Genomic DNA, 56,194 nt, shown 5'->3' on the forward strand with positions numbered 1-56,194 from the left:
GCCCGGCACGATGCGGGTCGGGCGGCTGCCCACGGTCTTGAGGATGCGGCTGATGATGGGGTCCAGCATGCCGGCGTCGGTGACGATGCCGAAGAACAGGATGGCGAAGACGAACATGCCTGCCACCGGTGCGATGGCGGTCACGCCCGAGACGATGAACTTCGAGGTCTGCAAGCCGAAACCGCCTACCAGTGCGGCGGCGATGGGGATGGCGATCAGCGCCACCAGGGGCGACATCTTCTTGGTGAGGATGGCCGTAAACAACAGGACAATCGTGACAAAGCCTAGCAGGGCTAACATGCGGGTCTCCGGTTTGGTGTGATGTTCTTGTGTGCTTCTCCATCACGCCGTTTTGTTGTTCTGTTTCCGATGCGGGCGGGAAGGGAGCAGGGCGAGTGTAGGTGGCGGTCGATTTTGTTGTAAAGTCGCTTTTTTCGATTGATTGACCTGGTTTTCAGGATAATCAGGGAGGACGCTGCACCATGCAAACCAATATCTCCACCCGCCTGCTGCAGGCCTTCCTGGCCCTGGCCGACTGCCGCCATTTCGGCCATGCGGCCGAACGCTGCCACGTCTCGCAATCGGCCTTCAGCGCCATGATCCAGAAGCTCGAAGCCGCCGCCGGCACGCGCCTGTTCGAGCGCGACACGCGCAATGTCACGCTCACGCCCGAAGGCGAATTGTTCGTGCAGGTAGCGCGCCAGCTGGTCCACGATATCGAGGCCGCCTTTGCCGACATGAGTGATTACGTGGCGCGCCGCAAGGGACGCGTTGCCATCGCCGCCTTGCCCTCGCTGGCGGCCGGCTGGCTGCCGCCGGTGCTGGCGCAGTACCGGCAGCGCCATCCCGGTGTGACGGTGGAATTGTTCGATGCCATCTCCGACCAGTGCCTGGATCTGTTGCGCCAGGGCCGGGCCGATATCGCGCTGACCGCACCGGGGCCGAACCTGACCGAATTCCAGACCCGTCCGCTGTGTTCCGATCCGTTCTACCTGGTCTGTCGCCGGGATCACAAGCTGGCGACCAGGCGCCGTATCAAGGTGGCACAACTGGCCGGCTGCGAGATGATCCACCTGGGCCGCTCCACCAGCGTGCGCCAGCACCTCGATGCGGTATTGCGCCCCGGGGGCGTGATCCATACCGGACTGGAGGTGGAGCACCTGGCCACGGTGGCTGCCTTGATCGAGAGCGGCCTGGGCGTGAGCGTAGTGCCTGAGCTGACCCTGTTCCAGTTCCGCCTGCCCAATCTGGTGGCGATCCCGCTGGATGCGCCCGAGCTGGTGCGGCCGCTGCTGATTGTCACGCCCAAGGAGCGTAGCCTCTCCATCGCCGCCCAGGGCTTGCTGGAACTGGTGCAGGGCAAGGCTGCCGCCGAAGCGGGCTCGCCCAGACGCAAAGCCCCGCGTACAGGCGCGGGGCAATAAAAAAGACCGGACGGATTTCCGGTTCCGTCCGGTCAGTCTTGAAGGAATCTGGCTCCTTCCCGCCTCGTCATCCCGGCCGCAACGGACCGGGAGGCTTGCTCAAGACGGGCGCCCAGCTCAATCGTGGATGTTGTTGTGCACGGTTTCCTTGACGAACAGCAGGCCGATGACCACGGTGGCCAGGGCGATCACGATCGGATACCACAGGCCGTAGTAGATGTCGCCCTTGAAGGCCACCAGCGCGAAGGAGGTGGTCGGCAGCAGGCCGCCAAACCAGCCGTTACCGATGTGGTAGGGCATGGACATGGAGGTGTAGCGGATGCGGGTCGGGAACATTTCCACCAGGCAGGCGGCGATCGGGCCGTAGACCATGGTCACGTAGATCACCAGGATGAACAGCAGCAGCAGGACCATGGGCTTGTTCATCTGGTCCGGATCCGCCTTGCTCGGATAGCCGGCAGCCTTGATGTCGTCAGCCAGTTCCTTGGACAGGGCCTTGTCCTTTTCGGCGGCTTCTTCCTTGGACAGGGCAGCCGAGTCATAGGAGGTGATGACCTTGTCGCCGATCTTGACGGTGGCCACCGAGCCCGGAGCACCCGCCACGTTCTCGTAGTTCACCGAGGCAGCCGACAGCTTGCCCTTGACGATGTCGCAAGACGAAGTGAACTTCTTGGTACCGGTCGGGTTGAACTGGAACTGGCAGCTTGCCGGGTCGGCGGTGACGATCACCGGCGCCTTTTGCAGGGCCGCTTCCAGGGCCGGGTTGGCGAAGTGGGTCAGGCCGCTGAAGATCGGGAAGTAGGTCACGGCGGCGATCAGGCAGCCACCCAGGATGATGGGCTTGCGGCCGATCTTGTCCGACAGCGAACCGAAGAACAGGAAGAAGGGCGTTGCCAGCAGCAGTGCCAGGGCCACCAGGATGTTGGCGGTGGCGCCATCGACCTTGAGGGTCTGGGTCAGGAAGAACAGGGCATAGAACTGGCCGGTGTACCACACCACGGCCTGGCCGGCGGTTAGGCCCACCAGCGCCAGGATGACCAGCTTGAGGTTCTTCCATTGACCGAAGGCTTCGGTCAGCGGTGCCTTGGAGGTCTTGCCCTCGGACTTCATCTTCAGGAAGGCCGGCGACTCGTTCATGGACATGCGGATCCACACCGAGATGGCCAGCAGCAGGATGGAGACCAGGAAGGGAATGCGCCAGCCCCATTCGGCGAAGGCGGCTTCGCCCACCGAGGTGCGCACGCCCAGGATCACCAGCAGCGACAGGAACAGGCCCATCGTGGCGGTGGTCTGGATCCACGCGGTGAAGGAGCCACGGCGGCCTTCCGGTGCGTGCTCGGCCACGTAGGTGGCAGCGCCGCCGTATTCACCACCCAGTGCCAGGCCCTGCAGGATGCGCAGGACGATCAGGATGATCGGGGCGGTGATGCCGATGGAGTTGTAGTTGGGCAGCACGCCGACGATGAAGGTCGAGGCACCCATGATCAGGATGGTCACCAGGAAGGTGTACTTGCGACCGACCAGGTCACCCAGGCGGCCGAACACCAGCGCGCCGAACGGACGCACGATGAAGCCGGCAGCAAAGGCCAGCAGCGCGAAGATGAAGCCGGTGTTGGGATCGGTGCCGGCAAAGAACTGCTTGGCGATGATGGCGGCGAGCGAACCGTACAGGTAGAAGTCGTACCATTCGAAAACGGTGCCTAGGGAAGAGGCAAAGATGACTTTGCGTTCCTCCGGGGTGATGCCGCGCGCAGTCGTGCTGACTGATGCTGTGGTCATGCTGGTCTCCTTGGTTTTAATTGATATTGCTACTGCAATCGATGCAATCGGCTAACGGAATGCGACTGATGCAACAGATGGTCGAATGGGGCGTTATGCAAGAACGCACCGGAGAGCACATGACACATGACGATGGGCATCGTCTCCCGGTCAAACACAAACTGCGGTATTGGTTCGCATTGCTTGCGTAAGGACCCACTTGTCCATGCGGCGAGTGTGCGACGCCAAGCTTACGCAAGACTTTCTCGAAACTTACACAAGCTTACAGGGGAAAACTGCTGATTCTGGTTGCGACGCAGCACGGAAAAGCCCGGCTGGCAAGGGTGTGGCGCGAGAGGAGGATATTGCGATGCAGCGACCGGGTGGCCGCTGCATCTGAGGCATCAGGCGGGTAAGGATTTTCCTGACACCTGCCCGCAAGGGAAGGCTCAGGCCAGGGCCGTGGCTGGTGCCGGGGTGGCTGTCGGCGCGGGCAGGGCCTCGCCGGCCAGCAGCGAGCGGATCACGCGTTCGCCCAGGCCCAGGCCGACGCTCATGCCGATGCCGGTATGCATCAGCACCACCGAGGTACGTTCGTCGATGGCCAGCGCCGAGAACGGACCAGGTCCCTTGCTGCCATAGACGCCTTGCCAGCGCTCGATCACCTTCACGCGCGTGGCCAGGGTGTGTTCCACCAGGCCCAGCATGAGCTCGTCGATTTCCTCGCTGTTGAAGGGCGGGGCGTCGCTGCCGTAGTGGTGCGAATCGCCGACGATGAGTTCCTGGTAGGGCGTGGGGCTGACCAGCAGGTGGATGCCGTGCTTGTTGAGCAAGGGCGCATTGGCCTCGATCTCGGCATGCACCGCGCGTGCGGTGGGCAGGTCGGAGAAGGCGCCATAGTGGGTGCAGGACAGGCCGGTCAGCACCGCATGGGTCAGCGGCAGGGCTTCTTCGGTCTTCAGGCGCAGCATCTGCAGGCGGCATTGCTTCAGGTTCATCGGTTGCAGGCGGTCGGCAAACAGCGTCACGTAGTCGTGGCCCGAGCAAACCACCACACGTTCGGCGCGGAACTCGCCGGCCGAGGTCGACAGGCGGCCATCGGCGGTGCCATGCACCTGGGTATTGAAGCGGAAATGCACCCCCTGCGAATGCAGATAGGCCACCAGGGCCGGCATGGCTTCGCGGGAATACAGTTGCAGGTCTTCGGTGCCATGCAGGGCGGCACGGTGATGGCGGAAACGGCCGTTGTAGAGGGCGTCGAGCTTCTCGCCTTCGAGCAGGCTGGCGCGGTAGTCGTACTGGCGCGCGCGCACCATCATGAATTCCTGCAGGACCTCATGTTCGGCCTGGCTGCGGGCAAACAGCAGGGTGCCCGCTTCACGGGCGCTGAAGTGGGCGCGGGCAGCCAGGTGCAGCCAGATGGCGCGGCTCTCGCGCGCCAGGTCCAGCATGATGCCGGGGGGCTGGCCGGTGACCAGGCCCATGCCGAAGTTGCGCACGGAAGCGCCCAGGGGCGTACCGGTACGTTCGAAAACGGCCACGCGCAGGCCGCGCTTGACGGCGGCATAGGCGTGCGCCAGGCCCAGGATGCCCGAGCCGACCACGGCCAGGTCGACGTGCTGGGGATCGTGGGCGCTGCTCTGGGAGGGGGTGTTGCTTGTCATGGGAAATACTCCATCGGATACGTTGCGAGATGTCGTGCTGCCTGTTCTGGGCGGGCGCTCTGGTGGCGTCCTGCGGGTGCTGCGCATCCTCTCTGCCTGCCGCCGCAGCGGCTGCGGCGGCAGGGGTCGTGCATGGGGTCGTCAGGCAGGCCTGGCTTATTGCTTCTTCTCGGACTTGCTTTCGTAGCGCTTGCTCCACTCGGTCAGGATGCGATCACGCTGGGTGCTGGCCCAGGTGAAGTCGTTCTTGACCAGGCGCTTCTCGTAGTCGGCCGGCAGCAGTTCATCCGGCTTGGCGATGCCGGGGATGGCGACCACGGCGAAGTTCTTTTCATACAGGGCCATGGCTTCCTTGCTGGCGGAAAAATCGGCCAGCTTCTTGGCGGCTTCCAGGTGCTTGCTGCCCTTGACGATGGCGGTGGCTTCGATGTCCCAGCCCAGGCCTTCGGCCGGCAGGATCACGTCGATGGGCGCGCCTTCCTTCTTGGTCTTCACGGCGCGGTACTCAAAGGCGATACCGATGGGGAATTCGCCGGTGGCGGCCTGCTTGCAGGGCTTGGAGCCGGAGTGGGTGTACTGGCCGATGTTCTTGTGCAGGGCGTCCATGTAGGCCCAGCCCTTGTCTTCGCCCATCATCTGCAGCCAGGCCGAGACGTCCAGGTAGCCGGTGCCGGAGGAGGCCGGATTGGGCATGACGATCTTGCCGGCGTAGACCGGCTTGGTCAGGTCAGCCCAGGAAGTCGGCTTGGGCAGGCCTTGCTTTTGCGCTTCCACGGTGTTGAAGCAGATGGCCGAGGCCCACACGTCCATGCCGACCCAGGCCGGCGGATTGGCGGCGCTGCGGTACTTGCTGTCGATGGCCGACAGGCCTTGCGGGGCGTAGGGCATGAGCATGCCTTCCTTGTCCAGCAGGGCCAGGCTGGTGGCCGCCAGGCCCCAGACCACGTCGGCTTGCGGATTGGCCTTTTCAGCCAGCAGCTTGGCGGTGACGATGCCGGTGGAGTCGCGCACCCACTTGATCTCGATATCCGGGTTGGCCTTCTGGAAGGCGGCCTGGTAGGCCTTGATCTGGTCCGCTTCGAGGGCGGTGTAGACCGTCAGCGTGGTGGCGGCATGGGCGGCGGTTGCACAGAACAGCGTACCGGCGCCGATCAACGATGCGAGCAGGTTGAACAACTTGGTTTTTTTCATGATGGCCTTCGTGGGTTCAATGGCAGGGTTGAAAAAGCGTGCAAAAGGGCTAGGGTCGTGCAAGTTGGAGCAAGTGGTGGGCGGCGTCGGCTCAGTGTCCGCGAGGACGGCGCCAGGCCTGGGCCCGTGCCAGCCAGCGGCTGCCGGCGGCGTGCATGAGCAGCGAGGCCGCGGCCGAGGTCAGCAGGATCAGCGTGGACATGGCCGCGGCCGGGCCGACGTCGCCGGCGTCATCCATGTTCAGTACCGCCACCGAGGCCAGCACCGTATCGGGCCGGTACAGGAAGATCACCGCCGACACCGTGGTCATCGAGGAGACGAACAGGTAGCGGAAGATCTCCAGCAATTGCGGCAGGCACAGCGGCACGGTCACGCGCAGGAAGGTTTTCAGCAGCGGTACCTTCAGCGACAGCGAGGCGGCTTCGAATTCGGGGTCGAGCTGCTTGAGGGCGGTCACGGCGGTGAGTTGCGCGGTGGTGTAGAAGTGCACCACCGAACAGATCACCAGCAGGCTCATCGTTCCGTAGAGGAAATTGAAGGGATTGGCCGGATGGTTGAAGAACAGCAGGCTGCCCAGGCCCAGCACCAGGCCGGGTACGGCCATCGGCAGGAAGCCGAGCATGCGCAGCAGAGCGCTCAGCCAGGCCTGGCCGCGTGTCTTTTCCATCAGCCAGGCGCCGCTGAAGATGACGATGGTGCCGGTCACGCTGGTGCCGCAGGCCAGTTTCAGGCTGTTCCAGTAGGCCAGCCAGCCGCCGCCGTCCATGTTGTCGAAGTCATAGTGCTGCAGGGTCAGTTGCAGGTTGTAGGGCCACAGCTTGACCAGCGAGGCGCCCATGGCCACCACGATCATCATCAGGATGGCGGAGGCCACCAGCAGCACCGCCAGCAGGTTCACACCATCGCGACGCCAGTCCGGGCGCGGTACGTAGGCTTCGGAGCGGCTGCTCATGTTGGCGCGCTGGCGCCGTTGCAGCCAGTTGTCCAGCGCGAAGGTAAGCAGTGCCGGCACCAGCAGGAGCAGGCCGATCAGCGCCCCACGGCCGAACTGCTGCTGGCCGACCACGGCCTTGTAGGCTTCCACGGCCAGCACGCTGTAGGCGCCGCCGGTGATCTTGGGGACGCCGAAATCGGTGATGGTCAGCGTGAAGACCAGGCACAGCGCACCGAAGACGCCGTAGCGCGTGGCCGGCAGGGTCACCGTCATGAAGGTGCGCCAGCGCGAGGCGCCCATGGCGCTGGCGGCATCGTAGAGACGGCCATCGGCTTGCGACAGGGCCGAGAGCAGGATCATCAGTGCATGCGGGAAGGTGTAGAACACTTCACCCAGCAGGATGCCCCAGAAGCCGTAGATGCTGCCATCCATCCATTCCTTGAACAGGCCCTGGTTGCCGAACAGGTAGATCAGCGCGATGCCGGGCAAGAGCGAGGGCGCCAGCAGTGGCAACAGGCCGATGCCACGCCACAGGCCCTTGAAGGGGATGCAGGTGCGTTGCAGCGCATAGGCGAACAGGTAGGCCAGCGGCACCGTGACCAGCGCCGTGATGGCCGAGACCCAGAGGCTGCGGCCCAGCATGGGCAGGAAATTGATATTGGAAAACAGCGTCACGAAGGGCTGTGTGCCGGCCCAGTTGCCGTCCGGCGTCAGCACTGCCTGGCCCAGGATGAACAGCAGCGGACCCGCCAGACCCAGCAGCAGCAGGGCCAGCAGCAGCCATTTGAGGGCGCCCAGCAGCCATTGGCTGCGATCGGCCTGGCGGGCCGTCGCGACCGGACTGGTGCGATGGGCGTCGTCGATGGTCATGGCCGGTGCTGACGCCGGTGCCGGGGAAGGGAGAGAGGATTGCATCGACATGTCAGCCCGGGCTCACGCGAACACTTGCAGGGCCTGGCGCGGCAGCGCCACCCACAGTCCATCGTTGGCCGGCAGGGCGGCGATGCGTGCATGGGCCTCGTCGCTGACATCGGCCAGCAGGGTCTGGCCGGGCAGGGCGTCGGCGGCCAGTGCCAGGCGATAGCGGTTGCCCAGGTAGATGCGATCGACCACGCGCGCCTGGAAGCGGTTGGAGCTCAGCTCGGTCGGGAACAGATCGACCGCTTCCGGCCGGCAGAACAGGCGACCGCTGGGCAGCTCGGCTTCTTCCGGCTGGATTTCCAGGTGCAGTGCGCCGACGGCCACCTGCGAGCCGGACACGCGGGTGAACGGCAGCCAGTTCGAATGACCGATGAAATCGGCCACGAAGGGCGTGGACGGACGGCGATAGATCTCGGCCGGCGTGCCGAACTGTTCGATGCGGCCATGCTGCATGACGGCGATGCGGTCAGCCATCACCATGGCTTCTTCCTGGTCGTGGGTGACCATCAGGGTGGTGATGCGGAACTGCTTTTGCAGACGGCGGATTTCCAGTTGCAGGTGTTCGCGCACCTGGGCGTCCAGCGCCGAGAGCGGTTCGTCCAGCAGCAGCAGCGAGGGCGACGGCGCCAGCGCGCGGGCCAGCGCCACGCGTTGCTGCTGGCCACCGGACAACTGGCCGGGATACTTGGCCTCGCTACCCGACAGGCCCACCATGGCCAGCATCTCGGCGACGCGCTGGCGACGCTCCTGGCGACCCAGGCGGGTCAGGCCATAGGCCACGTTGTCGGCCACGCACAGATTGGGGAAGAGAGCGTAGGACTGGAACAGGATGCCGTAGTCGCGCGCCTGCGGCGGCAGCCGCGAGATGTCGCGGCCACCGGCATGCAGGCGGCCGGCATCCTGATGCTCCAGGCCGGCGATGGTGCGCAGCAGCGTGGTCTTGCCGCAGCCCGACGGACCCAGCAGGCAGACCATCTCGCCCCGGCGCACATCCAGCGACACGCGGTCCAGGGCGGTGAAGGCGCCAAAGCGCTTTTCGACGTCGCGGACCGACAGGAAGCTGGCCTCGGCGTCATCCGGCAAACAGGCCGGCGCGCTGGCGGCGGAAAGGGTGGTGTGCATCATCGTGGAAATGTCTTCGCTCAGGGTCGCGGGTTGGCTCCGGATGCAGCGCCCGGGCGCATGGGCGGGGCGTGGCAGGGAGTTAAGGCAAGCGGATGGTACGGTGCAAATATGACTGCTGGATGACACCCCCTGCTGTGATAGCGGGCCGATATCCGTGCTATAGATTGAAGTTATGGATGAAGGGTTTTGCGCTGGCGCGCGGGGAATCCCGGGTCGTCAATCTGGTCCAATGGTGCATTGACGCGATGTCGGGGCTGAAGCAAACTCCATCAGCCTGGAGGAGAACAGCATGAACAACAATGAGCGACCCGGACGCCGGCTCGGCGCCCGGCTGGCCGCCTCCGGTCTGGGGGTGGCGACACTGCTGGCGGCCTGCTCGGCGCCGGAAAGCACCCAGCAGGAAAGGGATGCGCTGGCACGCTCCCTGATCGAGCAGAAAAAGACCACCAGCGACGGCACCTCCACGGCCACCTCTGCGGACGGCTACAAGGTCGACCTGGCCAAGCGCATTTCCCAGGTCAATTTCACCCAGGTCTATGTCGAGCGGCCGCAGGCCTTGTTGCGCTCGGTCATCGTGATCAAGTACATCGTCGACGGCGAGGGAAGGCTGGTGGCCAGCGAAATCCTGCGCAGCAATCGCGACAAGGCGGCCGAGGCCAGTGCCATGGGCAGCTTGAAGAGCGCCTCGCCTTTCCCCAAGCCACCTCCGGCCCTGCTCAGGAACGGTCGTATCGAATTATCCGAAAGTTGGTTGTTCAATAACGATGGCCGCTTCCAGTTGCGCAGCGTGGCCCTGGCCCAGATGGGCGAGTAAGGGGCAGTACGCGGTAGTAAGGGCAGGCTGCCGGAGTGCCGCAGGGCATTGGCATGTGTATAATGTCGCGCGTGCACGACGGTGTGCGTTGTGCGTCCCAGGCCGCCGGGCCTGCGCCGGATCAGGGCGAACGCGAGTTCGCCTTTTTTATTACCGGTTGCGGCACGGGGCGGCGTGGCAGCGCATGCGCACCTTCTTTGACCGGATCGTTTATTGATTGGCTATTCATGTTTGAATTCATTCGTACCCACCAGCGCCTGATGCAGTTCCTGCTGTTGCTGTTCATCTTCCCGTCGTTCGCCTTCTTCGGCCTGGAAGGCTATAGCCGCCTGACCGACGAAAGTGGCGTGGCCAAGGTGGCCGGCCAGACCATTTCCAAGGAAGAATGGGATGCCGCACATCGCCAGCAGCTGGACCGTATGCGCCAGACGTATGGCAACCAGTTCGATGCCAAGATCTTCGACAGCCCGCAGGCGCGTCGCGCCATCCTGGACAACCTGATCGCCCAGCGCGCCCTGGGCGCCGAAGTGGTGGCCAGCAAGCTGGTGGTGCAGGATGATGTGCTGCAGCAGAGCATCCGCCAGATCCCCGGCCTGACCAAGGCCGACGGCAGCTTCGACAACGAGCAATACCGCGTGCTGCTGGCCGCCCAGGGCTTGAATCCCAAGTCCTATGAAGCCGGCCTGCGCCGTGAGATGGCCGTGCAGCAACTCAATGCCGCCATCCAGAGCACTGCCTTCGCACCGCGCAGCGTCGCCGCCAACCTGTCGGACCTGAACGACCAGGAACGCACGGTGCAGATGCTCAATTTCAAGCCCGACACCTACGCCGCCCAGGTCAAGGTGACCGATGAGATGCTCAAGGCCTACTACGACAAGAACGGCCCGCGCTTCGAGACCCCGGAACAGGCCGATATCGAATACGTGGTGCTCGATGCCGCCGCCGTGGCCGCCCAGTCGGCCGTCACCGACGACGACATCAAGTCTTACTACGAGCAGAACAAGAAGCAGTACGTCACCGAAGAACAGCGTCGCGCCAGCCACATCCTGATCACCGTCAACAAGGATGCCTCGGCCGCTGACAAGGCTGCCGCCAAGGCCAAGGCCGAAGGCCTGGTGGCGCAGCTGCGCAAGAACCCGGGCGACTTCGCCAAGCTGGCCAAGGCCAACTCGCAGGATCCCGGTTCGGCCGAAAACGGTGGCGACCTGGGTTACTTTGGCAAGGGCGCCATGGTCAAGCCCTTCGAAGATGCCGCCTTCAGCCTGAAGCAGGGCGAGATCAGCGATCCGGTGGAGTCCGACTTCGGTTACCACGTCATCGAAGTGACCGGCATCAAGGCCGCTGCCGTCAAGTCGCTGGATGCCGTCAAGGACGAGATCGGTGGCGAGATCAAGAAGCAGATCGCCGCCAAGAAGTTCTCCGAGATGGCCGACCAGTTCGGCAACCTGGTCTATGAGAACGGCGACAGCCTCAAGGCCGTCTCTGACAAGCTCAAGCTGAAGATCCAGACCGCGACCGGTGTGACCCGTACGCCCAATGCGGCTGCAGCCGCGGCGGTCTACAACAATCCCAAGTTCCTGACCGCGCTGTTTACCGACGACGTGATCAAGGCCAAGCACAATACCGAAGCCGTGCAAGCCGCGCCCAATACCCTGATCGCCGGCCGCATCACCAGCTACAAGCCGGTGGCCAAGCGTCCCTTCGAGGAGGTCAAGGCCGACGTGCAGAAAGCCGTGCTGGCCCAGGAAGAACAGGCACTGGCGGTCAAGGCCGGCCAGGAGCGCCTGGCGCAATTGCAGGCCAAGGATGATGGTGCCGGCTTCAGCGAAGCCAAGGTGGTCTCGCGCGTGAAGGCCGAGGGCTGGACCCAGGAAGCCTTCAATGCCGTCATGAAGGCTGATGTCGCCAAGTTGCCGGCCTATGTCGGCGCCGAGACGTCTGGTTTGGGTTACCAGGTCTACCGCATCAGCAAGGTCGAGCAGCCCAAGGTGGTCGACGCCGCTCGCCGCAAGACCGAGCAGGAGCAGATCGGTAATGTGCTGTCGCAACAGGAAGCCCTGGCTTACCTGGACTACCTGCGCGAAAAGGCCAAGACCAAGCTGTTGAAGGGCGCCGCGACCGTGAGCGCTGATGACGCCGCCAAGTGATCCCGGACGGGGCATGCGCGCACCGGGATCGTGAATCGGCGCGCAGCTCCGCACTGTGCAGGGGAGTTGTCGGCATGTCCGCCACAATTTACTAAAATATTTACCGAGGCCGCTTTTCCAGCGGCCTTTTTTGTTTCATCATGGACACTGGCGCAGCCTGCAAGCGGGATGCACAGGAGAAACGGGTTCGGGGATGGGCCTTTTTCTGTTGCTGTTCCTGCGTGTTTCAGCAGCTTTTCACTGGGCGAGAAAATGCACATATTGTGCTGCCGAAGTGAAAATCATGTCATCCGCATGCAATCTTGCGCCGTTTCCGGAATAAACGGCTGCCGTAAAGTTATCGCTGCCTCCAGTCGAATTCGAAAGGCATCGCATGGCGTGTTTCCCACAAGGAATGCGTCCGATGCAATGATTTGCCCTGAATACCGACCACGTTTTTATGCCAGCTCCAGTCCTGATCATCCAAACCGGCGATGCCAATCCCATTCTCAAGAACAGCTATGGCGGTTATGCGCAGCAGATAGGTTGCGCCGCCGGGCTGTGCCATACCGAACTCGAAGTCGTGACCGTCTATGAAGGGGAGTTCCCATCCTGCCCGCGCACCTACCGGGCGGTCTTCATCACCGGCTCGCCGGCCATGGTGACCGACAAGGAAGACTGGAGCGAACGCACCGCCGAATGGATCCGCGACGCCGCCGATCTGGATACGCCGATGTTCGGCATCTGCTACGGCCACCAGTTGCTGACCCACGCCTTCGGCGGCGAGGTCGGCTACAACCCGGCCGGCCGGGCGGCGGGCACCATGTGTGTGGAAACGCTGGACTGCTGCCGCCAGGATGAATTGCTGGGTGTGCTGCCGGAGGCCTTCCCGGCCCACATGCTGCACATGCAGTCGGTCTTGCGTCCGGCCAAGGATGCCATCGTGATGGCACGCTCGCCGATGGATCCGCACCATGTCATCAAGCACAAGCACAACGTCTATTCGACCCAGTTCCACCCGGAGTTCTCACCCGAGTTCGTGCGCGCCCACCTGCATTACTACGCCGATATCTACCGTGGTTGCGGCATCGATGCCGAGGCCCTGTCGGAGAGGGTGAGCGCTACACCGCAGTCGACCGGTCTGCTGCGGCGCTTCCTGGAGTTGTACGCGCGTCACTGAGCCGCCGCGCCCTGTGCGCAGCATGCAAAGAGCCCCTCTGTCCTGGCAGGCAGAGGGGCTCTTTGCGTTGGCGGGGCATCATTTCAGGCCCAGCAGGGGCTTGAGCTGTGGCCAGACGTTGTTGAGCAGCCTGGGCTGGGCCTGTTCGTTGGGGTGGATGCGATCAGCCTGGAACAGCGAAAGATCGGCGGCGATGCCTTCCATGAAGAAGGGGACCAGGGGCAGCTTGTTCTGCTGCGCCAGATTCTGGTACATCTCGGCGAAGCGCCTTGTGTAGTCCGGGCCATAGTTGGGCGGGATCTGCATGCCCACCAGCAGCACGCGCGCCTTGTATTGCCGGGCCAGATCAATCATGGCTTGCAGGTTGTCCTGGCTGGCCTTGAGCGAGAGGCCGCGCAGGGCGTCGTTGCTGCCCAGTTCGATCACCAGTACCTGGGGCTTGTGCTGTTCCATCAGGGCCGGCAGCCGGTTCTTGCCGCCGATGGTGGTGTCGCCGCTGATGCTGGCATTGACCACGGTGGTCTCGAGCTTGTCCTGCTGCAGCCGTTGTTGCAGCAGGCTGGCCCAGCCACGACCGCGCTCCAGACCGTATTCGGCCGACAGGCTGTCGCCGAGCACGAGCAGGTTTTTTGGGGCAGAATAAGCGCTCGTCGCCGCCAGTATCAGGGCGATGCCCGCCAGTAGCCGCAACAGCCCGGCCATGATGCCGTTGCGCGCCGCGCCTGTCCCGGATCCTCTTGCCTGAATGCCTTGCATGCCCGCTTCCGCTCCCGTTGTTCCTGCCATTGAAGTCCTTCAGTTATCCAAACGTGTGGCCGATGTCTCGGCCGATTCCGGCCAGTTGACCATCCTCGACGGCATCGATTTTACCGTGGCTGCCGGGACCACGCTGGCCATCGTCGGTGCGTCCGGCTCGGGCAAGTCGACCCTGCTGGGCCTGCTGGCCGGTCTGGATACGCCCAGCGAAGGCTCCGTGCGGCTGGACGGCGAGGATATCTACGCCCTCGATGAAGACGGCCGCGCCAGCCTGCGCAAGCGCAAGCTGGGCTTCGTGTTCCAGTCCTTCCAGTTGCTGGGCCACCTCAATGCGCTGGAAAACGTCATGCTGCCGCTGGAGCTGCGCGGCGACAGCCAGGCGCGGGCCAAGGCCGAGAAGATGCTGGGGCGGGTGGGCCTGGGTAGCCGTCTGAAGCACTATCCCAAATATCTCTCCGGTGGCGAGCAGCAGCGCGTGGCGCTGGCGCGCGCCTTCGTCACCGAGCCGCCGCTGCTGTTTGCCGACGAACCCACCGGCAGCCTCGATGCGGTCACCGGTGAGGCGGTGATCCAGCTGATGTTCGAGTTGAACCAGGAGCGCGGTTCCACCCTGGTGCTGGTCACCCACGACAGTTCCATCGCCGCGCGCTGTGCGCGCACCATCACCATCGCGGCAGGTCGCCTGGCCTGATCCTGATCAGACCGATTCCATGGGATCGGCCGGTGGCAGCGGATGGGCGCGCTTGTGCTCGATGTAGGCGATGCCGATGCCGCTGGCGCAGATGATGGCGATGCCCAGTACCGTCAGGCTGTCCGGGAACTGCCCGAACACCAGCCAGCCCATGGCCGAGGCCGAGATGATCTGGGCATAGAAGAAGGGCGTCAGCACCGAGGCCTCGGCATGCTTGTAGGCCGTATTCTGCAGGAAGTGGCCCACCGTGCTGGTGATGCCGGTGGAGACCAGGATCGCCAGCTCGATGGCTGTGGGCGTATGGCTGCTCCAGAAGAAAGGCACCATCAGCGTCGACAGCACGCTGCCCACCAGCGCGCCATAGAACAGCGTCACCATCGGATTGTCGGCCTGGCTGGCCTTGCGGTTGAGGATGGACATGAAAGCCATCGTCAATGCCGATACCAGCCCCAGCGCCACGCCATGCGGCGGGATGTCACCACTGGGGCGGATCACGATGAGCATGCCGGTAAAGCCGATCAGCACCGCAATCCAGCGTGAGACGTAGCTGCGCTCGCCCAGCAACCAGGGCGAGATCGCCAGCACGATCAGCGGCGCGCAGAAATTCATCGCCGTGCCTTCGGCCAGCGGCACGATCTTGAGCACCGAAAAGAAGATCAGCGTCGATGCCAGCAACAGCGTGCCCCGTCCCAGCTGCAGCCCGAGCCGGTTGGAGTGCAGGATGCTGCGTCCATGGCGGCGCCGGTACAGCGGCGCCAGGGTGGCGGCCATGAAGAGCAGGTTGATGGTGTAGCGCATCCACGCGATCATCACCACGTGGTAACCAGCCTGGGCCAGCAGCTTGCCGGCGGTGTCCAGCAGAGAGAGCGTCCACAGTCCCGAGATCAGGAACAGGATGCCCAGCTTATGGGTGCGTGCGATGTGCGGGTGCGGCAGGACGGCGCTGGACATGGTCTCGGATGATCTGGTTGAACACGGCTCTGATGGCCGGGATGAATTCGCTGGCGGTCAATCCCACCGGACCCAGGCCCGCGGCCACCAGCCGGTCGGCGGCGGCGCCATGGATCCAGGTGGCGGCCAGGGCGGCGGCGCGGGTGGGCCAGCCCTGCGCCAGCAAGGCGCCGCACAGGCCCGAGAGCACGTCGCCGGTACCGGCCGTGGAGAGCGCCGGATTGCCGCTGGGATTGATGGCAATCTCGCCATCGGGGAAGGCGATCACCGTCCCCGCACCCTTGAGCACGGTGATGGCATTGAACTGTCGCGCCAGGATGCGCGCGGCTTGTGGCCGGTCATGCTGGACTTGCTGGGTGGTGGTGTCGAGCAGGCGCGCTGCCTCCAGTGGATGCGGCGTGATGATGCTCACCGAGGGCGCGCCGGGCTGGCTGCGGCGGTGCAGCCTGTGCTGCAGGATCGGTTCGGCCGAGATCAGGTTCAGGGCATCGGCATCGAGGACGATGTCGGCTTCGCTCTCCAGCGCCCGCGCCAGGATGTCGTGGGCGTGGCGCGAGGTGCCCATGCCGGGGCCTATCACCAGTGCCGCGCTGGCGCCGAACTCGACGCGGTCGGCCAGGCGGAACATGAGTTCGGGATGCTTGTCGTCATAGGCCTGGCCTTCGTCGACGAAGGCCAGGTAGACCCGTCCGGCGCCGCCGAAGGCCGCGGTACGGGCCGCCAGCACCGGCGCGCCGGCCATGCCGCGGGCGCCGCCGACCACGATGACATCGCCATAGCTGCCCTTGTGGGAGTTGTTGGCACGCGGCTTGAGCTCGGTGGCGAAATAGTGCGGGCCGTTGAGGAAGGCGCCCGTAGGAAGATATTCGCTCGCGCCGCTCTCCAGCGTATCGACGGTGATCTGGCCGCTATGGTCGCTGCCATCGCAGGTATGCAGGCCCGGCTTGTCGCCGATGAACGTGAGGGTGTGGGTGGCTTGCACGGCACGGCCTTCGACACCACCGACGATGCTGCCAGTATCGGCGTTCAGGCCGCTGGGGACATCGACCGACAGTACCGGGCAACGCAGGCTGTTGACGTAATCGATGATGGCACCCAGCTTGGCGCCGGGCGGGCGGGCCAGGCCGATGCCGAACAGGCCATCGATCACCAGCGCCCAGGACTGCTGGCGCAGGCCGGCCTCGGTGAGATCGTCGATGAACTGGATCTCGGCTTCGCGGGCTCGGGCCAGGGCGCGACGCGCATCCTCGGGCTGGCGGGCTTCGTCGGCATGTAGCTGCACGGCCACGTCGATGCCGGCTTCTTCCAGCAGGCAGGCGGCTTCCAGGGCATCGCCCCCATTGTTGCCGGGCCCGGCCAGGATCAGCACCAGAGGCGAAGCGGCGGTGGCCGAACACAGCAGTTGCTGGGCCAGTTCGGCAATGGCGGCGCCGGCACGCGACATCAGGGTATAGGGCGGCAAGGCCGACAAGGCCTCTTGTTCGATTCGGCGGATCTCGGCAACGGAATGGAGCGCGCTCATGATCGTGATCGCTGGTGTGTTAGTGCTGCGTGGATGGAGGTCGGATGAGGCAGGGTGCGACGTAAGCAACGCTGTCGATTCTAAGTGAATTATGGGTCACGCGCAGGAGGCAAACCGATGAAAAAAATCGTGCATGACAAATGCCATGCACGATTTCTGGTGACGCCGGGGAGAGTGGAGCTCAGGCCAGTACGTCGCGCGGCAGGAAGCCTTCGACCGGGATCTCGGTCTGTTCACCCGCCACCAGGTCGCTCAGCAGGCGCGCCGAACCGACGCTGGCGGCCCAGCCGGTGGGGCCATGGCCGACGTTGACGAAGATGTTGCCGTGGCGGGTCGGCCCGAACAGCGGCAGGCCATGCGGCAAGAGGGCCATGGTATTGCTCCAGAAGTGGGCCTGGTTGTAGTTGGCCGCATTCGGATAGTAGTCGCCGGCGATCTTGAGCAGGTTGCGCAAGGCCTTGGGCGGGATGGTCTTGGAGGGCGGTACGAAGCCCAGCAGGCCGGTGATGCGGATGCGCCCGCCCAGGCGGGTCATGGCGACCTTGTAGCTGTCATCGAACAGGGCCATGCTGGGAGCATCGTCGGGATTCTTGACCGGGACCAGCGCCGAATAGCTTTGCAGGGCGCGCAGGGGCAGGGCGGTATCGAGCGGCTGCAGCAGGCTGGCACTGGACATGCCGGCGGCCACCACCACCGCATCCACGGTCAGTTGCGACGCCAGTTGCGGCGATTGCACCTCCAGCGCCACGCGGCCGCCGAACTCGGCGCGGATGGCCGTGACGGTCGAGTCGAAGTGGAAGCTCACCCCCAGTTGTTGCGCTGCATTGCGCATCTGCTTGGCAAAGAGCACGCAATTGCCGGCGACGTCGTCGGGATAGTAGAGCGCGCCCGCCAGCGTGGCTTCAGACGAGAAGGCCGGCTCCAGCGTGCGCATGGCGGCCGCATCCAGGCCCTGGTGCTTGTACTCGCATTGCTGCGCTGCTTCCTGCATCGCGGCCATGCGCGCTGCTTCGCTGGGCTGGCGGAACAGGTGGAACACGCCCTCGCTGTTCTCGTGCTCCATGTTGTAATGGGCTTGCAATTGCAGCGTGAGCGACTGGCCGTAGGACGACAGGCGCGACAGGTGCAGCTTGTTCTCGGCGAAATGCTGCTGCTGGGCCTGGCGGGTCTGGCGCATCCAGCGGCGACGGCTGAAGTCGGTGCCCGATGCCACCAGCACGCGTGGCTCTTCCTTGAAGCGGCAGGCGAAGGTGGCCAGGGCGCCAGGCAGGGTCAGCGGCATGGCCGCTCCCGGTGCCAGCAGGCCGGAGTCGCCGAAGGTGGCTTCTTCGGCCACATGTCCACGGCGCTCGATCACCGCCACTTCATAGCCCTTGGTGGCCAGGAAGTAGGCGCTGCAAATCCCTGAAAGTCCCCCGCCTATCACGGCGATCTGTCGATGTGTGCTCTTCACTCTGTTCGTCTTGGAAGCGCCTGTTGCGCTGTGGTCATGGTCATCGGCTGGCCGGCTCTGGTGGTCGATATCGTCGTGGCGCCGGAGGCGGGCCGGTTTTCCGATGCGGGCCGAATGATACATCGAAATTTCCCTGCCGTTTTCCTTGTCGTTCAGATATTGCCGCAGTGCCACACCCCATGGGGCAGGAGGGCGGCCTGCGCCAGCTGCTCATCAGGGCACAACGCTTGGGCGGGCGTGGCCGATGACAGCGCCCTGCGGCCAAGTGCTCGCTTTGGCTGGGCCTGGAGCGGCGTCCACTGTATAATGCGGGCTTTGCCAGTAGCCGCGCGCACGATCCATCAGTCCGCCGTACCCATGCCTGCAGGGATTTGTTGCCTTGCAATGCCGCATGCCGGTGCGGTCGGTGTCGGTGGACCGATCCCTGCCGCGATGCTGTGACGGTTTCCCGATTCAAGCTAACTGCCTCGACCTCGCCATGCTGATCCTGCCGGGCTCCAATGCCCTTTCCGCTTTCCGTACCCAACGCCTCCTGACCCAATTGCAAGCAGTGGATGCCGCCATCGTCGGCGTGTCCGGCCGCTACCTGCACTTCGTCGATGCCGCCCAGGCCCTGACGCAAGAGGACGAGGCTCGCCTGAACGGCCTGCTGACCTACGGCGATCCCTTCAACGGCAGCGACGAGGGCGATGCCTTCGTGGTGATTCCGCGTTTCGGAACCATCTCGCCATGGGCCAGCAAGGCCACCGACATCGTGCACAACTGCGGCATGGGTCATATCCATCGCGTGGAACGCGGCATCATCTTCCATGTGCAGGTCAAGAGCGGCCTGCTGGGCGGTGCCAAGAAGCTGGCCGAGGCCAGTATCCCGGCCGTGGCCACGCTGCTGCACGACCGCATGACCGAAATCGTGCTGCGTGATCCGCAGCAGGCGGCCGGCCTGTTCTCCGAGCTGCAGGCCAAGCCGCTGGAGAGCGTGGACGTCATCGGCGGCGGCCGTGCCGCCCTGGAAGGCGCCAACGCCGAGCTGGGCCTGGCCCTGTCGGACGACGAGATCGACTACCTGGTGGAGGCCTTCACCAAGGCCCAGCGCAATCCCACCGACGTCGAACTGATGATGTTCGCCCAGGCCAACAGCGAGCACTGCCGTCACAAGATCTTCAACGCCGACTGGACCATCGACGGCGAGAAGCAGGACAAGTCCCTGTTCGGCATGATCAAGAACACCCACCAGCTGGCGCCCAAGGGTACCGTGGTGGCCTATTCGGACAATTCCTCCGTCATCGAGGGTGCCACGGTGTCGCGCTTCTACCAGCGTGGCGCCACCAAGGGCAACGTGTACGAAGCCTCGGAAGAGCTGACCCACATCCTGATGAAGGTGGAAACCCACAACCACCCGACCGCGATCTCGCCGTTCCCGGGCGCCTCCACCGGCGCCGGCGGTGAAATCCGCGACGAAGGCGCCACCGGTCGTGGCTCCAAGCCCAAGGCCGGCCTGACCGGCTTCACCGTCTCCAACCTGATGGTGACCCACGCCGTGCAACCCTGGGAAAACGCCCGTGACGTGGCCCAGCCGGCCGCCGAGCGCGACGCCCATGCCCAGGGCGGCATCTACGGCAAACCCGAGCGCATTGCCTCGCCCCTGCAGATCATGATCGACGGCCCGCTGGGCGGCGCTGCCTTCAACAATGAATTCGGCCGTCCCAACCTGGGCGGTTACTTCCGTACCTACGAGCAGAACGTGGGCGGCCAGGTGATGGGCTACCACAAGCCCATCATGATCGCCGGCGGCATGGGCAACATCTCGGCCAAGCACACCAAGAAGAACGACCTGCCGGTGGGCAGCCTGCTGATCCAGTTGGGTGGTCCCGGCATGCGCATCGGCATGGGCGGCGGAGCCGCCTCCTCGATGGCCACCGGCGTGAATACCGCCGACCTGGACTTCGACTCGGTGCAGCGTGGTAACCCGGAAATGGAACGCCGCGCCCAGGAAGTCATCAACGCCTGCTGGGCGCTGGGTGACGACAACCCCATCCAGTCCATCCACGACGTGGGTGCGGGCGGCCTCTCCAATGCCTTCCCGGAAATCACCAACGACGCCAAGCGCGGCGCCATCTTCGACCTGCGCAAGGTACCCCTGGAAGAGAGCGGCCTGGCCCCGCGCGAGATCTGGAGCAATGAATCCCAGGAGCGCTACGTGCTGGCCATCCTGCCGGAACACCTGGATCTGTTCCAATACCTGTGCGAGCGCGAGCGCGCGCCCTTCGCCGTGGTCGGTACCGCCACCGAAGAGCGCCAGCTGAAGGTGATCGACCCCGAACACAACAACAGCCCCGTGGACATGCCCATGGATGTGCTGCTGGGCAAGCCGCCCAAGATGCACCGCGACGTGCAGCACGTCGAGAAGCAACTGCCGCCGGTCGACCTGACCGGCATGGACCTGGTGGACGTGGCCCAGCGCGTGCTGCGCCTGCCGGCCGTGGCCGACAAGTCCTTCCTGATTACCATCGGTGACCGCAGCGTGGGCGCCATGACCGTGCGTGACCAGATGGTCGGTCCCTGGCAGGTGCCGGTGGCCGACGTGGCCGTGACCGCGATGGGCCTGGAAGGCTATCTCGGCGAAGCCATGGCCATGGGCGAGCGCACCCCGCTGGCGGTGATCGACGCCGCTGCCTCCGGCCGCATGGCCGTGGGTGAAGCCATCACCAACGTGGCTGCCGCACCGATCGCCGAGATCGGCGACATCAAGCTGTCGGCCAACTGGATGGCGGCCTGCGGCCAGCCCGGCCAGGACGCCGCCCTGTTCGACACCGTCAAGGCCGTCGGCATGGAACTGTGCCCGGCGCTGGGCGTGTCCATCCCGGTGGGCAAGGATTCGCTGTCCATGCGCAGCACCTGGAGCGACGACGAGGGCGCCAAGTCGGTGACCTCGCCGGTGTCGCTGATCGTCTCGGCCTTTGCGCCGGTGACCGACGTGCGCCGCGTGCTCACGCCGCAACTGCGCAAGGACAAGGGCGAGACCGCCCTGATCCTGATCGACCTGGGTCGCGGCAAGAACCGCATGGGCGCGTCCGCGCTCACACAAGTCATGCAGCAGATCGGCAACGAGACCCCGGACGTGGATAGCGCCGAGGACCTGAAGGCCTTCTTCAACGCCATCCAGCAACTGAATTCGGAAGAGCGCCTGCTGGCCTACCACGACCGTTCCGACGGCGGCCTCTACGGCACCCTGGTGGAAATGGCCTTTGCTGGTCACACCGGTATCTCGGTCAACCTCGACATCCTGACCATGGAAGGCGAGCACGCTGCCGATTGGGGCGATTCCAAGAACTGGACCACGCAGGTGGCCGAGCGCCGCAACGAACTGACCCTGCGCGCACTGTTCAGCGAAGAGCTGGGTGCGGTCATCCAGGTCCCGGCCGAACAGAAGTCGGACGTCATGAACGTGCTGCGTACCTACAACCTGGGCGCCTGCAGCCATATCATCGGCAAGCTCAACGACCGCGACGTGGTCGAGTTCATGCGCGATGCCAAGAACATCTACAGCCAGCCGCGTGCCGAGCTGCACCGCACCTGGAGCGAGACCAGCTGGCGCATCGCCCGCCTGCGCGACAACCCGGCCTGTGCCGATGCCGAGTACGAGCGCCTGCTGGACGCCGCCGATCCGGGCATGACGCCCAAGCTCTCGTTCGATCCGCAGGAAGACATCGCCGCTCCCTACCTGTCGCTGGGCGCCGCTGCCCGTCCCAAGGTCGCCATCCTGCGCGAGCAGGGCGTGAACTCGCACATCGAGACCGCCTATGCCATGCACAAGGCCGGCTTCACCGCCGTGGACGTGCACATGAGCGACCTGATCGCCAACCGCGCCAAGCTGGATGACTTCAAGGGTTTCATCGCCGTGGGCGGTTTCTCCTACGGCGACGTGCTGGGCGCTGGTGAAGGCTGGGCCAAGACCATCCTGTTCAACGCGCAGCTGGCCGAGCAGTTCTCCCGCTTCTTCCAGCGCCAGGACACCTTCTCGCTGGGTATCTGCAATGGTTGCCAGATGATGAGCAACCTGAAGTCCATGATCCCGGGCGCCGAAGCCTGGCCCAAGTTCACCCGCAACAAGTCCGAGCAGTTCGAGGCGCGTTCCGTGATGGTGGAAGTGGCCGATTCGCCCTCCATCTTCATGCAGGGCATGGCCGGCACCCAGGCGCCGATCGTCACGGCCCACGGTGAAGGTTTTGCCGACTTCTCGCAGACCGGTGACATCGAGAAGGTCATCGTCGGCATGCGCTACATCGATCACCGTGGCGCGGCGACCGAAGCCTATCCGTTCAACCCCAACGGTTCGCCCCAGGGCATTACCTCGGTGACCACCCCGGATGGTCGCTTCACGGTCCTGATGCCGCACGCCGAGCGCGTGTTCCGCACCGTGACCCAATCCTGGCACCCGGAGTCGTGGGGCGAGGATTCGCCGTGGATGCGCATGTTCCGCAATGCCCGCAAGTGGGTGGGCTGATCGCCAGGCCAGGCAACTGACCATGCCCGGGCAACCGGGCAGGCATAAAAAAACGCAGTTCCGAAAGGAACTGCGTTTTTTGTTTTCTGAGTGCAGCGCTCTGACAGTACCGCCACCTCGTGGGCAGCGGTACGCCGGAAGCAGGATCAGAAGATGTGACGGATACCAACGCCCACGGTGGTCATGCTGTTCTTGCCCGAGGCCGAGTTGCTCAGCTCGTACACGGCAGCGTCCTTGGCCTTGTTGTAGTCCACGGTGGTGTAGAGCTGGGTGCGCTTGGACAGGGCGTAGTCAGCCCAGCCGACCAGCGCGTAGCGCTTGCCGTCGCCGACATTGCCCAGGCCGGTGTAGGAGACGTTCTTGCTCTTGTCGTAGTAGAACGCGCCGGTCAGGGTCAGGGCAGCACTGGCCTTGTAGCTGGAGCCGAAGAAGAAGCCATTGTCCTTGCGCTCGTTGCCGGTGGTTGCCGCCACGGTGCTGGCAGTGGTCCAGCCCTTGCTGACATCGCTGTCGGCAGCCATGTAGGCAGCGGTGGTGCCGGTGCTGTCCTTGATGTTGAACCAGCCGCCGAAGATCTTGGCCGGGCCGAAGTCATAGGATGCCGACAGGTTCCAGACGGTGTCCTTGTAGCTGGAGTTGGTGGCGCTCACGGTCTGCTGGAAGCCACCGCCGACGGAGAAGGCGCCAGCGGTGTAGCGCAGGGCGCTGCTGAACTGGCTACCGGTGCGCACGGAGCCGGCGGTTTCGCCGAAGGCCCAGCTGGCGGCGGCCGAGACAGGACCGAAGTCACCGTCGTAGCGAACCATGTTGGGCGTGCGGATCAGGGTGCCGGCGGCCGGCAGCCAGGAGTTGCTGGCATAGTTGCCCACGGTCAGCGGGTCGAAGTGGTCAGCCAGCAGATCGAACAGCGGAGTGTCCTGGCGACCCACGCGGACCTTGCCGAAGCCGCCTTGCAGGCCGACCCAGGATTGACGGCCGAACAGCGCGCCGCCCTGGAGCATGGCGCCGTTATCGCTGCTGAAACCGTTTTCCAGCTGGAACATGGCCTTGAGGCCACCGCCCAGGTCTTCGGTACCCTTGAAACCGATACGGCTGTTGGCAATGGCGCCATTGTCGACACGGATGTTGCTGTCGCCATTGGCGTTGGCATTGTTGAGGTAGTGAATGCTGGTGTCCACGATACCGTAGATGGTCACGTTGGACTGGGCAAACGCCGCGCCGCCGGTGCTCAAGCCGGCTGCCAGCAGCAGCATGGAACTCTTCTTCATAGATGTCTCTCCTGAAACCACGATGTTGTGTTTGTCATGGCGCCGCGGAGCGACCTTGTGTGCCTCCCCCCGAAACGCCCTTGTCGCCGCCGTCCCTTGTGCTTATTGGTGCTGGTGGAACGGGCAGCCTGTCCCCATTTGGAACAGCCACGAAGAATATCAGAACGATGGTTCGCAAAATGCACGATTTTGCATGCAGGAATTATTTTTATATGAATTATTTATAGCATTAATGAATTTATAAAAAATAAATCCAATAAATTTTTTATAAAAATAAACCACTGCTATGGAGCAAGATGAGGCTTTCCCGTTGCCTGGGAGAGGTGTGAAAGTGCAGTTTTTTCAGCGTGCCAGCGAGCCCCTTGCGTGTTCCTTGCGCTGGCGCACCGGAAAGCAATGAAAATCGTAGTCAAAAAGCAACATGCCCGGCAAGGAAACCTTGGCCGGGCATGTGGCGCACTGCGGGAGGAAGGACGCCTGGTCCTTCCTTCGTAAGACCGGGGTGCTTATTGCACCTTGGCCTTGCCGCGCAGTTGTTCCTGGTAAGCCTGCAGCTTCTTCTGTTGCAGGGCTTCGGCGATCTGCGGCTTGACTTCGTCCAGGGTCGGGACCTTGGCCGGACGCACGTCTTCCAGCTTGATCACGTGCCAGCCGAACTGGGTCTGCACCGGAGTCTGGGTGACGTCACCCTTCTTCAGGGCCACCATGGCGTCGGAGAAAGGCTTCACGAACGAGGCCGGGGTCGCCCAGTCCAGGTCGCCACCATTGGCTGCCGAACCGGTGTCCTTGGATTGCTTGGCCAGGTCTTCGAACTTGGTGCCAGCCTTGAGCTTGGCGATGATGGCTTCGGCGTCTTCCTTCTTGTCCTCCAGGATGTGGCGGGCATGGTATTCCTTGTCGCCGGCCTGGGCCTTGAACTTGTCGTATTCAGCCTTGATGTCGGCGTCCGAGACCGGGTTCTTCTTCAGGTAGTCGGCGATCAGGGCGCGGATGACGATGGACTGGCGGGCCAGTTCCAGCTGGTTCTTGACGTCGGTGCTGTTGGCGAGGCCTTGCTTGTCCGCTTCCTGCATCAGGATTTCACGGTTGATCAGCTCTTCCTTGACGGCGCCGCGCAGTTGCGGGCTGTCAGGCTGGCCTTGTGCAGTCATCTGCTTGATCATCAGATCGGCGCGGGAGGAGGGAATCGCCTTGCCGTTCACGACAGCCAGGTTTTGTGCGAAAGCCGGGATGGAAGCGATTGCGAACAGCAGCACCAGCAGACGAGCGGGTTTGAATGTCATTGTTTAAATCCTAGAAAAGAAAGGAATGAATCAAAACGGAGATGAAAACAGGAAGGGGGATAACGGTTGGCGTCGCTCTTTGTTCTTGGTCTCAGTTCGTTGCCTCTGACGGGGAAAGTGCCACGATGGCCAGCGCGTGGATCTCCTGCTGCATCAGGTCGGACAGGCAATCATACACCAGCCGATGGCGGTTCAACCGATTTTTGCCCTCAAACAAGTCGGAAACCAGGCGGACCCTGTAATGCCCTCCGCCCGAGGCCGCACCGGCATGACCGGCATGCAATGCGGACTCGTCCTCGACCAGACAGGCGCTGGGCGAGAAAGTTGCAACCAGGCGTGCGCGAATGCGTTCGACCCGGGTATCGGCGGCGCTCATTCGGCGTCCTTCATGTACTTCGACAGGAACAGGCTCTGGCCGATGATGAAGGCGAACATCAGGCCCATGCTGCCGAACATCTTGAAGTTGACCCAGGTATCGAGCGGGTAGTTGAAGGCGACGTAGAGGTTGAGCACGCCCATGACAGCGAAGAAGGCGATCCAGGCCAGGTTCAGGCGCGGCCAGATGGGCTCGGGCAGGCTGACCTGCTTTTCCATCATGACGCGGATGAGGTTCTTCTTCATGAACAGCTGCGACACCAGCAGTGCCAGGCCGAAGCACCAGTACAGGATGGTCGGCTTCCACTTGATGAAGGTATCGTCACGGAAATAGATGGTGGCGCCACCGAAGACCACGATGATGGCCAGGGACACCCACAACATCGCATCGACCTTGCGCCGGCGCAACAGCAGCCAGGCGATCTGCGCCAGGGAGGCGACGATGGCCACGGCGGTCGACAGCAGGATCGGTGCCTGGGTGGCCGTGACGGCACCGGCCGACATGGCGCCGCCCAGGTATTGCATCACCAGGTCCTGCGCGGCCGAGGGATGGCCCTCGGCCCATTTGAACACGCCGAAAAACAGGATGACGGGGAACAGATCGAACAAAAACTTCATCGGGAGGACTTCTTCATGAATCGGGTTGATCGGCAATCATCCTGCAGGCATCAGGCCGGGTCGAAACGCAGCGAGGCCGAATTGATGCAGTAGCGCAGTCCGGTCGGCGGCGGGCCGTCGGGGAAGACGTGGCCCAGGTGGGCGTCGCAGACATTGCAGATGATCTCGGTGCGAATCATGCCATAACTGCGGTCCACTTTCTCACGGACGTTGGCGGGATCGATGGGTTCGAAGTAGCTGGGCCAGCCGCAGCCGGAGTCGAACTTGGCATCCGAGGTGAACAGCGGCGTGTCACAGCACACGCAGGTATAGGTGCCGGCTTCGTGGTGATCCCAGTAGCGGCCGGTGAAGGCGCGTTCGGTAGCGGCTTCGCGGGTGACCTGATAGTCGATGGGGTCGAGCTGGGCGCGCCACTCGGCATCGGTCTTTTCTACTCGTTTGGTCATGTTGGGCTCCTTGTTGATGACGGGCTGGTTCTGGCAGGTTCTGGATCAGGAAGAGCAGCTCACTTCCAGGTGACTGGCCCAGTCGGGTGGCAGGTCGGCGTACTTGTCATGTTCGGGCTGGTCGTCGAAGGGGCGGCGCAGGATGGCCTGCAGGCGCTGCACCTCCAAGAAATCCTTCTGCTGTGCCTTTTCGATGGCGACCTGGGCGAGGTAATTGCGTAGCACGTATTTGGGGTTGACCGCATGCATTGCAAGCCGGCGGGCCTGGTCGTCGCTGTCTTCGGCGCGCAGGCGGGCGCGGTATTGCGTGGCCCAGGCATCGAAGGCCGGGCGGTCGAGGATGAGGTCGCGCAGCGGCTCGTCGTGGCTGGTATTGCTGATCTGCAAGTCGCCCAGGCGACGGAAGAACAGCGTGAAATCGACATGGTTGGCCTGCAGGATGGCAAACAGGGCCTCGAGCAGCTGGCTGTCCTCGGCCTGCTGCGTACGCAGGCCCAGCTTGGCGCGGAACAGGGCGTCGTGCTGCGCCTGGAAGATCGCATCGTAGTCGGCCAGCGCCGCCTCGGTCTCTTCCACCGTGCCGATCAGGGGCAGCATGGCCTGGCCCAGCGCGAAGCAGTTCCACTGGCCGATGCGCGGCTGCATCTGGTAGGAATAGCGCCCCTGGCTGTCGGTGTGGTTGCAGATGTGGCGGGCATCGAAGGCTTCCATGAAGCCGAAGGGGCCGTAATCCAGCGTCAGGCCGAGGATGGACATGTTGTCGGTATTCATCACGCCATGCATGAAGCCCACCGCCTGCCATTGCGCCATCAGGGAGGCGGTACGGCGGGTGACTTCCCTGAGCAGGGCCTGGTAGGGATTGTCCTGGCCCAGCAGCTCGGGGTAGAACTGTTCCAGCACGGCATCGCCCAGCAGCTTGAGATCGTCGAAGCGCTGGTTGTAGTACCAGTGCTCGAAGGAGCCGAAGCGGATGAAGCTGGGCGCCATGCGGGTGACCACGGCGGCCGTTTCGGGTGTCTCGCGCATGATGCGCTGGTCCGAGCCGATCACGGTGAGTGCGCGGGTGGTGGGGATGCCCAGCGCGGCCATGGCTTCCGAGCAGAGGAATTCGCGAATCGACGAGCGCAGCACGGCGCGGCCGTCGCCCATGCGGGAGTACGGCGTCATGCCGGCGCCCTTCAACTGCAACTCGATGCGACCGGCGCCATCGGCCGCCGGCAGGTCGCCCAGGGTGATGGCCCGGCCATCGCCCAGCTGGCCGGCCCAGACGCCGAACTGGTGGCCCGAATAGACCGCCGACAGCGGCAGGGAGCCATCTGCGATACGGTTGCCGGCAAAGATGTCCAGGAAGTCCTGGTCATCGCTGGCCGGGCGCGTCAATCCGACGCCGGCACCGGCATCATCGCTGAAGCCCACCAGGTAGGGAGCGGGCAGGGGCGTGGGTTGCAGGCGGGTGTAGAAGGCCGGCGGCAGGTCGGCAAAACGGTTGCCCAGGGGCGCAATGGAGTACGGAGTCGTCATGTAAAGCCTGTGTAGCCCGGGACCGGGCGCAATCCGCTATTTTGACAGAGAAGCGCGAATCCCATAGGATCGCTGCACTTTTCCACCCGGCCGCATGACCGGGCCTGTCCGGGTCTACCTGCCCGGACCCATTGACACATTGACACTTCAACCTTTCGACCCTCCGCACCCTGGCAAGGCTGGCAACTTGGAATTCGCACTGATCACCTTCCTTAATGGCCTGGGCTACGGCTTGCTGCTGTTCATGCTGTCTTCCGGCCTGACGCTGATCTACAGCATGATGGGCGTGCCCAACTTCGCCCATGCCAGCTTCTACATGCTGGGCGCCTATGTGGCCTATGCCCTGGCCAGTATGCTGGGGTTCTGGCCGGCGCTGCTGCTGGCGCCGCTGCTGGTGGGCGTGGCCGGCGCGCTGGTGGAGCACTACGGCCTGCGCATCGTGCATCGCTACGGTCATGTGCCGGAGCTGCTCTTCACCTTCGGCCTGTCCTACCTGGTGGTGGAACTGGTGCAACTGGTATGGGGCCGCTCGCCCGTGCCTTACCGCATCCCGCCGACGCTGGATGGCACGCTCTTTACCCTCTATTCGACCGCTTTTCCGGTCTATCGCGGTTTCATGCTGCTGGTGGCTGTGCTGATGCTGCTGGCCCTGTGGCTGCTGCTGCGCCACACACGCATCGGACTGGTCATCCAGGCCGCGCTGAGCCATCCGCACATGGCCGAAGCGCTGGGCCACAACGTGCCGCGCGTGTTCATGCTGGTGTTTGGCGGCGGTTGCGCGCTGGCGGCGCTGGCCGGTGTCATCGGCGGCAATGCCTTCGTCACCGAGCCGGGCATGGCGGCGGCAGTGGGCAGCATCATCTTCGTGGTCGTGGTGGTCGGCGGCCTGGGCTCGCTGGCTGGCGCCTTCATCACTTCGCTCCTGATCGGCCTGATGCAGACCTTCGCGGTGGCGCTGGATGTGTCGCTGGCCAGCCTGGGCGTGCAGGTGGCCTCGACCAGCCCGTGGGCGCCGCTGGTGCGCCTGACGCTGGCCCAGGTGGCGCCGGTGCTGCCCTATCTGCTGCTGGTACTGACCCTGATCGTGCGGCCCAAGGGGCTGATGGGCAAGCGGGAGGGATGATGCGATGAAACGGATCCTGCTGCCCTGGTTGGGCTTTGCGCTGGTGCTGCTGGCCGCGCCCCTGGTGTTCCCGCAGAGCGCGTCCCTGTCGCTGCTGTCGCAGATGGGGACCATGGTGTTGCTGTGCCTGTCCTACAACATGCTGCTGGGTGAGGGCGGCATGCTCTCCTTCGGTCACGCGGTCTATTCCGGCCTGGGTGCCTTTGGCGCCATCCACCTGATGAACCGCATGGCCGAGGGCGCAGTGTCCTTCCCGGTGACGCTGGTACCGCTGGCCGGTGGCCTGAGCGGCGCCCTGTGCGGCGTGGTGCTGGGCTATCTGACCACGCGCCGTGCCGGCACCACGTTTTCGATGATCACGCTGGGGCTGGTGGAGCTGGTGTCAAGCTGCGTGCTGATGTTTCCCGAGCTGTTCGGCGGCGAGGGCGGCATTTCCGGCAACCGGGTCATCGGCGAACCGCTACTGGGCGTGAGCTACGGGCCGCAGATCCAGGTCTATTACCTGATCGCCGGCTGGCTGCTGGTCTGCGCCGTGGCGATCTGCGCGCTGCGGCATACGCCTCTCGGGCGCATCCTCAACGCCGTGCGCGACAATCCCGAGCGCGCCGCCTTCATCGGCTACGACCCGCAACGGGTACGCTACCTGGCGCTGATCCTGTCGGCCTTCTTTGCGGGCGTGGCCGGCGGGCTGTCGGCCATCAATTTCGAGATCGTCAGCGCCGAATACGTGGGCGCGCTGCGTTCGGGGACCATCCTGTTGTTCACCTTCATCGGTGGCACCGCCTATTTCTACGGCCCCATCGTCGGCGGCGTGGTCGGGGTGTTGTTCTCGTCCTGGCTGTCGGCCTATACCCAGGCCTGGCAGTTCTACCTGGGGGCCTTCTTCATCCTGATCGTGATGACCACCCCGGGCGGACTGGCCAGCCTGATCGACCGGGGCATGCACCTGCTGCGCAGCGGGCGCTTCGGCTGGCGCATGACCGGTTGGCTGGCGGCCTGGCTGCTGGCGGCCTTGCTGGCGCTGGCCGGCATCGTGCTGGCTACCGAGATGGCTTACCAGGCCAGCCTGGGTAGCCTGGTCGATACCGGTGCGGGAGCCGCGTCCTTGCTGCTGTGGGGCCAGGCCGTTGACGTGCATGCACCGCTGTCGTGGCTGGGCGCGCTCTTGCTGGTGGCGGCCGGCGTGTCCGGCCTGCTGGCGTTGCATCGCCAGGGGGAGCGCCGATGACCGGTCAGCTTGCCCTTGAACTGCAAGGCCTGCACAAGGCCTTCGATCGCAGCGAGATCATCCGTGGCGTCGACCTGCAATTGCCGGCCGGTGAACGCTGCGCCCTGATCGGGCCCAATGGTGCCGGCAAGTCCAGCCTGTTCAATCTGGTGTCGGGACGCCATCGCTGCGATGCCGGGCGTGTGCTGCTGCATGGCCAGGACATCACGCGTCTGTCGCCACAGCAGATCAGCCGGCTCGGACTGGCGCGGAGCTTCCAGATCACCAGCCTGTTCCCACGCCTGTCGGCCTTCGAGAACGTGCGTTGCGCGCTGCTGTGGGCATTGGGGTATCGCTATGCCTTCTGGCGCCGCCTTGGCGGCTTGCACGACAGCCGCGATCGCGCCCTGGCGGTGCTGGACAAGGTCGGCCTGTCGGCCCGCGCCCAGGTGGCCGCCGGGGAATTGAGCTACGCCGAGCAGCGCGCCCTGGAACTGGCCGTCACCATTGCCGCCGATGCCTCGGTGATCCTGCTGGACGAACCCACGGCCGGCATGAGCCGCGCCGAGAGCGCGGCGATGGTGGCATTGATCCGCGAGGTCACGGTCGGCAAGACCCTTTTGATGGTAGAACATGACATGCAAGTAGTTTTCGACTTGGCAGACCGCATCGCCGTCATGGACAATGGCCGTGTGATCGCCTGCGACAGCGCGGCCAGCATTCGCGCCAACGCCCAGGTGCAGGCCCTTTACCTGAACCGGAGTCGCCATGAATAAGCCTCCCAGCTTGCTCAGCGTGCGTGGCCTGCATGCCTGGTACGGGCAGAGCCATGTCTTGCAGGGGATCGACCTGCAGGTCGAGGCGGGCGAGGTGGTCAGCATCCTTGGCCGCAACGGCAGCGGCCGCTCCACGCTGCTCAAGGCCCTGACCGGGCAGGTGAGCTGCAGTGGCGAGATCCTCTTCGCCGGCGCCTCCATCGCCGGCCGTGCTACCCACGATATCGCCCGGCGCGGCATGGCCTATGTGCCGGAAAGCCGTGATGTCTTTCCCTCCCTGACGGTGGAGCAGAACCTGCTGCTGGGGCGCAAGAGTGGCCGCCCGCCCGAGGATGGCTGGCGCTATGACGATGTCTATACCCTGTTCCCGTCCCTGGAAAAACGCCGCAAGGTGGCGGCCGGATCGCTGTCCGGCGGCGAGCAGCAGATGCTGGCGCTGGGCCGCGCGGTGATGGGCAATCCCCGCCTGATGCTGATCGATGAACCGACCGAGGGCCTGTCGCCGCAGATGGTGGAGCAGGTCGCGCATTATCTGGCCTTGCTGCGCCAGCGCCGTGTCGCGGTCTTGCTGATCGAGCAGAAGCAGAGCCTGGCCCTGGACCTGTCGCAGCGCGTCTATGTGATGGGGCGGGGCGAAATGGTCTTCCACGGCACGCCGCAGGCGCTGCTGGCCGACCAGTCGGTGCAGCGCGACTGGCTGGCGCTCTGAGGCCGGCAATCGCAGCCTTTTCTAGTCGGCCAGCGATGGCCGGCATGGCGGCGGCGGAGGCACAATCCCCGGCTCCACATCCTGTGCGGGTCCATCATGCTGAGCTGGCTTGTCCTGATTGCCTTGTCCGTGCTCGCGACGGCGGCTGCCGATCGCGCCTGGTTGCGCCATGTCGCCCGCGAGGACCTGCCGCTGCATGATCCCGAGGGGTATCTGGAGATGACGGCCAGGATGACCGAGCTATGCCACGGCGACCGCCAGCGGGTCGATGCGTTGGTGGCGCAGCAGCGCCAGCGCCTGCCAGAGGCCCGCCAGGCCGAGCTGGTACGGCTGGCCATGCAGGACTTGCTGGCACCGCAGGCGACGGGACCTCAATGAAAAAACGGCGGCTCATCGAGCCGCCGTTCTTGTCTTGCCGCGCTGTCGCGATCAGCGGTTCACCAGCTTGGCCGGCAAGGTCAGGGTCAGCAAGCCGCCCAGGACCAGCGAGGCCGCCAGCACGTACATGCCGGCATTGGTGCTCTGGGTGGTGTCCTTCAACCAGCCCACCAGGAAGGGGCTGACGAAGCCGGCCAGGTTGCCCAGCGAGTTGATCAGGGCGATGCCGGCGGCGGCGGCCGTACCCGACAGGAAGGCCGTCGGCAGGCTCCAGAACAGCGGCAGCGTGGTCAGGATGCCGACGCTGGCCAGCGTCAGCGAGGCCATGGCCAGCGTCGTGTTGTTGCCATAGAGGGTCGACAGCAGCAGGCCGATGCAACCCAGGAAGGCCGGGATGGCGACGTGCCAGCGACGTTCGCGACGGGCGTCGGCGCTACGGCCGATGAGTACCATGGCCACCGCCGAGAAGGCGTAGGGGATGGCGGTGAGCAGGCCCACATTCAGGGGATCGGTCACGCCGGTGCTCTTGATGATGGTCGGCAGCCAGAAGCTCACGCCATACAGGCCCATGACGAAGCAGAAGTAGATCGCCGCACCCAGCCAGACACGGCCGTTGACGAACATCGCGCCCAGGGTCAGGTGCTCCTTCTGACCTTCTTCATGGCTGATATTGGTTTCAAGCAGCTGCTTTTCTTCTTCGGTGAGCCAGCCAGCAGCACGGATGCTGTCCTTCATGTAGGCAATCACCATCACGCCCAGGATCAGCGAAGGAATGGCTTCGAGGATGAACATCCACTGCCAGCCGGTATGACCCCACACGCCCGGCATGACATGCATGATCCAGCCCGACAGGGGGCCGCCGATCACGCCCGAGAGGGCGATGCCGGTCATGAACAGTGCGGTGATCTTGCCGCGACGCGCAGCCGGATACCAGTAGGTGAGGTACAGGATCACGCCGGGGAAGAAGCCCGCTTCAGCCAGGCCCAGCAGGAAGCGCATGATGTAGAACATCTGCGGCGAGGTCACATAGGCCATGGCGCCGGAGATGATGCCCCAGGTGATCATGATGCGGGCGATCCACATGCGCGCGCCCACCTTGTGCAGGATCATGTTGCTGGGGACTTCGAAGACGAAGTAGCCGATGAAGAAGATACCGGCGCCCAGGCCATAGACGGTTTCGCTGAACTTCAGATCCTGCAGCATCTGCAGCTTGGCAAATCCGACGTTGACGCGATCCAGGTAGGACACCACATAGCACAGGAACAGCAGGGGGAGTAGTCGCCAGGTGACTTTGGCGTAGGTGGCATCTTCAAAGGACGCACGGGTGGCGCCGGCGGCGGCGCCTGCTTGGTAGGTCATATCTCGCTCCAGTAGGTTTGACGTTCTTTTGTTTTACGTCGCCGAACCCTTCTCTGTGGCCGGCTGACGGTGCCAAGCATTGTAGTGCCGGTGAGAACATTGTCAAAGAAATATCCTCACCTCAAGCATGAAGAAATTACATGCGATGTGTTGCGCCTTACACGCAGCGGCCGCCGTCGACCTCGATGCACACGCCGGTGACGAACTGGGCCTCATTCGAACCCAGGTAGAGGCAGGCGTTGGCGATGTCTTCGGGCGTGGAGAAGCGGCCCATGGGGATGGTGGCGACGAACTTCTTGCGGTTTTCCGGGGTGTCGGGCACGCCCATGAATTCGGCCAGCAGGCCGGTGGCCGAGATCACCGGGTTCACGCAGTTCACGCGGATCTTGTCCGGACCCAGTTCGGCGGCCATGGACTTGCTGGTGGTGATGACCGCACCCTTGCTGCCGTTGTACCAGGTCAGGCCGGGGCGCGGACGCACGCCGGCGGTGGAGGCGATGTTGACGAAGGCGCCGCCGCCGACCTGGCGGAAGTAGGGCACGAAGGTCTTGGCCGAGAGGAAGATGCTCTTGACGTTGACCGCATAGACGCGATCGAACTCGTCTTCTTCCACTTCCAGCATGGGGCGGTTGCGGTGGGTGGTGCCGGCGTTGTTGACGACGATGTCGAGCTTGCCGAACTGCGCCAGGGCCGTGGCCAGCAGCTGGTCCATGTCGGCGCGCTTGGAGACGTCGGCCTTGGCAAAGACGGCCTTGCCGCCGGATTGCTTGATCTCTTCGACCACGCGCAGGCCGCCGGCCTCGCCGATATCAGCCACCACCACGGCCGCGCCTTCGCGGGCATAGGCCTTGGCGATGCCTTCACCGAAACCCGAACCGCCACCGGTGACGATGGCTACCTTGTCTTGCAAACGCATGATGTGTCTCCTTGAAAAATAAGAGGATGCTCAGGATCTGTTGTGTTACACCAGACCGTTCGTCCTGAGTAGCGGCTTGGCCGCGTATCGAAGGCGTAATGACGGTGCGCCTTCGATACGGCCCTGACAGGGCCTACTCAGGACGAACGGTAGTCGCGTAATACCAGCAGGCTCCAGGTCGCATTGAATCGATTTCAACCGTGACGGATGGCGATGGTCTTGAGGACCGTGAAGCCATACAGCGCCTCGAAGCCCTTCTCGCGACCATGACCGCTGGCCTTGACGCCACCGAAGGGTAGTTCGACCCCGCCGCCGGCGCCGTAGTTGTTGATGAATACCTGACCACTGCGAATGGCCCGCGCCAGGCGCATCTGGCGACCGCCGTCGCGGGTCCAGACGCTGGCGACCAGGCCGTAGTCGGTGCCGTTGGCCAGGGCGATGGCCTCGGCTTCGTCATCGAAAGGCATGGCTGCCAGCACCGGGCCGAACACTTCTTCCTGTGCCAGGCGATGGCGCGACGGTACGTCGCGCAGCAGGGCCGGGGCCTGGTAGAAGCCGCTGGCCGGGGCGCCCGGGGCGATCTCGCCCTGCGCCACCAGCGGGATACCGTCGCGGCGGGCATCCGACAGGAAACCGGCCACGCGTTCCTGCTGGGTCTTGCGGATCAGCGGGCCGCAGTCCAGGTCCATCTGCGACGAGCCCACCCTAAGCTGGCTGAACAGGCCCGAGAGACGCTCCAGCACCTGTTCATAGGCGCCACGCTGCACCAGCAGGCGACTGCCGGCCGAGCAGGTCTGGCCGGCATTCTGGACGATGGCGTTGACCACCACCGGCAGCATGGCGTCCATGTCGGCATCCTCGAACACCACCTGCGGTGACTTGCCACCCAGCTCCAGCGTGACCGGGGTGTGATGCTCGGCCGCGCCGCGCACCACCAGCTTGCCGACATTGGGCGAACCGGTGAAGGAGACGTGATCTACATCGGGATGCTTGACCAGCAAATCGCCGGCTTCATGGCCGTAGCCGGTGACGATATTGAGCGCGCCGGCCGGGAAGCCGACCTCGGCCGCCAGTTCGGCCACCCGCAAGATGGACAGGCAGGCATCCTCGGCCGGCTTGACCACGCAGGTATTGCCGGCCGCCAGCGCACCACCGACGCAGCGACCGAAGATCTGCATCGGATAGTTCCAGGGCACGATATGACCGGTCACCCCATGCGGCTCGCGCAGGGTCAGCACCGTGTAGCCGGCCTGGTAGGGGATGGTGTCGCCATGCAGCTTGTCGGCCGCACCGGCATAGAACTCGAAGTAACGCACGATGGCGGCTGCGTCGGCGCGTGCCTGCTTCATCGGCTTGCCGCAGTCACGGCCTTCGAGCTGGGCCAGTTCTTCCTGGTGGTCTTGCAGCTTGTAGGCCAGCTTCATCATCAGGCGGCTGCGTTCGGCGGCCGAGAGCTTGCCCCAGGCGCCTTCATAGGCGCGGCGTGCGGCGCTGACCGCCAGTTCGATGTCGGCGGCGTTGCCACGGGCAATGGCCTCGAAGGGCTGGCCGTCGGAGGGATCGATGACGGGGATGCTCTCGCCGGAAGCCGGAGCGACCCAGCGGTTGTCGATGAAGTGCTGTTTCATGTCGATTGCGTCCTTTCGGTGATGACCGGAATGCGAAGAAGGCAGGACAGGGGACGACAGCAGGCGAGGGCCGGCAAGGCGGGCCTCGGGTTGACGTGTCTCCTGATATTGTTCTTGTCTTGATTGGATGCCCAATCTAAGGCAGGGCGGACAAGCTGTCAATTTATTTTACTACTTTGTCGATTGCTTCCCGCAAGGCACTGGCCGCACAGCAGGCAAATCCGCTACCATGCGCTACCGCCTGCACGCATATTCACACGCGAGGCGCAGTGACAACGCAGTACAACGGAGACCAGATGTCCCAAGCCAGCAAGCCGGCGCGTCCCGGCGCTTCCTCGGAAATCCTGGGCCTGGCCGCCGCCGGGCTGGGCTCGGTGCGGCCGGAGCGCTTTGCCGAGCGGGTCTACGAGACCTTGTTCCATGCCATCGTCGAAGGCCGCATCGCGGTGGGTAGCAAGCTGCCCTCGGAGAATGACTTGGCGACGCTGTTCGAGGTGTCGCGCCCGGTGGTGCGGCAGGCGCTGGACCGCCTGCGCGAAGACCAGCTGGTGGAGTCGCTGCGTGGCTCCGGTACCTATGTGCGCGAAAAGCCGGGCCTGGCGACGGCGCAACTGCAAGCCGATGGTGAACCCGAGACCCGTATCGGCCACATCATGAATGGCCTGGAGCTGCGCCTGGTGATCGAGCCCGAGTGCGCCTACATGGCCGCGCTGCGCCGCAACAAGCAAGATCTGGACAAGATGGAGCGTCTTCTGGCCGGCTTCGAGGAAGCCAATGCCGTGGGCGGTATCGCCCACCATTTCGATTTCGGCTTCCATGAAGCCATTGCCATGGCCACTGCCAACATGCGCTTCGTGCAGGTGATGAAGACGCTGGAATACGATGTCAGCCACGCCGTGAACATGTTGCGTCACCTGATGCACATCCCGCCCTGGAAGCGCTCCCAGGATGCCATGGACGAGCACCGCCAGATCTTCGAGCTGATCCGCATCCAGGATGCCGAAGGCGCGCGCCGCGCCATGCGCGGCCATATCGAGAATGCGCGTACCCGCATGTTCAATAGTCGGCCCGGCTTGTAAACTGAAATAACAACTGCAGGCGGATGCTGCCGATCGCAGCACCGCACGCCGAACACTGGAATTGTCCGTATGGAATTACGCCAACTGCGCTACTTCGTGGCCATCGTCGATCATGGCTCGCTCTCGCGCGCCGCGCGCGTGCTGCACATCGCCCAGCCGGCGCTGACCCAGCAGATCCGCCAGCTCGAAGATGAAATGGCGGCGCAATTGCTGCACCGCTCGGCCCAGGGCGTCATCGCCACCGATGCCGGCAAGGTCTTCTACGAGCACGCGCTGGCGATCCTGAAGCAGGTGCAGGATGCCAAGCAGGCCGTGGCGCAATCCACCGACAAACCCTCGGGGACGGTGGCGCTGGGCATTCCACAGAGCGTCTCCAATGCGCTGGCCCTGCCGCTGCTCACGGCGGTGCGCTCCACCTATCCCGAAATCACGCTGCAGCTGACCGAGGAGCTGACCGGCAATCTCATCAGCCAGCTGAAATCCGGCCGCATCAACCTGGCCGTGCTGTTCGACGACGGCCAGCTGTCTTCCTTCGCGGCCACGCCGATGATCGAGGAAGAGATGATGTACATCACCCGCGCCCAGTCCCAATATGGCGTGACCGGCCGCCGTGGCGTGCCCCTGTCCCAGGCCATCCAGGCGCCGCTGATCCTGCCAGGGCTGGCGCACGGTGTGCGTCCACGCATCGAGAACCTGGTGCGCGCCCAGGGCATGACGCTGGACAATGTCATCGAGATCAACTCGGTGGCCATCCTCAAGTCGGCCATCCTGGCCGATATCGGCGCTACCATCCTGCCGGTGGCGCCGCTGCTGGCCGATATCGAGCGCGGCGAAATGGTGGCGCATTCCATCGCGGGTGAGCACATCTCGCGCACCCTGGTCCTGTGCGCTTCGCGCAATATTCCGCTGACCACCGCTGCGGCAGCCGTCGAGAAGCTGGTGCTGGATGTCACCGACGAACTCTGCCGTTCCGGGAAGTGGGGGCATACCCAGGTGCTGGAGCGGCAGGCCGACACACGTGCCTGAAGCTTGCATCGGCTTTCGTGAGTTTTTGCTGAAAAATCACCGGTTGGCTCAAATGGATGGGGTACACTAGCTCCCCACCGCATTCTGTTGCCCTGCGTCATCAGGCAAGCCGGTCGGGCGCCGTGGGGGCGCCTGCAGCCCGAGCCTGATGCCGGGCCGGCGCTGTCGCTGAGCGCACGGGCAGGAGCGGGGGTTCCCTGCAATCTTCACTGCCCGAGGGGCAAGCAAATCCGGATGGATCCTCTGACTGCCAGCGTGGCGCTGGTCATCGTACAGTTCTGTACCGGCCTGATCATGGCCGGGCTGTTCCTCAATACACCCAGCGAGCGCTGTACGCGTATCTGGGCGCTCTCCGGTGCGCTCTCGGGATTGGGCGTGTGCGTGACGGTAGTGAGTTATGGCGGCAGCGTCGGCCTGTTGCGCCATCTCGGCCTGCTGACTGGCAATACCGCCCTGTTCGCGGCCTGTATCCTGGCCTGGAGCGGCTTGCGCAGTTTCTACCAGCGCCAGGCGGGGTGGTGGCCGGCGCTGTTGATCGTCTTCTTCGGCGTGGCCTTCGAGATCCTGCTACTGCTGGATCTTCCCTTTGCGCAGCGCAGCCTGCTGGTCATCCTGGGCCTGCAGCTCTCCTTCCTGTTGTTGCTGATGGAATTCCTGCTGGGTTTGTCGGGACCGATGGCGCGGCGCTATGCCCGTTGGGGATTCGGACGGATCACCGGCTTGCTGGCGGTGTCGCTGCTCATCGGGGCCTATCTCGGGCGCATGCTGCTGTCGCAGTCGCGTCCGGCCTTGTTCGAGCCACCGGCCATGAGCGGCCTGGGCGTGGCGCTGGTCTACCTGATTCCGCTGGGGGGCACCTTGCTGCTGGTGGTGTCGCTGATGATGGTGTATTTCGAGCGCCTGCTGGCCGACAAGCAGCGCCTGGCCACCGAGGATGAACTTACCGGCACCCTCAACCGGCGCGAGCTGGTGCGCAGCGGCGAGCTGGCCCTGCAACAGGCGCTCAGCGGGGGCAAGATGCTGACCCTGGCCTTCATCGACGTCGATCACTTCAAGCAGATCAACGATCGTCACGGCCACCTGATGGGCGACCGCGTGCTGGCGGGGATAGGCACGCTGCTGCGGGAGAGTTGCCAGGAGGGCGACCTGCTTGGGCGCTACGGCGGCGAAGAGTTCTGCGCGGTCTTCCCGGGCCGGGGTGACGCCGAAGCCAGCCTGGTCGGACAGCAGCTGCTGGAGTCGGTGCGCGCACGCAGCTTCGACCATGGTGACCAGGTCACCATCAGCGTCGGCCTGGCGGTATTGCAGCCAGGTCAGGTACGCAGCTGGGATGCGCTGGTCCATGCTGCCGACCTGGCCTTGTACCGCGCCAAGAGCGAGGGGCGCAATGCCTTCCGCCTGGCGCTGGCGGCCTGATCAGAAGAAATCCCGGCTGCGCGGCTCTAGTTCGCCCAGCAGGTGGGTCCAGTCTTCCAGCCGTCCCGCCACCAGATGGCGCACCTCACCCTGGCATTGCCAGCTGCCATAGACCCCCAACAGGCGTGCATTGAGCACCTCGCTGCGCTGGCGCTCCAGCACTGCGGGCCAGATGATGACATTGGCCGAGCCGGTCTCGTCTTCCAGTGTCATGAAGATCACCCCCTTGGCCGTGCCCGGACGCTGGCGTACCGTGACGATGCCGCAGCAGCAGGCGAACTGGCGGTTCTGCAACTGGTTCAGCGCAGCCACGCTCATGAAGCGCTCACGCGTGAGCCGCTGGCGCAACAGGGCCAGCGGATGGCGGCGCAGGGTCAGGTTCATGGCGCGATAGTCGTCGATGATCTGGTCGCCTTCGCCGGGAGCGGCCAGCTCGACCGCATCGTCCGCGCGCGGGGCGCTGCGCAGCAGGTCGCGATCCGGCACTGCCCCCACCGCATGCCATAGCGCCTGGCGCCGGTGGCCGGCCAGTTCGCGCAGGGCATCGCCCGCTGCCAGGGCCTGCAGGGCATGCCTGTCCAAGCTAGCGCGTCGGGCCAGGTCGGCGACGTCGACGAAGGGCTGTTGCTGGCGGGCCTGCTCGATGCGCAGTGCGGCTTCTATCGGCATGCTGCGCAACAGGCTCATGCCCAGCCGCACGGCGGGGCGCGCCTGACCCAATTCCAGGGTCGACTCCCAACGGCTGCGCACCACATTGGCCGGCAGCACCTGCACACCATGGCGGCGCGCATCCTGGATCAATTGCGAGGGGGAATAGAAGCCCATGGGCTGGCTGTTCAACAGACCGCACAGGAATGCTTCCGGCTCGTGGCACTTGAGCCAGCTGCTGAAATAGGTCAAGAGGGCAAAGCTGGCGGCATGGCTTTCGGGAAAGCCGTATTCGCCGAAGCCCTGGATCTGGTTGAAGATGCTCTCGGCGAATTCACGCGAATAGCCGTTGTCGGTCATGCCCAGCACCAGCCGTTCATGATGCGGCCCCATGCCCCCCTTGCGCTTCCAGGCGGCCATGGAGCGGCGCAGGTCGTCGGCTTCGCTGGGGGAGTAGCCGGCCGCTTCGATGGCCACATCCATCACCTGCTCCTGGAAGATGGGGATGCCCAGGGTGCGTTCCAGTACCTTCCTGATCTTGCCGCTCTTGCTGGTGTTGTCGGGATAGTCGAAGCTGCCGCCGTTGCGCACCAGTTCGCGCCGCTGCAGATAGGGGTGAACCATGCCGCCCTGGATCGGGCCCGGCCGCACGATGGCCACCTGCACCACCAGATCGTAATGGGTACGTGGCTGCATGCGCGGCAGCATGCTCATCTGCGCCCGGCTCTCGATCTGGAACACGCCGATGGTATCGGCCTTGCAGATCATGTCGTAGGTGGCCGGGTCTTCCCGGGGGATATCGTGCATCTGCATTGGCGCCGCCAGTGCGCGCCGCAGACTGACCAGTTCCAGCGTGCGGCGCAGGGCGGTCAGCATGCCCAGCGCCAGCACATCCACCTTGAGCAGGTTGAGGGATTCCAGGTCATCCTTGTCCCATTCGATGACGGAGCGGTCTTGCATGGCGGCATTCTGGATCGGCACCAGTCGCGACAATTGCCCGCGCGCGATCACGAAGCCGCCGGTATGTTGCGACAGGTGGCGCGGAAAGCGCAGCAGCTTGCCGGTGATGCTGGCCCACAGGCCGATCTGCGGCAGCGTCGGATCGAGGCCCGCTTCGGCAAAACGCTCCAGCAGTTCTTCGCGACTGTCGAACCAGTGCTGTGACTTGGCAACCGTATCGACGATAGCTGCATCCACGCCCAGCGCCCGGCCTACCTCGCGCAGCGCACCGCGCGGCCGGTAGCTGTGTACGGCCGCGGCCAGGGCGGCGCGGCGACGGCCGTACTTGCGATAGATGTGCTGGATCACTTCCTCGCGCCGCTGGTGCTCGAAGTCGACATCGATATCGGGTGGTTCATTGCGGTTTTCACTGATGAAGCGGGCAAACAGCAGGCGCGTCGAGGTCGGATCGACCTCGGTCACGCCCAGGCAGTAGCAGACCGCCGAATTGGCCGCCGAGCCACGTCCCTGGCACAGGATGTCGCGGGAACGGGCGAACCTGACCAGGTCGTGGACGGTGAGGAAATAGGCTTCATATTCCTTCTGGGCGATCAACGACAGCTCCACCTCGATCTGCGCCCGAACGCTGCCCGGTACGCCCCCGGGGTAGCGCCGCGCTGCGCCGGCCAGGGTTTCCTGGCGCAGGTATTGGGCCGGCGTCATGCCCAGTGGCACCAGTTCATCCGGGTACTCGTAGCGCAATTCATCCAGGCGGAAGTGGCAATCGGCCGCCAGTGCCAGCGTCTGCGCCAGCGCGGGGAGCGCATGGACCATAGCCAGCCGCATCCGTGGCCGCAGATGCTGTTCGGCATTGGGCGCCAGTGCATGGCCGCATTCCTGTACCGGCTGTCCCAGGCGGATGGCGGTGACCACGTCCTGCAGGTACTTGCGCGAGCGCCGGTGCATGCGCACATCGCCCACGGCGACCAGCGGCAGGCCGTGGTGCTGGACCAGGCGCTCCAGCACCTCGCTGTGCAGATCATCCAGTGGCCGGTACAGGCGGGTCTGGCCGACCCAGGCCCGCCCCGGGGCGAGCCGCGACAGCCAGCGCAACTGGGCGTCCAGCGTGTCTTCATCGGCCGGGTAGTCCGGCACCAGGATCAGCTGGCAATCGGGCAGGGCGCGCAGATGGGACAGGGCGGGTGGCGGAGTTTCCAGGTCTTGCGGTGAGAGCAGGTAATCGCCCTTGTCGGCGCGGGTACGGGCCAATGTGATCAGTTCGGACAGGTTGCCGTAGCCTTCGCGGTTGCGCGCCAGTGCCACCAGGGTCTGCGATGCCAGCGGATGGGCGGGATCATCCTTCAGGGCGGTGAAACGGAAGCAGCTGCCGATGATGAGCTTGAAATCCAGTGTCTGGTTCTTCCTGAACTGCTCTACATAGGCGGCATGCGCCCGTACCACACCGGCCAGCGTGCATTCATCGGTGATTGCCAGCGCCCGGTAACCCAGGGCGATGGCGCGGTCTACCAGTTCCTGGGCATGCGAGGCGCCCTGCAGGAAGCTGAAGTTGGTGCGGCAATACAGTTCGGCATAGTCGGGCAAGCCGCCGGCGGTGGGAGCAGGTCGCATGGCCAGCCCCTAGCCGAACAGGCCGTGCAGGAACCATTGCGGTTCCTCGTCGGGACGTTCGCCACCGCGCCACTGGCGGAAGATCCAGTAATACGCATGCTGGGCGTCGCGCGCGGTGAAGTAGTCGCGGGTCAGCGGCCGGCCTTCCCACCAGCCGGCCTCGATGCGCTCTGGCGGCGAGGTGAATTCCAGCGGGCTGCGGTAGACCGGACGGTGCTGGTGCAGACGCAATGGCAGCGGCTCTTCCAGCAACCATAGGGGGCGTGGGGGCAGGTGGGCCGGATTGCTCGTCATCGGCGCCGGCAGCCGGTTCGTGGGCTGCATGACGCTGCACCAGCGATTGGCGATCTCGGGCCGGTGGTCGGCGCGGGGCGCGGCTTGCCTTACCTTGTCGGCGCCCAGGCGCGCCACCAGCAGTTCCAGCAGGCGCTGATGGTCTTCGGCGCTGCCGCCGGGCTCGGGAAAGAGCAGTTCGCTGGCGGCCTGCTGGGCTTCCAGTTCATCGGCGGCCAGCCCCAGGGCGATGGCCGGGGCCGCCAGCGTGGAGCGGGCCAGCTTTTCCTTGACCAGCGTATGCAGGTGGTCTTCCTGCCAGGCCGGTACCGACAGGGCCAGGCCCAGCTCGGTGGGGGCAACGGCCTGGCGACCGCGTTCGTGCTCCAGCCACAGGCGCAGCTTCTTGATGGCCAGTTGCCGCGCCGCCAGCCACCCGGCCAGCTGGGCCAGCAGGCGCTGGGCATAGGTGGCGAGGATGTCGGTCTGGTCGATGCGGTCCGGCAGCTCGATGCGGGCGCTGAACGCCGGCGGGGCCACCACCCAGTCATGGACCTCGGGGGCGTCGCCATAGGCGCGGTCGAGCATGTCCAGCAAGCCCTTGCCACAGCGACGCTGCAAACCGGCGCGGGGCAGCCGGCGCAACTGGGCAAGCTGGCGGCATCCCAGACCGTGCAGCCATTCCAGATGGGGAACGGCGGCACTGAGCAAGACCACCGGCAGGCGATCCAGGCATCGCCACAGGGAGGGCAGGCGCAGCGTACGCACGTAGCCGAAGCGCGCCAGCATCCAGGCGCCGGTGGCGGTCACCGCGCACGCCAGCGTAGCCGACAGGCCGAGCCGGGCGATGGTGATGCGGATCTTGCGGCAGAGCGCGCGGATGCCTCCGAACAGGCGCAGGCTGGCGCTGACATCGAGCAGGATACAGGCCTGGTCGGCCAGCGCCACCTGGGGCGTGTATTGCAGCAGCGCCAGGGCGGCCTGTTGCAACATGGCTGTTTCCTGCAAGGGGGTGCGGTCGTGCTGGTGGGCAGCGGGGGCCAGCAGTTGCACGCCGCCGCGCCGCATGCCCTCCTGCACCCCCAGCGCGCGCGCGGCTGCCGACACGGCGCTGACGCGTTCGCGTTCGAATACCACCGATGCAGCCTCATCCAGCCAGTTCGGACGAAAGACTTCCAGCGGTAGCAAGGGCAGGTGTACGGCGATCCACAGGGGCATGGCGTTGCAAATTCGGTGAAGGCGACAAGGGCAGGAACAGGGGCTGCTCGCGCAGCGGCCCGCGTCGTTTGAGAAAGCCGATATCCAGTCCATCGCGCGCGGCGTGCAGGGTCAGCCGCAACGGCGCCGGCGAGGCCTCGCGCGCGCAGGCCAGCGGACGGAACATGAAAAACAGGGTATTGCCACTCTGGGCGGCGATATGCAGCCGTCGCAGCAGATCGTGATCGCCCTTGCGCTGGCGGGCTTGCCACATCAGCAGGGCCTGGCAACTGTCGGCACGCAAGACCTGCTCGGCCGCCCAACCGGCATCGGCGGCATGATCGGCCTGCAGGTGTAGCAGGCGCGCGGCAGCTACGCCCATGTGCGCCCAGCCCGGTGCATTGACCTGATAGGGGGCTTGCAGCAAGGCGATGCGTTCAGCCCGGGCCAGCCGTTGCGCTGCCCTGGCCGGCCCTTGTACGTGCTCTTGGGCCAGCAGTGGACGCAGCAGGCGCAACTCGCCGATGCCATCCTGTGGCAGCAGCAGTTCGATGAGCACACCCGGCGGCCAGCCGCGGTCGGGCAACTCCGCGTCCAGCGCTTCGAAGCCGCTGGAGACGCCACGCGCACCGCCACGCGCCAGCTGGGAAGCCAGCCAGAGCGAAGGATGGATCGTTTCCGGCGTACGGACACGGAGCGGGGAAGAGGGCGTCGACATGAAGGCTTGCGTCAGGGAACTGCCATCCAGGCAGGGAAAACTCGATAACTGTATAAATATACAGTATTTGATTTGACGCGTGACGAAATCTGCCAGGAAGCGAGTTTCTTGTTATTTATCTATTAATGAAAATGGGCATGGGCAAGCTCATCTTCACGGATTCCTTCATGTCCTACAGCCAATGCTGACATGGGCTGTAGAGCTCTTCCGATAGTAGGTGAGGGCCAGGCTTCCTACACTGCAGTCGTGGACATCTGCCAGGGCCATCCGGTCGGGCAGTCGCTCTGCTTACTTTCGACTATCCAAGACAAGGAGTCACACATGGCAAATGCACAAAATCCTGGAAACAGTCATCGCGGCTTTGCCGCCATGGATCGTGAAAAGCAGCGTCAGATCGCCAGCATGGGCGGCAAGGCTGCGCACGCCAAGGGGGCGGCCCATGAATTCACTTCCGCTGAGGCACGTGAAGCCGGACGCAAGGGTGGCCTGAACAGCCATGGTCGCAAGAGCGCCGCCAACGATGCGGCTATGCCCCAGGTGGTGGCGCCTGCCGGCCAGCCGCAGATGACCCAGAGCACGCCGCAGGATCAGGCCTCGCAGCCGAGCGCCCCGTCCTTGCAGCCGCAGTCACAACAGCCGCAGCAATCGGACGAGCATTCCCGTCAACCTGTCTGACCCGCCCGTTTCCTCAGGCAGCAGCCGCTAGCGCCCGGGTAGCGCGCGGCCGCGGTACAACAAGAAAACGAAAGGCGCGTACAGCGCCTTTTTTGTTGTCATCACGAAAGTTTTCACTGCCGTACCAGATCATCCATCATCGGCACCAGCGCCAGCAGGAACAGGCCTGCCGCCAGCGGCATGGTGGCCAGGAAACCGATGCTCTTGAAGCCCAGCGCCCCGACCACGCCGCCCAGGAAGAACATCGCCAGCAGCGACGACAGCAGCAGGAACTTGCGCCAGGATCCCGGTACCGGATCCTCGCCCAGGGCTTCGCCCGGCTGGCGCGGCGCCAGCGTCCAGTAGCACATCTTGCCGATCTCGATGCCGATGTCGGTGACCAGGCCGGTGACATGGGTGGTGCGGATCTCGGAACGGGAGATCTTGCTGATCATGGCATTCTGCAGGCCCATCACATAGCACAGCAACGAGACCGTTACCGGCACGAACAGCATGCGGTGATTCTCCAGGTTGCTGCCCAGGATGCCAAAGCACAGCAACAGCATGGCTTCGAGCATCAGGGGCATGGCGTACTCGCTTTGCAGGCTACGGCGCCGGGCCCAGTTGATCATCACCGCCGAACAGGCCGCGCCCGTCATGAAGGACAGCAGGGCGCTGGCGCCGGCCACCAGCAGCAGGGTCTCGCCCAGCACCAGGTTGTCCGCCAGGGAAGAGACGATGCCCGACATGTGCGACGTATATTGACCCACGGCCAGGAAGCCACCGGCATTGACGGCCCCGGCGATGAAGGCCAGAGAACGGCCCAGATGGCGGTTGGAGAGATCGGTGCGCGCCGGACTGGTGAGACGGCGCAGGTAATTGATGGGCATGAAGGATCCGCGCGGGTTGTGCCTGAAGCGCCAGGACGGCTTGTCGTGGCCTTCAGCATGGCATGTGCCGACAAGCATACTTCTTCTCGTAGCCCTCAGGGCGGGGACAGGCCAAATCCTGATCTGCATCAGTGCCCTCGGGCCTGCCCGAGGTACCAGGAAAACGGACAAAAAAAGGGCCGCCTGGGGGAGGCGGCCTGAGGGGGAGGGATATAAGACGCCGAAGATCGGGGGAATCTTCGATGAATTTCTGCTTATGAAAACGACCCGTGGGGATAAACCGATGGGGGATGGACGTTTTTCATGACACGACGGAGGGGGACGTTCGTGTCGGAATGTGGGTCCTCGGTTTCGAGTGCGTTGGATGCATAGTATCGATGCATTGCAAAAATGAAGATCGGACAGTGCCCGATTAGCGTGTCAGAAAAAACCTACACGGCGGGCCGGTCGACGCTCATCGATTCTGACAATGGTCGTTGGCACTGTCTGATGCAAACGCCGGGCCGTCCTGGCTACAGTGACAGTATGCATGCGCCTGCGGGTCCGGGTGAGGATGGGTGAGCTTTGGTGGGCCTGTCACCTGGAGTCGCACTGCTGTACACGCCCATCCCTTAGGTAAAAAGGACGCATGGAAGCAGAAAATGCGCTTCCGTTGCGGCTGCAATCGTCTATGCTGAATTGAGCCCAGCTCCCAGCCTGTCATGTCCCATCCACGCCTATGCGCCGAGGAGACCTGTCATGAAGCACTTCGCCAAATCCGTTGAGCAGCAGCAAGCCGGCCTGTTCATGCCGCGCGTGGCCAAGCTGGACAAGCACAAGTTCGTGGCTTATCTCGACACCCGCATCGATCATCTCTGGAGCATGGACCTGCATGGTCAGCCGGTGCGCATCTGCAAGAAGCGCAAGAGTGCCGAGAAGGCCGCGCTGGCGTTGCTGGCCGAGGCCATGCGCCAGCATGAGGCGGAACCGTCCGAGCCGTTCGCCTAGGGACAAGCGGGGCCGCTCTGGCACCTCCGACCTTCGTCAGCCTGGTTCAACCATCTCAACCATCGCTTTGTGGTGATGCGCCGCGCGCTACTGCGAAGGCTGCGCTTTCGTGCGCGGGTGGTGCCGCAGGTGCGCTGATTTTTCACTCATGAATGATCCCCTTGCACCTTAAACCGGGCGAGCCGGGCCTATCTCCGCGTGTTCTGCCTGAGCTTGTGGTGGTTCTGGTGATCGTTACTTGCCGTATCCATGTCGGGTGCTTTTTTGATGCGGGTGATATTGGACGTGGCCACCGGATCGCTACTGGGGAAGCTCATCTCGTTGGCTTCGTCCAGCGTCACTTCCGAGGGGGTGTCGTACTGGGTGGGACGATGATGCTGTGCGGGTTTGCGGTGGCTCATGGCAAGCTCCTTTCGCTTCGACGCAGGTTGCGTGTGGGTAGGTAATCAGCGTACCGGGCCGGCCTGACCGGTCATATCAGGAGAGCGCGCAAGTGCGCGTAAGAATGCATGAGGAATGGCGGCCTCGATTGCCTTGGTCGCCCGTGCCAGCTCGGCGGTGCCAGCGGTGTCTCGGACAATGGGCAATGTCCTACACGATCTTCATCATCCTGCCGACTGTGTCGGTCCGGGTGCCTCTCCATAATCCCCACCATTCTCAGCGCCCCGTTACCCGGGACGCCGCCACCATCGACAGAGCACGTCCAGACGTGACATGAACAACAAGAAGGATTTGGCCAGCGCCATGAATACCATCTGCCACCGTAGCTCGCGAACCTCGTTGATCCAGCTTTTCACCCATCCCCTGATGCAAGTCGCGATGCCCGCGCTGATGCCGCATGCACCGTCGGCCCAGCCGCGCAAGCTGCCGGCAGCGCTGGTGGAGCGTTTGCTGGTGCAGGAGAGCGAGCATGGCCAGCCTGTTCAGCCCCGCACGAGTTTCAATGCGCCGCTACCGGCGGCGACTCGGGCGGCGACCCTGGCATATCCCTCGCATCCCTCGCATATTGAGCGCGCCGGCATCGAGGCCCTGCCCGATGGTTGCGGCGTCTACCTCTTGCGTGGCGCAGACGACCGGCCGCTTTATGTGGGCCGCAGCCTGAACCTGCGCAGCCGTGTTCTGGCGCACCTGCACAATCGTGAAGAGGCCTACCTGATCGGCCAGACGCACCGTATCGAGCATCGCCGCACTGCCGGCGAGCTGGGCGCGGCGCTGCTGGAACATAGTCTCTTGCGCGATCTGCAGCCCAGTCATAACAAGAAGCCTCGCACCAAGCGCGGCCTGTTCACCTTGCACCTGGACCTGGACGGCCGGCCACAGGTGGCCCAGGTCAGCGAGTCGGAACTGGGGCGTGCCGAGAATCTCTTCGGCATCTTCTCCAGCGAGCGTGCTGCCCGGGATGCCCTGCACCAGCTGGTGGAGCACCATGCTTTGTGTTCGATTGAGACCGGACTGGAACAGGCCGCTAGCCTGGGCATGGCCTGCTTCGCCCGGCAGATCAGGCGCTGCCGCGGTGCCTGCACCGGCGAGGAGTCCGGCGAACAGCACCAGCAGCGCCTGATGCAGGCACTGGAGGACTTGCGCATCCAGCCTTGGCCCTATGCCGGTGCGATGGGCATCATCGAGCAAGGCGATGGCTGGCAGCAAGTGCATGTGATCGATCACTGGCGCTACCTGGGTTCGCTGGATCGCGATCACCGCCAGCTCACCCCCAGACCTGCTGCCAGTCTCAAGGGCTTCGACCTGGGCAGCTACAAGCTGGTGATCCAGCCCTATCTGCTGGGACAACTGGAACTGCGCGCATTGCCTGGCCTGCCACTGATGAACTCCTGACCCCGGACCTGAATGCCAACACGACTTCCATTGACCGCCGCAGCGCTGCTGTGGTGCGCCCCTGGCGCGATCTCGCTGGCGCTGGCTGCCGAAAACGGCAGCCTGTGCTCCCCCGGTCTGAGCCTGGACAAGGACAAGCTGGCCACCCATCTTATCCAGACCTATCCGGTCAGTACCGCCTATCTCTCCGTGGGCAAGGAAGCGGCACCGCTGTCCTCGCCACGCGCACTGGTGGCCTGGCTGCTTCACAAGCGTGCAGCCGAGAAGGCTGCCGGCGTGGCCTGCAGCGGTGACAGCTGCAATGTCGAACGCATGGCGCAGGACCTGCAAGGCCTGCTGGATGGCAAGGATGCCCGTTTTGCGGCCACCGGCAGCAGCAATGCCGAAGCCTTCTTTGCTGGCAATAGCCGCGCCTCGTTACGTTGTACGGTGGCCGATGCCACCCTGGTGCTGCCGCATGCCGGCGCCGCTGCGCGCATGCAGGATGCCCCGGTGGTCGTGGCGGCGGCCACGCCGCCGGTCACCGCCGGCAATGTTGGCAATGCTGCCCCGGCCCCCGCGCCACAACCGGGCTGGCTCGAGCACGTGCGCGTGCGCGGCAATCCTGACCAGCTTTCCATCGACCGCAGCAACCAGGCGGGCTATGCCTCGGTCGAGCGCGCCCGCGTGACCCTGGCCAACGATGACGTGGCGCAGTCCCGTACCAATGATGTAGTGGTCTATGCTGGCTATTCGCTGGACAAGCGGCCCATGGACGATACCGGCAGCACCTACGAGGCCGTGCCGTATGTGGGCCTCAAGCAGAACCGCGTGACCGTCTATGACAACGGCAATCCGACCGTGACCACCACCCGCACCAGCCAGGTGGGGATGCTGTCGGCCTTCCATTTCGCCCATCCCGGTACGGCTGACACCGAAGACCTGACCGCCCGGCCGGACTACCTGGTCAACAATACCGATGGCAGTCGCCTGCTGACGCTCAACTTCACGCTGACGCCGGTGCGTCCGGGTTTGCTCAATGATTTTCTGCGCTGGGGCAATGGAGTGGCGTTCAAGCCCATCCTGATCGGGCAGAGCCGCAATGGTATCTATGCCAGCCGTGGCGATGCGGACGTCTATGACCAGCACCAGGACTTCATCCGCCTGGGCGCCCAGGCCGGTTTCACGCTGGCCTCGACCAATCCGGCGCTGCCATTCGATTTCACGACCACGTTCACGGGACTGAAAGCCTTGCAGGGATCACGCAGCATCCACTACTGGAAATCGGTGCTGACCTATAACTTCAACCAGAATGTCGGACTGAGTCTGGACTATTCCAACGGGCTGCTGCCCGATAGCGGCGATCCGGAGCGCAAGTGGGGGTTGGCGGTGTCGTCGAAGTTCTGACTTCAGAACAAAGGAAACGGCAGTGCAGCGGGGACGCTCCTCGTAGAGAGGTTACTGGTGCTCCGCCAGCCACTCCCGTAGTGCGCCGTTCATTCGGCTTTGCCAACCGTCTCCACCACGCCTGAAGGCGTCGACGATGTCCTGGTCGAAGCGCATCGTGACTTGTACCTTGGAGCCACTCCCCGCAGGACGCCCACGGCCGCGAGACGGCTTCAACGCGGCCAGTTGCGCCTGGCTCAGTGGTTGAGCATCCGGATCGGACAGGGCAGCGGCTGTAATGGCGGCATCTTCCCTGGCATCTGGCAAAATCGTTCCCTCTTTAAGCTTCGGCATAACGCTCTATCTCCCTTTTGTTTGCCTTGCGCAGGCTGATGATGCGCCGGACCGCATCACGATCAACATACACCACGACATAGAGTCGCAATCCAATATAGGCAATGACGTATTCCCTTGGTTCGCCATAGTCAAACCGGTCATCGGCGGCTACCAGTGCCGTGTCCCATTCAATGTCCCTGGCCTGGGTGAGCGAAACGCCATGTTTATCCATGTTGGCGGCGTTTTTTCGGGGATCGAATGAAATCAGCATTCGATTTATTGTAGCTATAAATAATCGTCTGGCAAGAATTATTTGTAGCTACAAATAAAAATGGAGATTCCGGTGAGAGAACGTGAAAAAAAACGACCCACATTGCTGTGGGTCGTTTGCATATTGTCAGGCCATGACGCTAGGTTTGCGTACGTCCGGCGATGCAATCACTGATCACTGATAGGTCGTCGCCATCTTGGCCGGCAGCGGCACGTTGAGCCACTTCTTGACGATGGTATTGAGCTCACCGCTCTTCTTGGCGGCGGTAATGGCGTCGTTGACCTTGGCCAGCAGGGCGGCTTCGTTCTTGTTCAGGCCTACGCTGCAGCTCGATTCGTGGATGATGTACTTCAACACCGGCTTGTTGTTGGGGGCTTTCTCGGCCAGTGCATAGGCCACGAAGTCACCAGTACCCACCAGTTGCACCTGGCCCGAGACGTAGGCCGAGATCATGGCGTTGTTGTCTTCGTAGCGCTTGATGGTGGCGCTCTTGGGCGCGGTATCGGTCAGCTGCAGGTCCTGGAAGGTGCCACGCGCCACGCCGACCGTCTTGCCGGCCAGATCGGCCGGGCCGCCGACCTTGACGCTTTCCACGCCAAAGACGCTGTTGTTGTAGGGCGCATAGGCTTGCGAGAAGTCGATCACCTTTTCACGCTCGGCGTTCTTGCCCAGGGTGGAAATGACCAGGTCGGCCTTGTGCGTCTGCAGATAGGCGATGCGGTTGGCGCTGGCCACCGGCACCAGTTGTACCTTCACTCCCATCTTCTGGGCGATCAGCTTGGCCACGTCGATATCCAGGCCCTGCAGTTGCAGGTCGGTATTGACCGAACCAAAGGGCGCGAAATCCTGGGGCACGCCAATACGCACCACGCCGGCTTTCTGGATATCGGCCAGGGCATCGGCATGGGCCAGGCCGGCGCTCGCCGACATCAGGCCGAACGTCAGGGCCAGGATGGTCTTGATGGGCTTCATTGCTGTGGTTCTCCTTCTTTATGGTTGTGGTCGCTCTGCGCGGCCGATGATACGCCTTATTTGTTTCTTCTTCATCAAGGCAGGGCCGCCCGGCAGCGGTGTCGGATACCATGAGAACCAGAATGGCGACGCCCTGACTAAAGTTTGCATTGCGGCGACGCAAAAGATGGTTGAATTCGGTATCCTAGTGAGCACTTCAGCAATGTAAATTGGCATAGCGCCAATCCAAAGGGTTAAAAAATAATACGCATGACCATGTCTACCTACATCGATCCCCAGACCTTCAGTGAATTGCGAGACTCCGAAGTCTTGCCGGCCCCGTCGGGCGTGCGCCTCAAGATCATGCAGATGTGCCAGCAGGAAGACCTCGCCTTGCCGGAACTGGTGGCGCAGGTGCAGGGGGATCCGGTGCTGGCCGGGCGTCTTATCCAGATCGCCAATATTCCCAACATCAACAAGGGACGCATGATCGCCTCGGTCAGCGTCGAGCTGTTGTTGATGGTCGGTCTGCATGCCGTGCGCCAGATGGCGCTGGCCATTTCGCTGACCGAGTCGGCCCGCCGTGGCGATTGCAAGGAATTCGACTACGACGCTTTCTGGGCGCGTGCCACCGCCATGGCCTGTGCCGGTCAGGCGCTGGGCGACCTGCTACAGGTGGCGCCGCCGGCCGAGATGTTCACCATCGGCTTGCTGGCGGGTATCGGCCAACTGGGCCTGGCCTCCGCGCGCCCGCGTCGCTACGGCGAGATCCTGCTGGGCGGTGCGCAGGGGCAGGCCTTGCGCGATGAAGAGCGAGAGGTGTTCGGTTTTGATCACCTCTCCCTGGCCGCCGCCATGATGCAGGACTGGCATTTCCCCAGGCTGTTCTGCGAAGCAGTCTTACACCATTGCGACCCCGAAGCCAGTGGTCTGGACGAGGATGATCGCCAGCAACGCCTGATCCGCCTGCTGGAGATGGCCGGTTGCGTCGCCGATGTGTGTATTGCCGACGATGCCCGGCGTGCCTCGCTCTTGCCACGCCTGCTGGCGCTGGGCGAACGTTTCGAGCTGCCGTTGTCGAGCCTGGAGTACGTCTGCGGTCGCGTTTCCTGGGACTGGAGCGACTGGGGTGCCTTGCTCAAGATTCCCACCCGCGTGTTGCGCGAAATCGGTCCGGAGCTGGCGGCCGCCGCCGAGCAGGCTGCCTGACGGGGCGATGAGGAGCGAGAGGGGGCGTCGGTTTCTGTCAGCAAATATCGAATTTTTTGTTGCAGATTTGTCAGAAAGCGATGCTACTATCCCCCTCGCTCTGGAAACGAAGCCCATTTCTTGATCCTCAGGCAACAATAGATCGTCATCCCGACGGGATCACGGGCTCAGGCATACGCCTGGGGTGGAAGGGAAGGCCTGCAGGCAGCCTTTCGCCACGATCGTCTCCAGTCCGCGCGCAAGGTTCAATGAGCCCAGCCAACCTGATGTTTCTTCCGTAATAGCCACGGCACTTACCGCAGCCACCGACGAGGACACACATTCACCCAACAGGCTTCGCTTCGCTCTTTCTGTCCGGAACGCATCGCCCGCTTGTTGGATCATGTGTCCTGACATAGTAGCGGCGCATCTTTCTTCGGCTTGTTCCGATGACATCTCTGTGACATTTATCCAAGGCATGCTTGTCCATGTGGAGGAGAACTTGCGCGAGCAGGATTTGCGCCGCATCCATTGCACCAAGAATAAGGGGATTGCATTTGACAAAGAAAATTCTTGGCCTTACCGGGCTTTTGCTGGCGATCAGCCAGCCGGCCTTTGCCGCACATCCGCTGCTGACCGATGATGCAGGTGTGCAAGGCGCAGGCGGGATACAGCTGGAAATGAACACCGACTGGAGTCGTCAGAATGGCGATGCGGGTCATGTGGGGGCCTTTACCTTTACCTATGGCGTGACGGACACGCTGGACTTGTTCCTGAACCTGCCCCAGACCTTCCAGGCCACGACCGGCACGGGCAGCGGGGATGTTTCCCTGGGGGCCAAGTGGCGCTACTACGACGAGGATGGCCTGTCGCTGGCGCTCAAGCCGGAGCTCTTCATGCCCAGCGGTGACACCGACAAGGGCCTGGGCAATGGCCGCAGCAGCACCGGCCTTACCGGCATCGCCTCCTATGAAATCGGTTCCTGGACGCTGCATGGCAACCTCGGCCTGAACTACAACCGCTTCCAGCTCGACAGCGACCAGCAATCCCGGCGCAAGACCGTATGGCGCGCCTCGGCGGCGGTCTGGTATGGGCTCAATGAGCGGTGGCGCCTGGTGGCCGATACCGGCGTGGCCCAGAACCAGGACGCTGCCAGCCGGAAAATGCCGGCCTATGGCCTGGTGGGGGTGATCTGGTCGCCCAGCAAGACGGTCGATCTCGACGCAGGCGCCAAATTCGGCCTGAACAAGGCCGAGGTGACCCGCCAGTTCGGCGTGGGTGTGACCTTGCACTTCTGAGGTGTCGCAGTTGGCGGGAGGGAGGACTGTGCAGTGCAACATGCAATGCGCTGGAAAGGCCCGCCAAATCTGCTATCGTTGACCTTGGCGCAAGGCCACGACATAGGAGATGACATATGGATCTGGTGGAAAAATTCGATGCCAAGGGCAAGACCGGTACCCCTTACCACGTAGAGGTGTACCAGACGCAACAGGACGAGGCCGACAAGGCGGTGCAGGCGTTCAGCCGCAGCTACAAGCTGGCCGATGGCCGTGCCCTCGATCCCTTGTCCAATGAGAAATTCCGGATCGTGCAGACAGGTGAGAAGATCTACCGGGTCTGATCCCGGGCCAAGGTCCTGACAGCAAGCCGATGAAGCCGGCGCCGCAAGGCGACCGGCTTTTTTCATGGCGATCCGCCGCCGGCCTCAGATGCAGGTGTAGCCGCCGTCGGCCTGGATGACGGCACCGGTGATGAGACTGGACGCATCCGAGGCCAGGAAGTGGGCGATGGCGGCAATTTCTTCCGGCCGGCCCATGCGTGCCTGCGGGGTCAGGTCCATCCAGCGGGCAATGAGTGCCTGCTCCTTTTCCAGTTCCTGCAGCAGTGGTGTGGCGATATAGGTCGGCGCGATCGCATTGACGCGCACGCCGCGCTGCGCCCATTCCACTGCCAGTGAGCGTGTCAGGTGATGGACCGCTGCCTTGGACGCGTTGTAGTGGCACTGCGGCTGCGGCACGTTGACGATCAAGCCCGACATCGAACCGATGTTGATGATGCTGCCCTTGCCGCGTTCCAGCATGCGGCGGCCAAACGCCCGGCAGGTCTTGAAGACGCCGCCCAGGTTGACGGCCAGCACGCGCTCCCATTCCTCATCTTCCATCTCCTCGGCCGG

General features: G+C 64.0%; 49 protein-coding genes (2 of these 49 only partly in view). 21 read left to right on the forward strand and 28 right to left on the reverse strand.

Features of this window, described 5'->3' with window-relative positions:
* A protein-coding gene (locus ACIPHN_RS00270; RefSeq protein WP_400431062.1) for a CitMHS family transporter crosses the window boundary here: on the reverse strand, positions 1-300 show its 5' end (the start). 1,002 nt of this gene lie to the left of the window's left edge; 300 of the gene's 1,302 nt are visible here — the first part of the coding sequence; it begins with the start codon at positions 298-300; the stop codon falls past the left edge of the window.
* 182 nt (positions 301-482) lie between these two features.
* Between ACIPHN_RS00270 and ACIPHN_RS00275 the strand changes: the two genes are divergently transcribed.
* Entirely contained in the window at positions 483-1,424 is a 942-nt protein-coding gene (locus tag ACIPHN_RS00275; protein ID WP_400431065.1) for a LysR family transcriptional regulator, read from the forward strand.
* 117 nt (positions 1,425-1,541) lie between these two features.
* Here ACIPHN_RS00275 and ACIPHN_RS00280 read toward each other — a convergent pair whose 3' ends face one another.
* The 5 genes from ACIPHN_RS00280 to ACIPHN_RS00300 form a co-directional block, all read right to left on the reverse strand.
* Positions 1,542-3,203: an MFS transporter gene (locus ACIPHN_RS00280; RefSeq protein ID WP_400431068.1), complete on the reverse strand. Its 1,662-nt coding sequence runs from the start codon at positions 3,201-3,203 to the stop codon at positions 1,542-1,544.
* 428 nt (positions 3,204-3,631) lie between these two features.
* On the reverse strand, positions 3,632-4,846 hold the full coding sequence (locus ACIPHN_RS00285) for a TIGR03364 family FAD-dependent oxidoreductase (protein WP_400431071.1): 1,215 nt from the start codon (positions 4,844-4,846) through the stop codon (positions 3,632-3,634).
* 156 nt (positions 4,847-5,002) lie between these two features.
* Entirely contained in the window at positions 5,003-6,037 is a 1,035-nt protein-coding gene (locus ACIPHN_RS00290; RefSeq protein WP_400431074.1) for a putative 2-aminoethylphosphonate ABC transporter substrate-binding protein, read from the reverse strand.
* 91 nt (positions 6,038-6,128) lie between these two features.
* Positions 6,129-7,892, reverse strand: coding sequence for a putative 2-aminoethylphosphonate ABC transporter permease subunit (locus ACIPHN_RS00295; RefSeq protein ID WP_400431076.1), 1,764 nt, complete (start codon positions 7,890-7,892; stop codon positions 6,129-6,131).
* Positions 7,893-7,904: 12 nt separating this feature from the next.
* Entirely contained in the window at positions 7,905-9,014 is a 1,110-nt protein-coding gene (locus tag ACIPHN_RS00300; RefSeq protein WP_400433108.1) for a putative 2-aminoethylphosphonate ABC transporter ATP-binding protein, read from the reverse strand.
* A 292-nt stretch (positions 9,015-9,306) separates the two neighbouring features.
* On the opposite strand from ACIPHN_RS00300, the gene ACIPHN_RS00305 reads away from it, so the two are divergent.
* The 3 genes from ACIPHN_RS00305 (at position 9,307) to ACIPHN_RS00315 (ending at position 13,137) form a co-directional block, all read left to right on the forward strand.
* Positions 9,307-9,831 (forward strand): TonB C-terminal domain-containing protein, encoded by a 525-nt coding sequence (locus ACIPHN_RS00305; protein ID WP_400431079.1) that lies wholly within the window; start codon positions 9,307-9,309, stop codon positions 9,829-9,831.
* A 227-nt stretch (positions 9,832-10,058) separates the two neighbouring features.
* On the forward strand, positions 10,059-11,978 hold the full coding sequence (locus tag ACIPHN_RS00310) for a SurA N-terminal domain-containing protein (RefSeq protein WP_400431082.1): 1,920 nt from the start codon (positions 10,059-10,061) through the stop codon (positions 11,976-11,978).
* A 439-nt stretch (positions 11,979-12,417) separates the two neighbouring features.
* Positions 12,418-13,137 (forward strand): glutamine amidotransferase, encoded by a 720-nt coding sequence (locus tag ACIPHN_RS00315; protein WP_400431085.1) that lies wholly within the window; start codon positions 12,418-12,420, stop codon positions 13,135-13,137.
* A gap of 78 nt (positions 13,138-13,215) precedes the next feature.
* Here the strand turns inward: ACIPHN_RS00315 and ACIPHN_RS00320 are convergent, their stop codons facing one another.
* Positions 13,216-13,839, reverse strand: coding sequence for an arylesterase (locus ACIPHN_RS00320; protein WP_400433110.1), 624 nt, complete (start codon positions 13,837-13,839; stop codon positions 13,216-13,218).
* Positions 13,840-13,891: 52 nt separating this feature from the next.
* Here ACIPHN_RS00320 and ACIPHN_RS00325 point away from each other — a divergent pair, with 52 nt between their 5' ends.
* Positions 13,892-14,584, forward strand: coding sequence for an ABC transporter ATP-binding protein (locus ACIPHN_RS00325; RefSeq protein WP_400431088.1), 693 nt, complete (start codon positions 13,892-13,894; stop codon positions 14,582-14,584).
* 6 nt (positions 14,585-14,590) lie between these two features.
* Here ACIPHN_RS00325 and ACIPHN_RS00330 read toward each other — a convergent pair whose 3' ends face one another.
* The 3 genes from ACIPHN_RS00330 to ACIPHN_RS00340 all read right to left on the reverse strand — a co-directional run bounded on the left by ACIPHN_RS00330 (position 14,591) and on the right by ACIPHN_RS00340 (position 18,510).
* Complete coding sequence (locus ACIPHN_RS00330) at positions 14,591-15,535, reverse strand: DMT family transporter (RefSeq protein ID WP_400431091.1); 945 nt, start codon at positions 15,533-15,535, stop codon at positions 14,591-14,593.
* Entirely contained in the window at positions 15,489-17,057 is a 1,569-nt protein-coding gene (locus ACIPHN_RS00335; protein WP_400431094.1) for an NAD(P)H-hydrate dehydratase, read from the reverse strand. Before ACIPHN_RS00335 ends, ACIPHN_RS00330 begins: the two co-directional genes overlap by 47 nt.
* A 181-nt stretch (positions 17,058-17,238) precedes the next feature.
* Positions 17,239-18,510, reverse strand: coding sequence for an FAD-dependent oxidoreductase (locus ACIPHN_RS00340; RefSeq protein WP_400431097.1), 1,272 nt, complete (start codon positions 18,508-18,510; stop codon positions 17,239-17,241).
* A gap of 478 nt (positions 18,511-18,988) precedes the next feature.
* Between ACIPHN_RS00340 and purL the strand changes: the two genes are divergently transcribed.
* Positions 18,989-23,014, forward strand: coding sequence for a phosphoribosylformylglycinamidine synthase (purL, locus tag ACIPHN_RS00345; protein WP_400431100.1), 4,026 nt, complete (start codon positions 18,989-18,991; stop codon positions 23,012-23,014).
* A gap of 146 nt (positions 23,015-23,160) precedes the next feature.
* On the opposite strand, the gene ACIPHN_RS00350 is transcribed toward purL, so the two are convergent.
* The 6 genes from ACIPHN_RS00350 to ACIPHN_RS00375 form a co-directional block, all read right to left on the reverse strand.
* Positions 23,161-24,282 carry a porin gene (locus tag ACIPHN_RS00350; RefSeq protein WP_400431103.1) on the reverse strand — a complete coding sequence of 374 codons (1,122 nt, stop codon included), beginning with the start codon at positions 24,280-24,282 and terminating at the stop codon, positions 23,161-23,163.
* Positions 24,283-24,788: 506 nt separating this feature from the next.
* On the reverse strand, positions 24,789-25,565 hold the full coding sequence (locus tag ACIPHN_RS00355) for a peptidylprolyl isomerase (RefSeq protein ID WP_400431106.1): 777 nt from the start codon (positions 25,563-25,565) through the stop codon (positions 24,789-24,791).
* Positions 25,566-25,656: 91 nt separating this feature from the next.
* Positions 25,657-25,941 (reverse strand): BolA family protein, encoded by a 285-nt coding sequence (locus ACIPHN_RS00360; RefSeq protein WP_400431109.1) that lies wholly within the window; start codon positions 25,939-25,941, stop codon positions 25,657-25,659.
* Positions 25,938-26,558: a septation protein A gene (locus tag ACIPHN_RS00365; protein WP_400431112.1), complete on the reverse strand. Its 621-nt coding sequence runs from the start codon at positions 26,556-26,558 to the stop codon at positions 25,938-25,940. The genes ACIPHN_RS00360 and ACIPHN_RS00365 overlap by 4 nt, the downstream gene beginning before the upstream one ends.
* A 50-nt stretch (positions 26,559-26,608) precedes the next feature.
* Positions 26,609-27,004, reverse strand: coding sequence for a peptide-methionine (R)-S-oxide reductase MsrB (gene msrB, locus ACIPHN_RS00370; RefSeq protein WP_400431115.1), 396 nt, complete (start codon positions 27,002-27,004; stop codon positions 26,609-26,611).
* 45 nt (positions 27,005-27,049) lie between these two features.
* Positions 27,050-28,525, reverse strand: coding sequence for a YdiU family protein (locus ACIPHN_RS00375; protein ID WP_400431118.1), 1,476 nt, complete (start codon positions 28,523-28,525; stop codon positions 27,050-27,052).
* Between the two features lie 187 nt (positions 28,526-28,712).
* On the opposite strand from ACIPHN_RS00375, the gene ACIPHN_RS00380 reads away from it, so the two are divergent.
* From ACIPHN_RS00380 to ACIPHN_RS00400, 5 genes are all read left to right on the forward strand, one after another.
* Positions 28,713-29,648, forward strand: coding sequence for a branched-chain amino acid ABC transporter permease (locus tag ACIPHN_RS00380; RefSeq protein WP_400431121.1), 936 nt, complete (start codon positions 28,713-28,715; stop codon positions 29,646-29,648).
* A 4-nt stretch (positions 29,649-29,652) separates the two neighbouring features.
* Entirely contained in the window at positions 29,653-30,876 is a 1,224-nt protein-coding gene (locus tag ACIPHN_RS00385) for a branched-chain amino acid ABC transporter permease (protein WP_400431124.1), read from the forward strand.
* Positions 30,873-31,631 carry an ABC transporter ATP-binding protein gene (locus ACIPHN_RS00390; RefSeq protein ID WP_400431127.1) on the forward strand — a complete coding sequence of 253 codons (759 nt, stop codon included), beginning with the start codon at positions 30,873-30,875 and terminating at the stop codon, positions 31,629-31,631. The genes ACIPHN_RS00385 and ACIPHN_RS00390 overlap by 4 nt, the downstream gene beginning before the upstream one ends.
* A complete protein-coding gene (locus tag ACIPHN_RS00395; protein WP_400431130.1) occupies positions 31,624-32,340 on the forward strand; it encodes an ABC transporter ATP-binding protein in 717 nt (238 codons plus the stop codon). Before ACIPHN_RS00390 ends, ACIPHN_RS00395 begins: the two co-directional genes overlap by 8 nt.
* Positions 32,341-32,436: 96 nt before the next feature.
* Positions 32,437-32,718, forward strand: a complete 282-nt coding sequence (locus tag ACIPHN_RS00400; RefSeq protein ID WP_400431133.1) for a hypothetical protein — start codon at positions 32,437-32,439, stop codon at positions 32,716-32,718.
* 51 nt (positions 32,719-32,769) lie between these two features.
* Here the strand turns inward: ACIPHN_RS00400 and ACIPHN_RS00405 are convergent, their stop codons facing one another.
* The 3 genes from ACIPHN_RS00405 to ACIPHN_RS00415 all read right to left on the reverse strand — a co-directional run bounded on the left by ACIPHN_RS00405 (position 32,770) and on the right by ACIPHN_RS00415 (position 36,621).
* Positions 32,770-34,077 (reverse strand): MFS transporter, encoded by a 1,308-nt coding sequence (locus ACIPHN_RS00405; protein WP_400431136.1) that lies wholly within the window; start codon positions 34,075-34,077, stop codon positions 32,770-32,772.
* A 157-nt stretch (positions 34,078-34,234) separates the two neighbouring features.
* Positions 34,235-34,993 (reverse strand): SDR family oxidoreductase, encoded by a 759-nt coding sequence (locus ACIPHN_RS00410; RefSeq protein WP_400431139.1) that lies wholly within the window; start codon positions 34,991-34,993, stop codon positions 34,235-34,237.
* 194 nt (positions 34,994-35,187) lie between these two features.
* Entirely contained in the window at positions 35,188-36,621 is a 1,434-nt protein-coding gene (locus tag ACIPHN_RS00415; RefSeq protein WP_400431142.1) for an aldehyde dehydrogenase family protein, read from the reverse strand.
* A 296-nt stretch (positions 36,622-36,917) separates the two neighbouring features.
* Here ACIPHN_RS00415 and ACIPHN_RS00420 point away from each other — a divergent pair, with 296 nt between their 5' ends.
* The 3 genes from ACIPHN_RS00420 (at position 36,918) to ACIPHN_RS00430 (ending at position 40,142) form a co-directional block, all read left to right on the forward strand.
* Complete coding sequence (locus ACIPHN_RS00420; protein WP_400431145.1) at positions 36,918-37,700, forward strand: FadR/GntR family transcriptional regulator; 783 nt, start codon at positions 36,918-36,920, stop codon at positions 37,698-37,700.
* Positions 37,701-37,769: 69 nt separating this feature from the next.
* Positions 37,770-38,726 (forward strand): LysR substrate-binding domain-containing protein, encoded by a 957-nt coding sequence (locus ACIPHN_RS00425; RefSeq protein WP_400431148.1) that lies wholly within the window; start codon positions 37,770-37,772, stop codon positions 38,724-38,726.
* Between the two features lie 234 nt (positions 38,727-38,960).
* Complete coding sequence (locus ACIPHN_RS00430; RefSeq protein ID WP_400431151.1) at positions 38,961-40,142, forward strand: diguanylate cyclase; 1,182 nt, start codon at positions 38,961-38,963, stop codon at positions 40,140-40,142.
* Here ACIPHN_RS00430 and ACIPHN_RS00435 read toward each other — a convergent pair whose 3' ends face one another.
* The 3 genes from ACIPHN_RS00435 to imuA are packed head-to-tail and all read right to left on the reverse strand — an operon-like array spanning position 40,143 to position 45,546.
* A complete protein-coding gene (locus ACIPHN_RS00435; RefSeq protein WP_400431154.1) occupies positions 40,143-43,358 on the reverse strand; it encodes an error-prone DNA polymerase in 3,216 nt (1,071 codons plus the stop codon).
* A gap of 9 nt (positions 43,359-43,367) precedes the next feature.
* Positions 43,368-44,849, reverse strand: a complete 1,482-nt coding sequence (locus tag ACIPHN_RS00440) for a Y-family DNA polymerase (RefSeq protein ID WP_400431157.1) — start codon at positions 44,847-44,849, stop codon at positions 43,368-43,370.
* Positions 44,779-45,546: a translesion DNA synthesis-associated protein ImuA gene (gene imuA / locus ACIPHN_RS00445; RefSeq protein ID WP_400431160.1), complete on the reverse strand. Its 768-nt coding sequence runs from the start codon at positions 45,544-45,546 to the stop codon at positions 44,779-44,781. The genes ACIPHN_RS00440 and imuA overlap by 71 nt, the downstream gene beginning before the upstream one ends.
* Positions 45,547-45,867: 321 nt before the next feature.
* Here imuA and ACIPHN_RS00450 point away from each other — a divergent pair, with 321 nt between their 5' ends.
* Positions 45,868-46,221, forward strand: coding sequence for a KGG domain-containing protein (locus ACIPHN_RS00450; RefSeq protein ID WP_400431163.1), 354 nt, complete (start codon positions 45,868-45,870; stop codon positions 46,219-46,221).
* Between the two features lie 113 nt (positions 46,222-46,334).
* On the opposite strand, the gene ACIPHN_RS00455 is transcribed toward ACIPHN_RS00450, so the two are convergent.
* Positions 46,335-47,090, reverse strand: coding sequence for a YoaK family protein (locus tag ACIPHN_RS00455; protein ID WP_400431166.1), 756 nt, complete (start codon positions 47,088-47,090; stop codon positions 46,335-46,337).
* A gap of 738 nt (positions 47,091-47,828) precedes the next feature.
* On the opposite strand from ACIPHN_RS00455, the gene ACIPHN_RS00460 reads away from it, so the two are divergent.
* The gene (locus ACIPHN_RS00460) at positions 47,829-48,077 is read left to right on the forward strand and encodes a hypothetical protein (protein WP_400431169.1); all 249 of its coding nucleotides are present in this window, start codon (positions 47,829-47,831) and stop codon (positions 48,075-48,077) included.
* A gap of 188 nt (positions 48,078-48,265) precedes the next feature.
* On the opposite strand, the gene ACIPHN_RS00465 is transcribed toward ACIPHN_RS00460, so the two are convergent.
* A complete protein-coding gene (locus ACIPHN_RS00465) occupies positions 48,266-48,478 on the reverse strand; it encodes a hypothetical protein (RefSeq protein ID WP_400431172.1) in 213 nt (70 codons plus the stop codon).
* A 313-nt stretch (positions 48,479-48,791) separates the two neighbouring features.
* Here ACIPHN_RS00465 and ACIPHN_RS00470 point away from each other — a divergent pair, with 313 nt between their 5' ends.
* Positions 48,792-49,910, forward strand: a complete 1,119-nt coding sequence (locus ACIPHN_RS00470) for a nucleotide excision repair endonuclease (RefSeq protein ID WP_400431175.1) — start codon at positions 48,792-48,794, stop codon at positions 49,908-49,910.
* A gap of 12 nt (positions 49,911-49,922) precedes the next feature.
* Positions 49,923-51,296, forward strand: a complete 1,374-nt coding sequence (locus tag ACIPHN_RS00475; RefSeq protein WP_400431178.1) for a hypothetical protein — start codon at positions 49,923-49,925, stop codon at positions 51,294-51,296.
* A gap of 51 nt (positions 51,297-51,347) precedes the next feature.
* Here the strand turns inward: ACIPHN_RS00475 and ACIPHN_RS00480 are convergent, their stop codons facing one another.
* From ACIPHN_RS00480 to ACIPHN_RS00490, 3 genes are all read right to left on the reverse strand, one after another.
* Positions 51,348-51,629: a BrnA antitoxin family protein gene (locus ACIPHN_RS00480; protein ID WP_400431180.1), complete on the reverse strand. Its 282-nt coding sequence runs from the start codon at positions 51,627-51,629 to the stop codon at positions 51,348-51,350.
* Entirely contained in the window at positions 51,616-51,882 is a 267-nt protein-coding gene (locus ACIPHN_RS00485) for a BrnT family toxin (RefSeq protein ID WP_400431183.1), read from the reverse strand. Before ACIPHN_RS00485 ends, ACIPHN_RS00480 begins: the two co-directional genes overlap by 14 nt.
* Positions 51,883-52,056: 174 nt before the next feature.
* A complete protein-coding gene (locus ACIPHN_RS00490) occupies positions 52,057-52,854 on the reverse strand; it encodes a transporter substrate-binding domain-containing protein (protein ID WP_400431186.1) in 798 nt (265 codons plus the stop codon).
* Positions 52,855-53,109: 255 nt separating this feature from the next.
* Between ACIPHN_RS00490 and ACIPHN_RS00495 the strand changes: the two genes are divergently transcribed.
* From ACIPHN_RS00495 to ACIPHN_RS00505, 3 genes are all read left to right on the forward strand, one after another.
* The gene (locus ACIPHN_RS00495) at positions 53,110-54,042 is read left to right on the forward strand and encodes an HDOD domain-containing protein (RefSeq protein ID WP_400433113.1); all 933 of its coding nucleotides are present in this window, start codon (positions 53,110-53,112) and stop codon (positions 54,040-54,042) included.
* Between the two features lie 659 nt (positions 54,043-54,701).
* Positions 54,702-55,319 (forward strand): transporter, encoded by a 618-nt coding sequence (locus ACIPHN_RS00500; RefSeq protein WP_400431189.1) that lies wholly within the window; start codon positions 54,702-54,704, stop codon positions 55,317-55,319.
* Between the two features lie 116 nt (positions 55,320-55,435).
* Positions 55,436-55,642, forward strand: a complete 207-nt coding sequence (locus ACIPHN_RS00505) for a hypothetical protein (RefSeq protein ID WP_400431191.1) — start codon at positions 55,436-55,438, stop codon at positions 55,640-55,642.
* An 84-nt stretch (positions 55,643-55,726) separates the two neighbouring features.
* On the opposite strand, the gene ACIPHN_RS00510 is transcribed toward ACIPHN_RS00505, so the two are convergent.
* A protein-coding gene (locus ACIPHN_RS00510; protein WP_400431194.1) for an SDR family NAD(P)-dependent oxidoreductase crosses the window boundary here: on the reverse strand, positions 55,727-56,194 show its 3' portion. The gene runs 285 nt beyond the window's last position; the window shows 468 of its 753 coding nt (coding positions 286-753); its start codon lies beyond the right edge, outside the window; the stop codon is at positions 55,727-55,729.

Source organism: Herbaspirillum sp. NPDC087042 (genome assembly GCF_044745245.1).
Lineage (GTDB): Bacteria > Pseudomonadota > Gammaproteobacteria > Burkholderiales > Burkholderiaceae_D > Herbaspirillum.

Excerpts from the sequence above, each read along its gene's own strand:
- ACIPHN_RS00275 (WP_400431065.1), top strand. The coding sequence starts at position 483 with ATGCAAACCAATATCTCCACCCGCCTGCTGCAGGCCTTCCTGGCCCTG.
- ACIPHN_RS00280 (WP_400431068.1), bottom strand. The coding sequence starts at position 3,203 with ATGACCACAGCATCAGTCAGCACGACTGCGCGCGGCATCACCCCGGAG.
- ACIPHN_RS00285 (WP_400431071.1), bottom strand. The coding sequence starts at position 4,846 with ATGACAAGCAACACCCCCTCCCAGAGCAGCGCCCACGATCCCCAGCAC.
- ACIPHN_RS00290 (WP_400431074.1), bottom strand. The coding sequence starts at position 6,037 with ATGAAAAAAACCAAGTTGTTCAACCTGCTCGCATCGTTGATCGGCGCC.
- ACIPHN_RS00295 (WP_400431076.1), bottom strand. The coding sequence starts at position 7,892 with ATGTCGATGCAATCCTCTCTCCCTTCCCCGGCACCGGCGTCAGCACCG.
- ACIPHN_RS00300 (WP_400433108.1), bottom strand. The coding sequence starts at position 9,014 with ATGCACACCACCCTTTCCGCCGCCAGCGCGCCGGCCTGTTTGCCGGAT.
- ACIPHN_RS00305 (WP_400431079.1), top strand. The coding sequence starts at position 9,307 with ATGAACAACAATGAGCGACCCGGACGCCGGCTCGGCGCCCGGCTGGCC.
- ACIPHN_RS00310 (WP_400431082.1), top strand. The coding sequence starts at position 10,059 with ATGTTTGAATTCATTCGTACCCACCAGCGCCTGATGCAGTTCCTGCTG.
- ACIPHN_RS00315 (WP_400431085.1), top strand. The coding sequence starts at position 12,418 with ATGCCAGCTCCAGTCCTGATCATCCAAACCGGCGATGCCAATCCCATT.
- ACIPHN_RS00320 (WP_400433110.1), bottom strand. The coding sequence starts at position 13,839 with ATGGCCGGGCTGTTGCGGCTACTGGCGGGCATCGCCCTGATACTGGCG.
- ACIPHN_RS00325 (WP_400431088.1), top strand. The coding sequence starts at position 13,892 with ATGCCCGCTTCCGCTCCCGTTGTTCCTGCCATTGAAGTCCTTCAGTTA.
- ACIPHN_RS00330 (WP_400431091.1), bottom strand. The coding sequence starts at position 15,535 with ATGTCCAGCGCCGTCCTGCCGCACCCGCACATCGCACGCACCCATAAG.
- ACIPHN_RS00335 (WP_400431094.1), bottom strand. The coding sequence starts at position 17,057 with ATGAGCGCGCTCCATTCCGTTGCCGAGATCCGCCGAATCGAACAAGAG.
- purL (WP_400431100.1), top strand. The coding sequence starts at position 18,989 with ATGCTGATCCTGCCGGGCTCCAATGCCCTTTCCGCTTTCCGTACCCAA.
- ACIPHN_RS00350 (WP_400431103.1), bottom strand. The coding sequence starts at position 24,282 with ATGAAGAAGAGTTCCATGCTGCTGCTGGCAGCCGGCTTGAGCACCGGC.
- ACIPHN_RS00355 (WP_400431106.1), bottom strand. The coding sequence starts at position 25,565 with ATGACATTCAAACCCGCTCGTCTGCTGGTGCTGCTGTTCGCAATCGCT.
- ACIPHN_RS00360 (WP_400431109.1), bottom strand. The coding sequence starts at position 25,941 with ATGAGCGCCGCCGATACCCGGGTCGAACGCATTCGCGCACGCCTGGTT.
- ACIPHN_RS00365 (WP_400431112.1), bottom strand. The coding sequence starts at position 26,558 with ATGAAGTTTTTGTTCGATCTGTTCCCCGTCATCCTGTTTTTCGGCGTG.
- msrB (WP_400431115.1), bottom strand. The coding sequence starts at position 27,004 with ATGACCAAACGAGTAGAAAAGACCGATGCCGAGTGGCGCGCCCAGCTC.
- ACIPHN_RS00375 (WP_400431118.1), bottom strand. The coding sequence starts at position 28,525 with ATGACGACTCCGTACTCCATTGCGCCCCTGGGCAACCGTTTTGCCGAC.
- ACIPHN_RS00385 (WP_400431124.1), top strand. The coding sequence starts at position 29,653 with ATGAAACGGATCCTGCTGCCCTGGTTGGGCTTTGCGCTGGTGCTGCTG.
- ACIPHN_RS00390 (WP_400431127.1), top strand. The coding sequence starts at position 30,873 with ATGACCGGTCAGCTTGCCCTTGAACTGCAAGGCCTGCACAAGGCCTTC.
- ACIPHN_RS00395 (WP_400431130.1), top strand. The coding sequence starts at position 31,624 with ATGAATAAGCCTCCCAGCTTGCTCAGCGTGCGTGGCCTGCATGCCTGG.
- ACIPHN_RS00400 (WP_400431133.1), top strand. The coding sequence starts at position 32,437 with ATGCTGAGCTGGCTTGTCCTGATTGCCTTGTCCGTGCTCGCGACGGCG.
- ACIPHN_RS00405 (WP_400431136.1), bottom strand. The coding sequence starts at position 34,077 with ATGACCTACCAAGCAGGCGCCGCCGCCGGCGCCACCCGTGCGTCCTTT.
- ACIPHN_RS00410 (WP_400431139.1), bottom strand. The coding sequence starts at position 34,993 with ATGCGTTTGCAAGACAAGGTAGCCATCGTCACCGGTGGCGGTTCGGGT.
- ACIPHN_RS00415 (WP_400431142.1), bottom strand. The coding sequence starts at position 36,621 with ATGAAACAGCACTTCATCGACAACCGCTGGGTCGCTCCGGCTTCCGGC.
- ACIPHN_RS00420 (WP_400431145.1), top strand. The coding sequence starts at position 36,918 with ATGTCCCAAGCCAGCAAGCCGGCGCGTCCCGGCGCTTCCTCGGAAATC.
- ACIPHN_RS00425 (WP_400431148.1), top strand. The coding sequence starts at position 37,770 with ATGGAATTACGCCAACTGCGCTACTTCGTGGCCATCGTCGATCATGGC.
- ACIPHN_RS00430 (WP_400431151.1), top strand. The coding sequence starts at position 38,961 with ATGGATCCTCTGACTGCCAGCGTGGCGCTGGTCATCGTACAGTTCTGT.
- ACIPHN_RS00435 (WP_400431154.1), bottom strand. The coding sequence starts at position 43,358 with ATGCGACCTGCTCCCACCGCCGGCGGCTTGCCCGACTATGCCGAACTG.
- ACIPHN_RS00440 (WP_400431157.1), bottom strand. The coding sequence starts at position 44,849 with ATGCCCCTGTGGATCGCCGTACACCTGCCCTTGCTACCGCTGGAAGTC.
- imuA (WP_400431160.1), bottom strand. The coding sequence starts at position 45,546 with ATGTCGACGCCCTCTTCCCCGCTCCGTGTCCGTACGCCGGAAACGATC.
- ACIPHN_RS00450 (WP_400431163.1), top strand. The coding sequence starts at position 45,868 with ATGGCAAATGCACAAAATCCTGGAAACAGTCATCGCGGCTTTGCCGCC.
- ACIPHN_RS00455 (WP_400431166.1), bottom strand. The coding sequence starts at position 47,090 with ATGCCCATCAATTACCTGCGCCGTCTCACCAGTCCGGCGCGCACCGAT.
- ACIPHN_RS00460 (WP_400431169.1), top strand. The coding sequence starts at position 47,829 with ATGAAGCACTTCGCCAAATCCGTTGAGCAGCAGCAAGCCGGCCTGTTC.
- ACIPHN_RS00465 (WP_400431172.1), bottom strand. The coding sequence starts at position 48,478 with ATGAGCCACCGCAAACCCGCACAGCATCATCGTCCCACCCAGTACGAC.
- ACIPHN_RS00470 (WP_400431175.1), top strand. The coding sequence starts at position 48,792 with ATGAACAACAAGAAGGATTTGGCCAGCGCCATGAATACCATCTGCCAC.
- ACIPHN_RS00475 (WP_400431178.1), top strand. The coding sequence starts at position 49,923 with ATGCCAACACGACTTCCATTGACCGCCGCAGCGCTGCTGTGGTGCGCC.
- ACIPHN_RS00480 (WP_400431180.1), bottom strand. The coding sequence starts at position 51,629 with ATGCCGAAGCTTAAAGAGGGAACGATTTTGCCAGATGCCAGGGAAGAT.
- ACIPHN_RS00485 (WP_400431183.1), bottom strand. The coding sequence starts at position 51,882 with ATGCTGATTTCATTCGATCCCCGAAAAAACGCCGCCAACATGGATAAA.
- ACIPHN_RS00490 (WP_400431186.1), bottom strand. The coding sequence starts at position 52,854 with ATGAAGCCCATCAAGACCATCCTGGCCCTGACGTTCGGCCTGATGTCG.
- ACIPHN_RS00495 (WP_400433113.1), top strand. The coding sequence starts at position 53,110 with ATGTCTACCTACATCGATCCCCAGACCTTCAGTGAATTGCGAGACTCC.
- ACIPHN_RS00500 (WP_400431189.1), top strand. The coding sequence starts at position 54,702 with ATGAACACCGACTGGAGTCGTCAGAATGGCGATGCGGGTCATGTGGGG.
- ACIPHN_RS00505 (WP_400431191.1), top strand. The coding sequence starts at position 55,436 with ATGGATCTGGTGGAAAAATTCGATGCCAAGGGCAAGACCGGTACCCCT.